Below are 57,671 nucleotides of genomic sequence, written 5' to 3' on the forward strand. Positions count from 1 at the left end.
AGTTAGTTTCCTAACTACGGATTTTGCATGATCGTTTGGATCGGTCAACCGGTCATTTTCTTAACTGATCGGCATTAAGCTTTAGGCTCCTTTTTTTGTATTTTAACGACAGGTTAAATTTAATTAAGCATTTTATGGCAATTTTAATAACTAGGGCTAAGCTTTTGTTATGAATTGAATTGACAGGGAATGCACTTACTAAATGCTAAAACTTCCGAGCGAACTTGCTATTACGCAAGTTGAAACACTACATCAAGACTTACTACACGAACTCAATAGCAACGATGATATCTGTCTTGATATTAACGATGTGATTTCTGCTGATACTGCCTCAATTCAACTTTTATGCGCCTTACAAAAACACCTACTTACTATACAGCACAAAATAATATGGGTAGGCAGTAGCGAGGCCTTAACGCATACAATTAATAAACTTGGCTTAAGCCAATACTTAACAACCGAAAGTAAAAGTTAGGGGTATATATGAAAAGAATTTTAGCGGTTGATGATTCAGCATCGATGCGTCAAATGGTGAGCTTTACATTAAAAACTGCCGGGTTTGATGTAACCGAAGCTAAAGATGGCAGTGAAGCTCTCGCTATTGCCAAGCAACAAGATTTTGATGCCGTGATCTCAGATGTAAACATGCCAATAATGGATGGAATTACATTAATACGAGAGCTGCGTACTTTACCGAGTTATAAATTTACACCATTATTAATGCTTACTACAGAGTCGGGCTTAGAAAAAAAGATAGAGGGTAAAGCTGCTGGTGCAACAGGCTGGATTGTAAAACCATTTAATCCCGATCAGCTACTAGCGGTAATTAAAAAAGTTATTCGCTAAGGAGCGCAGTGTGAGTATAGATTTAAGTCAATTTTTTGAAGTTTTCTTTGAAGAGAGTTTTGAAGGCCTAGATACCATGGAGGCTGAGCTATTAAACTTAGTGCCAGGTGAGGAAGATTTAGAAACTATCAACACTATTTTTAGAGCTGCTCACTCAATAAAAGGAGGCAGTGGCACTTTTGGCTTTAGCTCCGTTGCTGACTTTACTCATGTACTTGAAACACTACTGGATCAAATTCGCCAAGGTGAACGAGAGCTTAGTACCGAGCATGTCAATTTATTACTCAAAGCTGTGGATTGCTTGCGCGCTTTACTTGCTGCACTTCAAGGTGAGCAAGAGCCAGATTTAACTGAGGCAGATTTGTTAAAAGTACAATTTGAACATGTACTTGGAATGAAAAACGAAACACAAGAGAATAAACCTCAAAGCTGTGAAGAGCAAACAAGTAGTAACACCTATCAAATAGACTTTAAACCCCATCATCATTTATTTAAAACAGGAAACGAGCCACTGTATATGATCAGTGAGCTTGAAGAGCTAGGTGAGTTAGAAACCACAGTATTTTACGATGAAGTTCCAGAAATCACCGATTTAAGTAGTGATGAATGCTTTTTACATTGGCGCATTTTTTTAGATACTAGCCATGATGAAAAAGCCATAAAAGAAGTATTTGAATGGGTAGAAGACGATGCCGACATAAAAATTGAATTATGCGGAGGCTTATTTGGCAATGATGAGCAAATACAACCTAATCAAGGTGAGATATCTAAAGCTGTTGAGCTTGAAACATCCGATTTAATAAAAGTAGCTGAGCTACCTAGTAAGCCAAAGCAACCCGCTGCTAATAAAGATAAAAAACCTGCAAGTACACCAGAGTCTACCTCCATTCGAGTTGGTATTGATAAAGTTGATTCGTTAATAAATATGGTAGGTGAACTTGTTATTACACAAGCGATGCTCAATCAGCTTAGCGAACAAGAAATCACACCAGCCACAATCACTTTACTACAAGAAGGTCTAGCGCAACTTGCCCATAATACGCGTGATTTACAAGAAAATGTGATGCGCATTCGTATGCTGCCAATAAACTTTGTATTTAGTCGTTTTCCTCGATTAGTGCGAGATATAGCGCAAAAACTAAATAAGCAAGTTGAGCTAAAGTTGATTGGAGAGCAAACCGAGCTTGATAAAACAGTAATGGAAAAAATATCCGATCCTATGGTGCATTTAGTGAGGAACTCACTTGATCATGGATTAGAAACTGTTGAGCAAAGACTGGCGGCAGGTAAAGATCCCGTTGGCACAGTAACCTTAAATGCATTTCATCAGGGTGGAAACATTGTTATTGAAATAATGGATGATGGGCAGGGGTTAAATACAAAAAAAATAAAAGAAAAAGCCATCACTAACGAATTAATCTCAGCTGATAACCATCTCAGTGACGATGAAATAAATGAGCTTATTTTTATGCCCGGCTTTTCGACAGTAGATGAGGTAAGTGACTTATCTGGTCGTGGAGTTGGGATGGATGTAGTTAAGCGAAATATTCAATCATTAAATGGCTCAGTAGAAGTAACCTCAGCGGCCGGTGTTGGTTCTACGTTTACTATTAGATTACCACTTACTCTCGCTATTTTAGATGGGCAATTAGTTAAGGTGGCTCAGCATACTTATATTATCCCGCTCATTTCTATTGTGGAATCTCTGCAAATTGATATTGCTAAAGTGAGTCGAGTGGGTAAAAGCCTTGATGTATTGAGGCTTCGGGACGAATACATTCCTATTTTAAGGCTCTACGATATTTTTAATCATAAAAATGCCATTGAATCACTCGATAAAACGCTGCTTGTTGTTGTAGAAACAGATAACCAAAAGGTGGGTTTATTAGTTGATGATTTACTGTCTCAACAACAGGTTGTTATTAAAAGTTTAGAGGCAAACTACCATAAGGTGGATGGCGTATCGGGAGCCACTATTTTAGGCGATGGGCGTGTATCGCTGATTGTGGACATTAGCGGCTTAATAAAGCTCTCAGGTTTAAAAAAACCAGGTAGCCAAGAATTAACGATTGAAACGCAAGCCACTTTGGAGGCGTTATGAGCTCAGAGCAAAGCCAGTTAAGTAATCAATTAAATCTTCAGCAACAGCAAGGTGTAAAACAGTTTTTAACTTTTATTATGGCTGATGAAGAATACGGCGTTGATATTTTAACAGTACAAGAAATTCGCAGTTGGGAAGAAATTACAGTACTGCCCAATGCGCCTGAATTTGTAAAAGGCGTTATTAATTTACGTGGAACAATAGTGCCAATTATTGATTTACGGTTGCGCTTTGGATTACCAAGTGTCGACTATGGGCCATTAACGGTGGTTATCGTTGTTAAAATAGAATTTGAACTAGGTAGTAAAATTATAGGTGTTGCTGTTGATGCCGTTTCTGATGTTTACAGTATTGCGGAGCAAGATGCGAAAGCGGTTCCTAGTTTATCTGAGTCGAATAATTGTGAATATGTAGCTGGGTTGGTGAATGTTGGTGAAAAAATGGTAGCGCTAATTGACCTGCAAAAAACAATGAATATTTAGCAAATAGAAACTAAATGAATAATAAACTTAAAGGTGGTGATGAGCATGGGATGGTTTAGTAATCCAAAGCAGTCAAAATCAAGTAATGATTTAATTGTAGACGCATTGAATAAATCATTAGCGGTGATTGAGTTTGAACCTAACGGAAAAATAATTACTGCAAATATGAATTTTCTAAACGCGATGGGCTATCGCCTTGAAGAGGTTCAAGGCCAGCATCACTCTATGTTTGTTGACCCAGATGAAGCTCAGGGCAACGATTATAAGAACTTTTGGCAACGCCTGCGTAATGGCGAGTTTATCTCAGATGAGTTTAAGCGTAATGCAAAAGGTGGAGCTGAGGTATGGATCCAAGCAACTTATAACCCAATTGTTGATGAGCAAGGGCAAGTATTAAAAGTAGTTAAGTTTGCCACCGACGTGACCGAGCAAAAGTTAATAGCAGCAGAAGCTTCAGGGCAAATTAGTGCTATAAGTAAATCTCAAGCGGTTATCGAGTTTAATTTAGATGGCACTATTATTGATGCCAATGATAACTTTTTAAATGCACTTGGTTATCAACTTAGCGAGATTAAAGGTCAGCACCATAGGATTTTTATTGAACCCGAACATGCAAATAGTATCGAATATAAAGAATTTTGGGCCAAACTAGGTCGTGGTGAATTTGATTCAGGGGAATATTTAAGAATAGGGAAGCAGGGTCAGGAGGTTTGGATTCAAGCATCTTATAACCCAATTTATGATATGAACGGCAAGCCGTTTAAAGTGATTAAATACGCATCTGATATTACTGAACAAAAAGAGCTTGAAAAAGCATCTCGCAAAGCAGCCGATTTAGCAAATGCGCTTAAAGTTTGCCAAGCGAACGTAATGATTGCTGATGAAGACCTTAATATAGTATTTGTGAACGATCGTGTTCAGCAAATGCTAAAAGTCCGCGAAAAAGAATTACAAACTGTATTACCAAGCTTTTCTGTTGATAATTTAATTGGCACCTGTGTTGATGATTTTCATAAGCACCCTAATCATCAGCGCGATTTATTAAAAAATCTCGATAAGCCTCATAAAGCCGAATTACTTTTAGCGGGTGTCACTTTCACCTTGATTGCTTCACCTTGGATTAGCCAAGATGGAAAGCATTTAGGCACCATTGTTGAGTGGGAAGATAGGACCAATGAGGTTGCGCTTGAAAAAGAAATAGCCGAACTTATTAGCGCTGCTGGTAATGGCGAATTAGATATAAGAGTCGCGGAAGAAGGCAAGGAAGGATTCTTTTTACGTTTGGCTCAAGGGCTAAATAGCTTAGTTAAAATAGTTGATGATGCAGTTGCTGACACGGGCAGTATGCTCGATGCGATGGCAAATGGTGATTTATCAAAACGAGTTGAAAAAGAATATAAAGGCTCATTTGATAAACTCAAACGCGATGCTAATGCTACGGCAGATAAGTTAACGGAAGTGATTAATCGCATTAATTCATCGGCAACGCTTGTAGCCAGTGGTGCAGAGGAAATCTCTCAAGGTAATGCTGATTTAAGCCAACGTACAGAAGAGCAAGCCTCGTCACTTGAAGAAACAGCGTCGAGCATGGAAGAGATGACTAGCACCGTTCGCCAAAATGCTGATAACGCAAAAGTGGCAAACGATTTAGCAGAAGAAACATGCGAAAAGGCGATTCAAGGTGGTGAGGTTGTAAATAGAGCAGTTACGAGCATGTCGGCAATTAATGAGTCGAGCAAGAAAATTGCAGATATTATTGGTGTCATTGACGAAATAGCATTTCAAACTAACTTATTAGCGCTTAATGCTGCAGTAGAGGCTGCAAGGGCTGGTGAACAAGGTCGAGGCTTTGCGGTTGTTGCAGGTGAAGTTCGTAATTTAGCACAGCGCTCTGCAGGCGCAGCGAAAGAAATTAAAGAGTTAATAAGAGATAGTGTAGGCAAAGTAGCTGATGGCTCTCAATTAGTTAATGAGTCGGGCGCTACACTTAAAGAGATTGTTGTATCGGTACAAAGAGTGACGCAAATGATTTCTGATATTACAGAGGCATCTGAGGAACAAAGTGCGGGTATTGAACAAGTTAATACCGCCATCTCACAGATGGACGAAATGACGCAACAAAATGCCGCCTTAGTAGAGCAAGCCTCTGCCGCTGGCGAGTCTATGGCTGAGCAAGCTAATGAGATGCGCCAACTACTCAACTTTTTCTCAATAGGTCAGCAAGAGATGGCGATGATTTCGCCGACTATGCGCACACCTAAATTATCTCATAAGTCGCAAAGCAGTTTTGTAAGTAATAAACCCAAAGGCGATAACTTTGTAGACTCTGCTGATGAATGGGAAGAATTTTAACAACCAATCTTCTTATATACCTCGCTGAATACATAATCACAGCGAGGTATTATTTGGCAGGCTAAATTGAGAGCGAACAATGAAAGAGTTTTTGTGTACCGACCGCGACTTTAAAGAAATTGCCAGTTTAGTTTATAGCGCATGTGGAATTGTATTAGGTGAGCATAAGCGAGAGATGGTTTATTCACGCTTAGCAAGACGTATTAGAGAGCGAAAACTAACTGACTTTAAAGCCTATTTAGAGTATTTAAATAGCCATAAAGATCAGGAGTTTGATGCCTTTATTAATGCAATAACAACTAACTTAACGTCTTTTTTTCGTGAAATACACCACTTTGAATTTATAGAATCTGAGCTTGTACCTGCTCTCTTAAAGGCAAATAAAAATAGTAAGCGAGTAAGAATCTGGTCTGCAGGTTGCTCAACAGGAGAAGAGCCCTACAGTTTGGCGATGACTTTAAATAATGCATTTCCGAGCAATTGGGATGTAAAAATACTAGCAACCGATTTAGATTCTAATGTATTGGCAAAAGCACAAAAGGGTATTTACACCGCAGCGAATGTTAACGGCTTAGATGACGTGCAACTTAAGCGTTGGTTTTTAAAAAGTAAAGACGGTGAAAACTATAAAGTTAAAGATAGGCTAAAAGAGTCTATTTCATTCAAGCGTTTAAACTTATTGCAAGATTGGCCAATGAAAGGATCATTTGATCTTATTTTATGTCGTAATGTTGTTATTTACTTTGATAAAGAAACAAAAGATCAGCTTTTTAAGCGTTACGCCAATATATTAAATGAACAAGGTTATTTGTTTTTAGGTCACTCAGAAAGTATGGGAAAAGAGCATACGCAATTTAAAAATTTAGGGAAAACTATGTACCAAAAGGGACAAAATGCACGCAGAGTTTAGGCCGGTATTACCTAACTTTGAACATATTAAACGATATTGGGACTCGGGCCGAGGTAGCGTTGTTGCTAAAGTGCTTCCGGGTGAGTTTTATGTTTCTAAAAATAATGAGCTGATCTCTACAGTTCTGGGTTCGTGTATTGCGGCTTGTGTTTACGATGAAGTACTAGGGATTGGGGGCATGAATCACTTTATGTTACCAATTCAAAAGGGAGTAGAACTTAAGAATGCGCATAGTTTAAGTTGTCGGTATGGCAATTGGGCTATGGAGTATCTTATAAACGAAGTTTTAAAAAATGGTGCATCTCGCCGTAACCTAAAAGTAAAACTTTTTGGTGGGGGTAAAATTATTAGTGCGATGACTGATATAGGGCTGGGTAATATTAGTTTTGCAGCGGCGTATATTAAAGAAGAGGCATTAAATCTAGTTGCCCACGATATGGGTGGACCATGGCCACGAAAAATATTTTTTCATCCGAACACCGGTAAAGTTCATATGAAAAAACTTAAAAACCTACATAATAATACGATTGAAAAACGCGAAGTCCGTTACTTACAAAACCTTAAAAAGCAAGAAGTAGTAACTGATATAGAGCTGTTTTAGGAGTATGCATGATTAAAGTATTAATAATTGACGACTCCCCCTTAATTAGGCGTTTACTCACTGAAATATTACAGCAAGCTAAAGATATTACGGTAGTGGGGAGCGCTGAGGATCCCTACGAAGCTCGCGAAATGATAAAAAAGTTAAATCCTGATGTATTAACGCTCGACGTAGAAATGCCAAAAATGGATGGCATTAGTTTTTTAAAAAACTTAATGCGATTAAGACCAATGCCAGTAGTGATGATTTCAACACTGACCCAAAAAGGCTCTCCTATTACACTCGAGGCACTCGAATTAGGGGCTGTTGATTTTATAGCTAAGCCTACTAATAACGTAAGAGAGCAATTGAGCCAATATGCATCACTTGTTCAACAAAAGGTGCGAATAGCTGCTGGAGCAAGAGTAAGAAGCTATAAAAAAACGGTCGTCACAAATGAGCCTATTAATACCCATTCTCAATTTTTACTTAATAAAGTAATTGCGATAGGTGCTTCAACGGGTGGTACTGAGGCTATCAAAGAAGTACTTATTAAAATGCCACAAAATTGCCCGCCCATTGTAATTACTCAGCATATTCCTCCTGTGTTTAGCGCCTCATTTGCTGAGCGAATGAATCGTACATGCACGATAAATGTGAAAGAGGCTGAACATGGCGATAAGCTTAGCACTGGCTGGGCTTATATAGCACCAGGTGGTTTTCATTTAAGTATTAAAAAGCGAGGTGTTAGCTTGTATTGCCAGCTTGATGATGGCGAGCCGGTTAACAGACATAAACCTGCGGTAGATGTGCTGTTTAACTCATTAGTTGAGACAGGAGCTAAAAACGTAGTTGCAGCCATACTAACAGGGATGGGGAGTGATGGCGCAAAAGGATTACTTGCACTAAAACAAAACGGTGCGTATACCTTGGCTCAAGATGAGTACTCATCGGTGGTATGGGGTATGCCTAAGGCTGCCGCTGAGTTAAATGCAACGGACGAGATAGTTGCGCTGGATAAAATAACCCAGCGACTATTACATCAGGCAGTTAAGGTTTAGGCGCTTCAATTACCCAAGGCTGCGAAAACCAAAAATAATCACCAGGGCTAGAAATAGAAGGGGCCGTACAATTAAAACGAGATCGCCCTTTATTAAGCACCTTTGGTGAGGTTATTTCGACTGTATTTTTATTTACCCATTTTAAATCTGCTTGGCCTACGCTTGATACGTAACAGGCAAATTGGCTTTTATGAAAGTCACCCATTTTAAATTCAATTGTGAGCGTGGGTGGATTTTGTTGTGTAACGCTATCTTGATAAGTTAAATTGGTGATATTAAATGCGCGTGAGTTAAGCTTAGTAATAAGAGTTTCTAGTTTGCTGTAAAAGCCTGATGCAGGAAAACGCGGTAAGCGGCTAAAATTAGAGTCTTTATTTACAGCGCCGGAGTGCTGACCAATACCCACAAAACCAAGCTCTGTCACAAGTGCTTGCAGCTCGTTATTAAACTCACCATACGGGTATGCTAAGTATTTATAGTCGTGGCCTATTTCTTCTTTTATACGCTTTTGAGAGCTAATAATATCTTGCTTAATACGTGATTGCCATTGTGCATCGGTTTCGTTTTCAAGCTTAAGGTGTAAGTAATCATGTTGTCCGCTATGATTGGCTATTAATGCCCCTTTTTTAGATAATTCTTTGAGCTTATCCCACCCCATTACGTAGCTCATGCTCTCGTCTATTAATTTAGGATTTACAAAGATAGTGTACGGGTAGCCAAACTTTTCTAAAATAGGCGCGGCTTGTTCATAGTTATTGTTATAACCATCATCAAAGGTGATGGCGACAGTTTTATCAGGTAAGGTTTCACCTTGCTGAAGTGCGCTTATTAACTCATTAAGAGGAATAACGTTAAAGTTGTGCTCTTTTAAATAGCTCAAATGTTTAGTGAATGTATTGGCGCTAACGCTCGTTACAGCGGGTAGGGTTTCACTAACATGATGATACTGTAAAATAACGGCTGCTTGAGCCCGCACAGATACACTAATGAGGATAAATAATACTAAATGAAACAATTTCTTATACATAATAAGGCACACCATAAAAGCTTGCTGTTGTTAGCGGGTCCGATGATACTATCAAATATCACAGTGCCGTTGTTAGGAATTGTTGATACCGCTGTAATTGGGCACTTAGGAAGCGCTCATTACTTAGCGGGTATTGCCCTTGGCTCTGCAGTTATATCTATTTTATTTTGGCTGGCTGGTTTTTTAAGAATGAGCACCACGGGGCTCGTGGCACAAGCATATGGAAAAAACGATTTAACCCAACTTGCCGCTCTACTTAAACGAAGCTTATTGCTTGCAAGCGCAGTGGCTGTGCTATTAATTGTGTTATCCCCATTAATAAAGCACGCTATTGCTTACCTCTCCGCCGCCAATAGCGATGTACTTATCCAAGCGTATCAGTATTTTAGCATTCGTATTTTTAGTGCTCCAGCAGCATTGTGTAATTTAGTGTTACTGGGTTGGATGCTTGGTGTGCATTATGGTCGAGGCCCATTTTATTTATTACTCGTCACTAATATCGTTAATATAGTACTCGATATTTATTTTGTTGTTTATTTAGATTGGGCAGTTGCAGGCGCTGCGTGGGCTTCACTTATTGCTGATTATACGGCTTTAGTATTTGCACTGTTTTTAGTGGTTAAACTAGCTAAAAAACAAGACATTGATCTAAATGTACCGAATTGGTTGAGTATTAGCAAAATGGCTGAATTATTGAGTTTGAATAGAGATATATTTATTCGCTCTTTAATACTGCAATTATGCTTTAGTTTTATGACGTTTTACGCAGCGCGTATAGGCGAAACCACATTAGCTGCTAATGCTGTTTTACTTAACTTTCTAATGTTGGTGAGTTTTGCTCTTGATGGCGTTGCTTACGCGTCTGAGGCAAAAGTAGGGCAAGCTAAAGGCCAAGGAAGCGTTAAAAATATAGAGCTTTGGGTTAAAATAAGTGTATTTTGGGGCATGCTTTTTGGCGTCTTATATAGCGCTTTTTTTGCATTATTCGGCAGCGGTATAATCAAGCTTTTAACCAATGTGCCAGAGGTTATTCAAGAGGCAACACACTATTTACCATGGCTAATAGTGTTGCCTATTTTGGCCATGAGTTGCTTTTTGTTTGATGGTGTTTTTGTAGGGCTTACGCGAGCAAAGAACATGCGTAACAGTATGATACTTTCAGCTGGAGTTGGCTTTTTTGGTGTGTTTTGGGTGTTTATAGACTTGCAAAATAACGGGTTATGGCTGGCTATGAGCTGTTTTATGTTAATGCGCGGGGTTACATTAATAATTAAATATCACCACTTAAAAATAAATAATCAGCTACTGGATTAAACTAATACTAATCTGCTTATATATGGGGTCTATTTAACGATAAGGAAATTGCGCTAGAACTAGGCAAAAATTTTTGTATCTAGTTGTTCTAAATAAAAAATTTTTAACAACGTTATAGAGTGATTTAATTCGATAAATTGCCCAAATATATATGGAGGTTGGTATAAATAAATGGTTTATTTCCAGAGATCGGGGTCGTGGTGTTTAGGGCCCATATCTTTTAAAACTTGTGAAAAACGATTAGCAAAAATACCGCAGTAGCCCCAACCGGCAAAAAATAATGCGGGGAGTAAAATTATAACGCCAATTATTTGTAAGCTGTAGTGAGTGTAATACCCAATAGATATGAATATCACGGCTAGCACAAACAGTGCTAAGCCGCGAAAAAAGCGCTTTAAGCTCAGCTTAGGGTTGCTCCCTAAGCGATAAATAAGCTGCTTTAGCATTTAGAAGGCCTAATAGTAAGAGTGATCGCCCGCTTCGTGCTCTGTTATATCAGCAACACCGGTGATTTCTTCAAACTTAGCTATCATTTCTTTTTCAATGCCTTCTTTTAGCGTTACATCGATCATAGAACAACCGTTACAACCACCACCAAACTGAAGTATAGCAATACCTGCAGCTGTAATTTCAACAAGGCTTACTTGGCCACCGTGGTTAGCAAGTTGTGGATTTACTTCGGTTTCTAGCATGTGCTGTACACGTTCGTTTAACGATGCATCGTTACCTATTTTACGCGCCTTTGCATTTGGTGCTTTTAGCGTTAACTGAGTACCCATTTTGTCGGTAACAAAATCGATTTCAGCTTCTTCTAAAAATGGAGCACTTTCAGCATCTACAACGGCATCAAAACCGTTAAAGTTTAGGCGAATATCGCTCGCTTCTACAGCGTCTTCTGGACAATAAGACACACCACATTCCGCTTGTGATGAACCAGGGTTTACAACAAACACACGAATATTGGTTTGTTGTGATTGATCTGCTAATAGTTTAGCAAAATGCGCTTGCGCTGTTTCGGAAATAGAAATCATAAAACCATCTATACTTGACTAAATTACTCGGATACTGCGTATCATACTCCGCTCATCGTGTTGCGGCTAGTGTTGAGCGTAAAAAGTTGGCATCTATTTTAAGCAATGGTAGCGTGCAAACAACGAACATTTTTTGAGTGATTTATATGCGTTTGGTATTAACATTAATGGTGGTGTTGCTTAGCTTTTCAAGTGTAGCTAAGCCACTTTCGTATTATTTTGAACAAGATGTAAAATTTGACCCTTCAATTCCTACTCCTGAGCAAGTACTCGGTTATGAAGTAGGAGAGTGGCACGTGAGACACGATCAGCTCGTACGTTATATGGAAATACTTGCTGATAAAAGCGACCGTATAAATTTTGAGGTGATTGGCCGCACGCATGAACAACGCCCGTTAGTAATGCTAACAATTACTGCTGCTGATAAGTTATCAAGCATAGAGCAGACACGCCAAGCTCACTTAGCACACTTAAGTAATAACAGTAGTAAAGCACAAGACGATCCTGCCGTTGTATGGATGGGTTATAGCGTTCATGGTAATGAGTCATCAGGTAGTAACTCATCATTGCTGGTGGCTTATTATTTAGCTGCTGCACAAGGTACTGAAATAGATGAGCTATTAAATAACACGGTTATTTTACTCGACCCTTCACTTAATCCTGACGGGCTTGCTCGTTTTGCTAATTGGGCCAACAGTAACCGAGGCATGAATTTATCAAGTGACCCTAAAACCCGTGAGCATGTTGAAAACTGGCCTAGCAGCCGTACTAACCACTATTGGTTTGATTTAAATCGCGATTGGCTACTGCTACAGCATCCTGAATCGCGTGCACGTATTGCTAAATTTCATCAGTGGAAACCAAATATTTTAACTGACTTTCATGAGATGGGTCCAAACAGCAGTTACTTTTTTCAACCAGGTATTCCAAGTCGTAAGCACCCTATAACACCTGATGAAAATGTTACCTTAACAAAGACAATTGCCAACTATCATGCAAAAACCTTAGATGAAAACAATGCACTTTATTTTACAGAAGAAAGCTTTGACGATTTTTACTATGGGAAAGGCTCAACTTACCCAGATGTAAATGGCGGCATAGGCATTTTATTTGAACAAGCAAGTTCTCGCGGACATATTCAAGACACCATAAATGGACCTTTGAGCTTTCCTTTCACTATTAAAAATCAACTGTTAACGAGTTTATCTACCTTTAAGGCAGCAGTTGATAACCGCCAAGCATTACTTGATTACCAGGCTAAGTTTTACAATCAAGCTACTGATTTAGCCAGCGATGAAAGCTTTGAAGGTTATGTTGTTGAAGGTGCAAGCGACAACACCCGTATTATGCACTTTTTAGAATTGTTAAAGCAGCATCAAATTAACGCTTACCCACTTACTAAATCATTAAAAGCAGATGGTAAGAATTTCAGTACACATAGCTATTTTGTACCATTAGCACAACCACAATATCGTTTGGTAAAAGCGATTTTTAGTGAGCAAAAAAACTTTGCCGATAATACTTTTTACGATGTATCTGGCTGGACATTAGCGCATGCGTTTAATTTGCCATTTTCTAAAGTTAAAAGTAGTTGGGGATTAAAGGTTGCTGATAAAGCATGGGAAAAAGTAGCAACCCCATCATTTTCTTCACTCACCGAAGGTTACGCATTTGGTTTTTCGTGGGATGATTATTTAGCACCTAAAATGTTAAATAGCTTATTACAGCAAGGTATAAAAGCACGTGTAGCGCTAAAAGCATTAACGGCTAAATCAACATCAGGAGAAATTAATTTTAAACCTGGAAGTATTATTATACCGGCTGGACTACAAACAAATACAGATTGGATTACCTTGCTAAATAAAGCACAAAATGAGTTTGGTATTGCAATCAAACCTATTACATCAGGTTTAACAAGCAAAGGAGCCGATTTAGGGTCGCGATCAATGGCGGTTGTTAGTGCTCCAAAAGCACTGCTTATTGGCGGGCAAGGCGCAAGCCAGTACGAAGTCGGCGAAGTGTGGTATTACCTAGATCGCTTTGTAGGTGTTGCACCAACAATTGTTGAAATGAATCGCTTTAGTTCACTCGAGTTAAGTGACTACAGTCATATTGTGCTTGCTCATGGCAATTACAATAGCTTATCTGATGCCGACAAAGTGGCTATTAAAAGCTGGGTAAGAAAAGGCGGCGTTATTTGGGGTCACAAAGGCGGCGCTAAATTTTTAGCTGATCAGCAATTACTCAAAGCAAGCTATCTATCACGACAAGATGTAGCAAGTGCATTTAAAACGACAGATTTAAGTTATGGCGATAAAGATCATTTAGCAGGACGTCAACGCATTGCAGGTGCTATTTTTAATACTAATGTAGATTTAACTCATCCGCTTACATTTTCACTTAAGCGTAATACATTGCCCGTATTCAAAAACAGTACTTGGTTGCTAGAAGCTTCCGATGCTCCGTTCGTAAATGTACTTACCTACACTAAAAATCCATTATTGGCAGGCTTTACCGATGCCGTTAATGTTGAGCAAGTTGCTGGCGGCGCAGGCTTAATTGCTCACTCATACGGACGAGGTACAGTAATAGGCATGACCGATGACCCTGTATTTAGAGGTTACTGGTATGGGACTAGTCGACTACTAAGCAACGCTTTATTTTTTGGCCATACGTTTCGTGCAAATGGCGAATAATACTAATTCGCTTAAATTAAGTGATCTATTTTGAGGATGGAAAAACGTGTTGATAGCTAGGCAAAAAATTCGCTATTTAGTTGTTCTCGGCAATTGCTCCTGCATTGCTCTACCTTCTGCATCCATGCAGTCGTAAATGAGAATTTTTTAACTCAGGTAGCGACACGTTTAGCCCCGTAAAATGATTAAGTATTATTGCGGATTGGTATAATACTTTTTAATAATTAAATAGGCGTTAAGCAAGTTGTAAAAGCCCACACTTGTTTAGCGCCTGCTTGTTTTAGTGCACTAGTAGCTGCGTTTAATGTTGCCCCTGTCGTCATCACATCATCAACAATAGCGACTGTTTTACCGCCCATATCCTCTGTACAAATAAAGGCATTTTTTAAGTTTTTAATACGCTTTGCTTTAGATAGCTCCGACTGAGCTTGTGTTTTTTTATTGCGAATAAGTACGTTACTCACTGATGCGTAATTAGCTAAACATGGTTGCCAAACTTGGCTTACCTGATTAAACCCGCGAGTAATGAATCGGCTTTTATGAAGAGGTAAAATAATAAAGGTATCTGGCAAAGTAGGGCTTTGCTCAAAAAACTGCGTTAATTGTTTTTGTATAACTTGCTGCAATGCCTTTTTATAATGAATTTGATTATTAAATTTTAGCCTTTTAAGCCAATGTTCAAAGGGAGGTTGATAAAAAGCACAGGCAAATAATTTATCAAACTCGCAATTAGGAAACATCTCAACAATATCGGGTCGATGCAGTAAATTCTTATGCTTACTAAAATCAAACAATGGTAAATCTTCAAGGCAATAATCACAAAGCCCTAAAGAGGTCGTAATCGTATTTTGACATTGCACGCAATAAGAGGGAAATAACCAATTTAAAATGGCTTGCTTCACTGACTCGCTCCTTGCATTGCAATCGCCTTTTTAAACGTTATGATGAGCCTAAGTTTGGTAAAGGTTAGGCAAATATGCAAAATGAGTTAGTGTTATTACATGGTTGGGGAATGAATCAGGGCGTATGGCAGTTAGTACAGCCAGAACTTGAGTTTTTATATTCAGGAAGTGTACGTAGCCTTGACCTACCTGGGTTTGGTAATAGCCATGTTTGCCCAAGCCCTTATACTTTGCATGATGCAGCAGAAACTTTAAGTAAGCAATTAAAGCCGAAGAGCATTTTAATGGGGTGGTCGTTAGGTGGATTGTTTGCACTTTATATTGCTAAGCATTGGCCTGAAAAAGTATCAAAAGTTATTTTAATTGCATCGACTCCTTTCTTTGCGGAGGCAGATAATTGGCCCGGAATAAAAGCGAATGTATTGGCGCAGTTTAAAGAGCAGTTAGTTAATCATCGAGAAAAAACAATAGAGCGCTTTTTAGCTATTCAAGCGATGGGTAGCGAGTCGGCGCGTGATGATATAAAGCTGCTTAAACAATTACTAAATCAGTACAGCGCACCACAAAGCGACGCCCTGAGTGCTGGTTTAGATATTTTACAAAACGACGATTTACGTGATTTATTTGCTCATTGCCCAGTACCTATCAAAGGAGTATTTGGCCGACTTGATGCCTTAGTGCCTTATAAAGCAATTAGTGAAATGTCAGTACTAAATACTGAGTTTGAATACGAGGTGCTAGATAAAGCGTCGCACGCGCCATTTATTTCTCATAAAAGTGAGTTTTTATCTGTCGTTAAATCAATGCTTTAAAATAGAGCTAATAATAGCGCTGTTTAAAGCTTTATTTTGATCAGAACCTGAGCGATAATTAAACAATGTTTATTTGGTGGAGGTTTTAATATGCCAATCGGATCTGTATTTAATAGTGGTGTAGAAGGGTTTAATCGAGCTAGCCAAGGTATTGAAAAGGCCAGTGCTGAGATTAACCGTGCCAGTATAGAACAGCAAGATGACGCACAATTAGCGCAGCAACGTCAGCTTACAGCAGCACGCCCTGAAGAAGCTATTACTGCACCTGTAGCACAGCCAGCTCGTGTTGATGAAGCGCTTGTTAACTTAAAAGTTGAAGAGTTTAATGCCAAGGCAAATACGCAATCAATTCAAACGGCCGATGATGTACTTGGCACGTTAATCGATATTAAAGTTTAGTATTATGAATATTGTCACGCCATTTCCGTCTATCAATATAAACACTGCAAATGTTTATACGGAAACTGCACGGCGTGACAACCAACTACGCGAAGTTATTCCTGCTCCCGCATCTAGTAGCGCAAGCAATACAGAAACCAAAGCGCAAAGTGATTCTGAAAAAGCAAAATTACCAGGCAGTAGCGATGGTGCGACGTATAACGCAACGGGAAAAATAGCAGACGAAAAGTCAGTTCAGCAGCGCGATGGAAACTCAGAAAACCCTGAGGGCTCTGAGGAAGAAAGTGAAGCAATTGAGAAAAAAGAATCTGAGCAAGAAGAGCTGCAATTAGAACAAGAACAACAACAAATTACAGAGCTAAAAGCACGAGATACTGAAGTACGAATACACGAGCAAGCGCACGCTTCTGTAGGTGGGCAACATGCTGGCTCGCCAAGCTATGAGTATCAACGTGGCCCAGATGGTACTAACTACGCAGTTGGCGGAGAAGTACAAATAGATGTATCTGAAGTTCCCAATGATCCGCAAGCGACTATAGACAAAATGCAAACGGTACGCGCTGCCGCATTAGCGCCTGCAGAGCCTTCGGGAGCTGATCGCTCTATTGCTGCAGATGCTACGCAAAAGCTAGCAGCGGCTCAGGCTGAGCTTGCACAACCTGAAAAAGAAGACGACGAAGACGCAAAAAGTAAGCTTGAAGCTTCATTCTCTAGCGATGAAAGCAACGATACAAAAACAGCTAAAAGTGATGAGCAAACACGTGATGCCGATGTTGAGGCACGGGCGGGGCGTATTGCTAACTTTTATCAAATGGCTACATCGCCAGCGAGCCAAAGTAGTTTTTCAGCGTTAAGTTAATAATTTAGCAAAACATAACCACAAAAAAACCGCTTACGCGGTTTTTTTCGTTTTAGCTTAGCTGTACAACTATTATTTTTTCACTTTAGCATTAGCGAACGCATCGGCAAATGCATTACCCATTAACGCATTACCGTTGTCACGTTTAGGCTTTGCAGCGCGAAGTTGCGAATTATTAGCACGTGCTTGTGGTTTTTGCGTAGCTGGCGCTGCTGACTTATTACTTGTGTCAATGTCGTCATCTAAGCGCATAGTAAAGCTTATACGTTTACGTGCAGCGTCTACTTCAACAACTTTAACCTTTACAATATCACCAGCTTTAACAACTTCACGCGGATCTGATATAAATTTATTCGTGATTGCTGAAATATGCACTAAGCCATCTTGGTGTACACCTACATCAACAAACGCACCAAAATTAGCAACGTTTGAAACCACGCCTTCTAAAATCATACCTGGTTTTAGGTCACTAATTTTTTCAACACCGGCTTTAAACTCAGCTGTTTTAAATTCAGGGCGAGGATCTCGACCTGGTTTATCAAGCTCAGTAATAATGTCGGTAACGGTTGGTAAGCCAAACTTTTCGTCAGTGTAATCGTTAGCAGCAAGTTTAGTTAAAAAGTCGCTGTTACCAATTAGGTTACTGACATCGACGCTATTGCGTTCACAAATACGTTTAACAACAGGATAAGCTTCAGGGTGAACTGATGAGTTATCTAGAGGATCGCTACCATTGTTAATACGTAAAAAACCAGCCGCTTGTTCAAATGCTTTTGGCCCTAAACGCTCAACCTTTTTAAGCTCACTACGTTTAGTAAATGTGCCGTTAGCATCGCGATAATTAACGATATTTTGCGCTAATGTTTTGTTTAAACCAGATACGCGTGTAAGTAGCGGTACCGATGCCATGTTTAAATCTACGCCTACTGAGTTTACACAGTCTTCAACTACTGAAATAAGGCTTTGGCCTAATTGGCTTTGCGATACATCGTGTTGGTATTGGCCAACACCAATTGATTTTGGCTCAATTTTAACAAGTTCAGCAAGAGGATCTTGAAGGCGGCGCGCAATAGAGACAGCCCCTCGTATAGAAACATCTAAATCTGGGAATTCATTAGCTGCAAATTCAGAAGCTGAGTAAACCGATGCACCCGCTTCGCTAACCATAATTTTACTAAGCTTAAGTTCGCTGTTTGCTTTCATAAGCTCAGCAACCAACTTATCTGATTCGCGTGATGCAGTACCGTTACCAATCGCAATTAGCTCAACTTTATGCTGACGACAAAGTTGCTCTAACGTACGCACTGATTTATCCCAATGATTTTGTGGTGCATGAGGGAAAATAGTTTGTGTAGCTAGTAATTTACCTGTGCTATCAACAACGGCAATCTTACAGCCAGTACGAAGGCCTGGATCAAGACCTAAAGTAGTACGGGGGCCTGCAGGTGCTGCCATTAATAAATCTTTTAAGTTTTTAGCAAATACGTCGATTGCACCAGCTTCTGCTTTTTCGCGCATTGCTGCAAAAAATTCATTCTCTAGGTGTAATCCTAACTTAATTTTCCACGCCCATTGCACAACGTTTAATAACCAAGGACTTGCCGCTTTATATTTAATATCTAAACGGTAATGGTCAGCAATCATGTTGGCACATAGTTGCGCTGAATTTTCAGCGCTAGGCTCTGGATTAACATTTAACTGAAGTACACCTTCATTTCGGGCTCTAAGCATAGCAAGCGCGCGGTGAGAAGGTACTTTTTTGAGAAGTTCTTGATGCTCAAAGTAGTCACGGTATTTTGCACCCGCTTGCTCTTGGCCTTTAATTACAGTGCTTTCAATTGCGCCGTTTTGGCTTATGTGACTTCTAAATTTAGCAAGTAATTTTGCGTCTTCAGCAAAGCGCTCCATCAAGATAAATTTAGCGCCTTCGAGTACAGCTTTTGTATCTGCAAAGCCTTTTTCAGCACTTACAAATTGATCTGCTTGTTGCTCTGGGTCAAGGTTAGCATCTTTAAATAGTGCATCTGCAAGTGGCTCTAAACCTGCTTCAATTGCTATTTGGCCTTTAGTACGGCGCTTAGCTTTGTAAGGTAGGTATAAATCTTCAAGTTCAGTTTTACTTTGTGCATTAGTTATATCGGCACTTAGCTCTGGCGTTAATTTATTTTGCGATTCGATGGTCGATAAAATAAAACTACGGCGCTCTTCTAGTTCACGTAAATACGATAAACGCTGCTCTAAAAGGCGTAATTGGGTGTCGTCTAGGCCGCCGGTAACTTCTTTTCTGTAGCGGGCAATAAAAGGAACAGTTGCGCCTTCATCAAGTAATTTTGTAGCTGCAACAACCTGTTGCTGCTGTGCGTTTAACTCACCGGCTAAACGTGCAGAGATATCGCTCATGCAAAAACCTTTTTATACAATAAAATAAGACCAGAAGCGTGTTACTGGCGCCGTTAATTGCTTGAATAATATCACAGGAGGTAGTAATAAAAAGCTCTTAAAGCAAGCTATTTCACTTGCTTTAAGATGGTTGGGAGGGGAGTAAATCAATTCAACTAAAAGAGCGCCCTAGTGAGGATGCTCAATGTTTTCTAATACTTCACTGAAAGAGTGAGCAATAGGGCTAATATGTAGTGGAATATGTAATGTTTTAGCTATTTGGCGAGCTGAAATTAAACCACAAATTTCGCTACTTGCTGTTGTTACTAATAAAAACATTACACCTTGATGCTCCATTGTTTGCAGCGCATCACCAATACATGCATAGCTTAAACTTTGCATGCTTACACCTGTAAGTCGGCTAATTGGCGTCATAATATCGCGCAAGCTTACTTCACTTCGTGGGGTATTTAAACGCTCTGCAATAATAGTAATTTTAGAGCTTTGTAAATCGGCGCTAGAAACAAGACCAATCAATTTTTGGTTCTCGTCGGTTACTAAAACAAAATCAGATTGTTGTGCACTAACTTGTTTAAGTGCATCTGTAATCGTTGTTGTATGCTCTGCGCGAATGGGCGTTTTTTGAGTAAAGTTATTTACCATTTTTAGTGCTGGAGATGATAAATCAATCAAAGGTTGGTCATCTGCAAATGTGCTTGCAATAACGCCGTGAGAAACATTTTGAGTACGTAATTCTTTAAAGTTAGACATAGTAGTCACCTTAGTAGTTATAAAATTTAATTAAGTTGTAAAATAATGAATTAAATTAAATAGCTAGGTGGTCCGCGTTGGTACGCAGTGCTAAAAGGTCTGTTTAGGTTGGTGCTCTTATAAAAAGAATCTACGACATTAGGAAGTGGTTGAGGCGACCTAAAGGTAATAGTATTAACGTGAGAGTCTACGTCAAAATCGAGGTTTGCTTGGTCAGGAATGTCACAAGCAATAAAGTGATTAGATAGTTTAGCGTTATCAAGGTTGACTTCAGTGTTACTGGCATGCAGCGTCAAACTTACACTCATTAAAAGTGCAAACAATACGGCATTATTTAATATGCGCTGTACTATGTTTGACATAACCACGACCTTAATTAACTGCTTTCAAATTAAACAAATCAACTTGAATAATTCAGTTATAGCTTATTGGTTTAATTTACACAATCAAAAGTTAACATGATCTGAATCAAAACTTTTTATTTCTTTTTTTGGTAATCGATACTGTTTACATACCACTGTTTTTTACCCTGAGGAGTAGGTACCTCAAAATCTTCATCTACTTGTTTTTTAATCAGCGCCCGCGCCATAGGTGAGTCTATCGATATGTAGTCTTTTCGGTCGTAAATTTCATCAGGTCCGACAATTCTGAATTTTTTAGTTTCACCTTCTTCGTTTTCAATTTCGACCCATGCACCAAAAAATACTTTCCCATCTTGCACGGGAGAGTAGTCGATGATTTTTAAATCAGGTATGCGTTTGCGTAAATAGCGTACACGACGGTCAATTTGGCGTAGCAAACGCTTGTTGTATTGATAGTCTGCGTTCTCAGAGCGATCTCCGAGGCTGGCTGCCCAACTAACTATTTTTGTTACTTCTGGGCGTTTAACGTTCCATAGTTGGTCGTGTTCTTGTTGTAATTGTAAGTAACCTTCACGGGTAACTAAATTTGTTTTCATGGTGAATTCTTTATTAACTCTAATGGTGTGCACGTTATTAAATTTGCCAAAACTTGTCGAGCGTAAAATGTAATAAAGTACGAGTAAGTAAGCTTTGAAATGTTCAGTAACAATCTAAGCAAGTAATTAGTTTTTGATTATTAAGTTTTTCATTTATATTAACTAGTAATTGGATATAAAAATAAGAAAGAGATTATGGGACACGAAACCACAAAAGTATTAGTTGTTGATGACGATATGCGCTTACGCAGTTTGCTTGAACGTTACTTAGTAGAGCAAGGTTTTATTGTTAGAACCGCAGGTAATTCGGAGCAAATGGATAGACTCCTAGAGCGAGAAAACTTTCACTTAATGGTTCTTGATTTAATGCTCCCAGGCGAGGATGGCTTATCTATTTGCCGCCGTTTACGTCAAAAAGAAAACGAAATCCCTATTGTAATGCTTACCGCTAAAGGCGACGAAGTAGACCGTATTATTGGTCTTGAGCTTGGCGCTGATGACTACATTCCAAAACCATTTAATCCACGAGAGCTACTTGCTCGCATAAAAGCCATTTTACGTCGCCGAGCAAAAGAAGTACCAGGCGCACCTGCTGCTGAAGAAAACTTAATCGCTTTTGGTAAATTTACGCTTAATTTGGCAACGCGAGAAATGAGTGAAGGGGATAAAACAATATCACTTACCAGTGGTGAGTTTGCAGTACTTAAAGCGCTGGTTTCGCATCCGCGTGAGCCACTTAGCCGCGATAAGCTAATGAACTTAGCGCGTGGTCGTGATTACAGTGCGCTTGAACGAAGTATTGACGTGCAAGTGTCACGACTTCGCCGCATGATTGAAGTAGATGCAGCCAACCCGCGTTATATTCAAACCGTTTGGGGTTTGGGTTATGTGTTTGTTCCCGACGGTGAAAAGTAATTTATATGGGTTTTTTTCCGCGTAGTGCGTTTGGGCAAACTGTATTTTTAGTGGCAGCTTTGCTGCTGATCAATCAAATAGTGTCGTATGTTACGGTTAGTTTTTACGTTGTAAAGCCAACTATTGAGCAAGTTAATTTAATGCTCGCTAAACAAATTAAAACGGTATTTATTGATTGGGAAGACGGCGTTGAAATAAACGACGAGGTATCTGCAAAGTTTTTTGAAATCACTGGCATTGAAGTAATGACGCAGCGCGAAGCAATGCGTCAAGGGCTTGGGCAAAGCCGCGAGTATTCTATGCTATCGCGTAGCATGACTGAGCAACTTGGTGGTTATTCTCGTGTACGTATTAGTCAAACAGATCCGTTAATCTATTGGGTTGAAGCACCTCAAGCGCCTGGTTATTGGGTAAAAGTACCGCTTAAAGGTTTTAAAGAGAATAACTTAGAGTTTTTGACTTTTTACTTATCAAGTATTGGATTTTTGAGTGTGCTGGGTGGATGGCTGTTTGCAAGGCACCTCAATAGGCCTTTAAAAGCTTTGCAACAAGCCGCAGTAAAAGTAGGCAAAGGCGACTTTTCTACCAAGTTAGAAGAAGAAGGCTCTACAGAAGTAATAGAAGTAACGCGCGCGTTTAACCAAATGTCGCGCGGAATTGCCGCACTTGAAAACGACCGCCGTTTACTAATGGCTGGTGTGTCTCATGATTTACGCACGCCGCTTACGCGTATCCGTTTAGCCACCGAAATGATGGTTGATGAAGACGACTATCTTCGTGAAGGTATTATTTACGATATAGAAGATATGAACGGGATTATCGATCAGTTTATTGAGTATTTACGCCACCACAAAACAGATGAGCTAAGCTGCGAAGATATAAATGCTTTAGTTGCCGAAGTTGTTAATTCTGAGCTTCAGCATCAACGTACTATTACGTTTAAAAGTAATCCAAATATAGGCAATATACCGTTAAGTTCTGTGGCTATTAAGCGTGTAATTACCAACATGATTGGTAATGCGCTACGTTATTCTGAGGGCGATATTGAAGTACTTAGCTATTTTAATTCAAACAAAAAATACGTGGTTATTGCTGTAAACGACAGTGGCCCCGGCATTCCTGAAAATGAATTAGAGTCTGTTTTTGAGCCATTTAAACAAGGCGATGCAGCTCGCGGCAGTGAAGGTAGCGGCTTAGGTCTTGCTATTATTAAGCGTATTGTTGATATGCACGACGGTAAAGTAAAGCTAGAAAACCGCCCAGAAGGCGGTTTAAGTGCACAAGTATACTTGCCAATAAAGGTATCAACCCCTGCATAGTAAATTCAGGGGGCCCATTATATTAAAGTGCTTTAAAACGAATAGCTGTACCGCCACTAGTGGCTAATTTAAGCATTAGTTTATCGCTTGCAGTTACAACACGTTTTTCGATAGCTAGATCGTACGGATTGTTTTTCCACTCTGCGCTTTTACCATCTTTATAAATTTGTGCTTCAAACTTTTTGCCTTGCTCTAAAAAGTCGAGTTTTACCTCAACAGTTCTGGCTTTTTCGTCAGTAACAGCACCTAGGTACCAATCATTTCCTGAGTATTTAGTGCTTTTACGTTCTTTACGAGCGAATACAATAAAGTCGCCTACTTCACCATCAATAGCAATACTTTGCTGCCAATCTGTTGGTACGTCTTGAATGAATTGAAACGCATCGGGCTTAGCCAAATAGTTTTTAGGTAAGTCGGCAGCCATTTGAATTGGGCTATACAAAACAACATAAAGTGCGAGTTGTTTGGCGAGTGTGGTTTGTGGGCGGTTTGTATCGCCTCCTAAACCATTAAAGCTCATATCAAAAATACCTGGCGTAAAGTCCATTGGTCCTGCAAGCATGCGGGTAAAAGCAAGCATTGGTACATGCTCTGGTGGGTTAGGTGGTGAACCCCATGCATTATACTCTTGTCCGCGTGCGCCTTCGCGCGCAATCCAGTTTGGATAAGTACGGCGCAGGCCTGTATCTTTAATTGGCTCGTGAGTATTAATGCTAATTTTATGCTTAGCCGCAAGTTTTACGTTATAAAGGTATTCGTTAACCATAAACTGGCCGTCATGCCATTCGTGGCGAGCAATACCGTTTTTGTCTATACGTTTTATATTTCCGCCATCGGCTACATAACCTGTTTTTACTTGGCTTACGTTTGATTTTTCGTAAAGGGCAAAAGCATCTTCCATTTGGTCACGGTAGTTGCTTACATTGCCTGATGTTTCATGGTGGCCAATGAGCTGTACGCCTTTTTCTTTGCCGTATTGAGTCAGTGCTGCTATATCAAAGTCGTCGTACGGTTTGGTAAAGTTAAATACATCGCCATTAAAATACCAATCGCCATCCCAACCAATATTCCAGCCTTCAACGAGTACGCCATCAAAACCATACTGCGCTGCAAAATCCATATAGTATTTTGTGGTTTGCGTAGTGGCGCCGTGTTTTTTACCGCTACCCCAAGTTTGCGTGTTTATATGCATACCCCACCAAATACCCACGTATTTGCCAGGCTTAGCCCACGACACGTCACCGAGTTTATTAGGCTCGTTTAGGTTTAGTATTATATCTGAATTAACTAAGCCAACAGCGCTGTCGGCTATTTGAATGGTGCGCCATGGTGTTTTAAAAGCACCTTGTTTTTTAACTGCAACACCATCTGACCACGGTGTTAAATCGGCAGTGAACGTACCAGAGCGGCGTTGATTAAGCACCATGCCTGCGTAATCAACAAGTGCGGCTTCATGAATACTAATATGAGTACCGTCACTTGTTTTAAACGTAAATGGTGTGTGAGCTAGTGGAGCTTCGTTAAGTGGAGTAGTGTTGTAAACATATTCGTAGCGGTTCCAGCCACGAGCAGGTATCCACCATGCTGTTGCATCATGGCTATTGTTTATTGCAAATTCAGTCAACTCTTTGGTTATTTCTGTATGTTCGAACCCGGCTTGTTGTGGTACTTCGTATCGAAAACCTACACCACTATCAAATGCTTTAAATCGAATAGTGTAGGTACCTTTATTTGGCTCGTTTTTTGTAAAGGTAACGGCTACTTCGTTATATTCGTCAATAACGTTTTGGCGTTCGCCCCAAGGTTGTTGCCACTGCGAGTTAACGCTTTGTTGTTCAATGCTTTTAATTTTAAAGCCGTCGCTAAAAGCTGCTTGTGTTTTAAATTCAAACCCCAGTAAAGATTTGTTTATAACCGCTTTGTTTTTAAATTTTATAGCGTAGCTTGGCGTGTTGTTTTCGTCAGAGATGCTTACTGTTATTTGTGTGTCTGGCGATTTTAGCTCTACGGTTTGTCCGTAGCTATTACTAGCAAAGGCTAAAAGCACAAGTGCTGGTATTCTCATGGTATGTCCTTAGATGAGTCGGTGGTGACATCTAAGGATAATGACTGTTGATGATTAATACGACTGCTTACATACGTATTCAATGTTTTAAAAAATAGAAAGAATTTGGTGGCTTAATCGGTCTATAATGTAAACAAATTGATAATAGCGACAAGAAAATGATAAAAAGCTTACTTTATGTATTTTTACTAAGTGTTAGTACTGGAGTTTTTGCAGCAAATATTACAATTAAAAATGCTAATAATGACCCATTACCTAATGCTGTTGTATGGCTAACTGCAGGAGGCCCCTCTAGCGTTATTCCTCCAGAAGCACCTTATGCGATGACCCAGCAAAATCGAGAATTTAAGCCGCGTATTTTAGTTGTCCCACAAAATGCAAAGGTAGAGTTTCCGAATGCGGACTCAATCATGCATCATGTTTATTCATTTTCTAAAGCTAAAACATTTGAATTAAAGCTATATAAGGAGCATCCAAAAGCGCCCATTACTTTTGATCAAACGGGTGTTGTTGAGCTTGGCTGTAATATTCATGATTGGATGTTAGGTTATATTGTAGTGGTAGACAGTACTATTTTTGCTATTACTGATGAAAACGGGAATGTTGATTTAAATGCCAACGCAGGCGAATATACATTAAGTGTTTGGCATTCTGGGTTTAGTGATATTAGTAAGGTTGAATCTCAAATTGTTACTGTGGCTTCTAATCCTATAACTTATAAAGTAAAGCAGGAAATTGCGGAGCAAATTGATTTTGCTACGGATGAATTTGATGACTATTAATAGCTTAATGAAGCTGGCGTTTGTAGCCGGTGCTTTATGTTTTAGTAATGTGTTGTATGCACAAGTAAAAGGCTTAATACAGGTCAGAACAGTGCAAGGCGACGATACGCTTAGCTTTCAAGAAGGCGGTATTGGGCTTTATCGGCATGATACTAAAAGCGATGAACTTATTTTATCCCAAGGTATTTTAGACTTTAATATTGATTTAGCATCTAGTTGGTCGGCTCATGGAGTGTTAAATGCGAATCAAGATCCTGACGTTGGCCTTGGCTTTACGCAAGCCTATGTAAAGTATCAGCCACTTTCGAACAGTAACTATAAATGGCATGTGCGCGTAGGGGGATTTTATCCACTTATGTCGCTTGAAAACCCTGACATAGGTTGGACTTCTCCTTATAACTATACAAACTCAGCTATTAATAGCTGGATAGGTGAGGAAGTGCGTACCGTTGGTGCAGAAGTTACTATTAAGCGCCCAGCAAAACGTTTTAACAGCAGGCATAGCTTTAGCTTTGTAGGTGCGACATTTAAAGGCAACGACCCCGCAGGGACTTTACTTGCTTGGCGTGGTTTTGCTTTACACGATAGACAAACAACGCTTAACGAAAGCGTGCAATTTGCGCCTGTAGCGGCATTAAACGAATACGAATTACGCTGGCAAGCTAATCAGGTTTTACCGTTTGAAGAGGTAGACGGGCGCTTTGGCTATTACGCGGGTATACATTGGGATTATTTGAAAAAATCACAATTTAGAATTTACTACTATGATAACAACGGCGATCCAGCGGCGGTTAATTATAGTTCTGGGCAATATGCTTGGAATACTCGCTTTACGAGTGCCGCTTGGCTTTATAAATTTAATAGCAAAACACGTTTTATTGCTCAGGCACTTAATGGCAAAACCGAAATGGGCGCTAATTCTTTAATAGATAATGCGTTTTACAGTCATTATTTAATGCTAAGCCATAAAGAAGGTAAGCATCGAGTTTCAGTACGTTATGATTATTTTAAAGTGACAGATAACGACACCACTGCGTTTGATCCTAATGCCAGCAATGGGGAAGGTTTAACCGCAACATGGCGCTACCAGCTCACTAATAAACTACAAATCGGGGTTGAAGGTTCTGCACTTAAAAGTGTTGCAAAAAATAGAGAGCCGATTGGATTTAATGAACGAATCTCGCAGCAGCAAGTAATGCTAAATGCGCAGTGGCGTTTTTAAAAGTATAAAAAAGGGAGCATTTACATGCTCCCTTTTTAGTTTAATAAAATTGGTATAGATTATACCAACCTGCATAAATATTTGATCAATTTAACGAATTAAATTGCACTATAACGTCGTTAAAAATTTTTTATTTAGAACAACTAGATACAAAAATTTTTGCCTAGTTCTAGCGTAATTTTCTTAACGTTAAATAGACCCCATATATAAGCTGATTGGTATTATTTTTTATCGAATGCGCGTTTCATGTAGTTAGGTGTAGCGAGTGCACCATGATGAATACCGCTATTGTAGTATTCACTTTGCTCAGCTATTTGTGCTGCGCCGTCTTCTCTGAAACCGTTAAATGCCTCTGATTTACGTGCAAGTGTCACCGACCATAAACCGCTTGGGTAAATTGGTTGTGGGAATGGCAGTGTTTGTAAATCGTTAAAGCCTACGCTTAGCATTGCTTCGCGCATTTCAACTAGTAAAGGCATATGCATAAGTGGCGATTCACTTTGTTGCACTAAAATACCGCCTGGGCGCAGTGCATCTAAACAGCTTGTGTAAAACGCATGATTAAATAAACCTTCACCTGGGCCTACTGGGTCTGTGCCATCAACAATAACCACGTCGATAGATTCGCCAGCGGCTTCGCGCATGTATTTAATACCGTCGTCAAACATAACGGTTGCACGTAGATCGTCGTTAGACTCGCAAAGCTCTGGGAAGTATTTTAACGACATTTGCGTTACTACTTCGTCTATATCTATTTGCGTTACAGTTTCTACGCCTGGGTGTTTTAATACCTCGCGTAAAGTACCGCAGTCGCCGCCGCCAATAATAACGACGTTTTTAGGGTTTGGATGCGCTAAAAGTGCAGGGTGGCTGATCATCTCATGATAAAAGAAGTTTTCGCGGGTTGTTACCATGGTACACCCGTCGATGATCATTAAATTACCAAAGTCTGTGGTTTCAAACATTTCTACCTTTTGAAAAGGAGACTGCTTTTCATCTAACTTTTTATTAATACGTAATGAAAATGCGCTGCCATCACGGTCGCTAATTTCAGTAAACCACTTACTTTGATCTAAATTTGCCATAGTTACTATTACACTTTTTAAGTTGAGTATGAAAAAGGGGCAATTCTGCCAGTGCTTGGCGTTTTGCTCAATGACATTTTAACTGATTTAACGAATAAAGTTAGTTAGGAGTGAGTGAAAGTTCAATTTTTGTTAGCCTAGTGGATAGTGACGTATTAAAATGCGCCTTTATACCTAATTGACTAAAGAAGAGTTGCCATGACCTGGGGTTTAGAAACAGCACGCGCCACTTATAACGTTGCTCATTGGAGTGATGGTTATTTTGATATTAACGCACAAGGCGAACTGGTGGCTTACCCAGATGGCGACCAAACAAAACCGGCCATTTCTTTAACGCAATTAACAGAGCAGTTTAAGCAACAAGGTTTAACGTTGCCGGTTTTAGTACGCTTTACCGATATTTTAAAAAATCGTGTAGACACCCTTACTAACGCGTTTACGCAGGCGCGAGCAAATCGCGAATATAACGGAAAATACACCTGTGTTTACCCAATTAAAGTAAATCAACAACGTTCTGTAGTAAGTAAACTATTAGCGCATCCAAGCGGGCTTGTTGGCCTAGAAGCAGGCTCAAAGCCAGAACTTATGGCTATTTTGGGTGTAGCAAAAGAGCCAATCACAATAGTGTGTAACGGCTATAAAGACAGTGAGTTTTTACGCTTAGCGTGTATTGGTCAAGCAATGGGCCACAGCGTAAAAATTGTGGTAGAAAAGCTTTCAGAACTGACCACACTACTTGAAGAAATAGACAACCTAGGCATTGAACCGGCTATTGGTATTCGCATTCGCCTAAACTCAGTAGGCAAAGGCAAGTGGCAAAACACGGGCGGCGAAAAAGGCAAGTTTGGTTTAACAGCAGGCCAAGTACTAAGTGCTGTTGAAGTGCTTAAAAAGCATAATAAGCTGCACTTAATGCAAATGGTGCATTTTCATATTGGTTCTCAAATTGCCAATATTCGTGATATTCACCGTGCTTTGCGTGAATGTGCGCGTCACTTTGCTGAGCTTACACAATTAAACGTACCGTTAAATACCGTTGATGTGGGCGGCGGCTTAGGTGTTGATTACGAGGGCTCTGGCTCGCGTAGTGCATGTTCAATGAATTACACCGTAGAAGAGTACGCGCGTAACGTAGTGAATGCATTTGCAGAAGTGTGCGATCAGCATAACCTTACGCATCCTGCCATTATCACCGAATCGGGGCGTGCTTTAACTGCTCACCATGCGGTATTAATTACCGATGTAATTGACGTAGAAAAAGCGCCTAATCATTTAAATCCAGAGCCACCGCTTGAAAATAGCGCATTAGTGCTTGATGAAATGTGGCAGTGTTTACAGCGTTTAAACCCGCGTATGGCATTAGAAATTTATCACGACGCTATGCACTTATTTAGCGAAGCGCACGATCAGTACGTGCATGGCTTAGTAAGCATGCTAGAGTGGGCGAAAATAGAGCAGCTTTACTTTACTATTTTACATCGTGTACGTGCATCGCTTAGTAATAACGCGCGCGCGCATCGTGAAGTACTCGACGATTTAAATGAAAAGCTTGCTGATAAACTCTTTGTTAACTTTTCATTATTTCAGTCGTTGCCTGATGTATGGGGGATTCAGCAGTTGTTTCCTGTTATGCCAATCGAAAACTTAACTCAGCCACTGACTCAGCGCGCGATTATTCAAGATATTACCTGCGATTCTGACGGGCAAATTCGCGAATACGTTGAAGGCGCTGGTATCGAAACCAGCCTACCAATACCAGAATATAAGCATGGCGAGCAATACCACATTGCTATGTTTATGGTAGGCGCGTATCAAGAGATTTTAGGTGATTTACATAACCTATTTGGTGACACTGATTCGGTGCACGTAGAGCTTAACGACGACGGCTACGTGTTAACCAATGCTATAAAAGGTGATAGCGTTAAGGATGTATTAAAGTTTGTTGACTATGATAGCGCCATTTTAGCTGACAACTTTGCGTACCAAGTTAATAAACTTGATGTATCGACGCAGTGTAAAGAAGGTTATTTAGCTGAGCTTAATGCAGGCCTTGAAGGCTATACCTATTTTGAAGATTAATTTGTAAGCAACTGAAAGCGCAGTATTAGTGGCTGCGCAATGTTTAAAGGAATGGAAGTAATGTCAGTTATTCGCAGTGTATTTAGTATTATTTTTTACACAATAAACACACTTTTTTGGTTTGTGCCTATTTTTGTTTGTGGGCTTATAAAGCTTATCCCTATTAAGCCTCTACAAAAGCTTATGAGCTGGGCAGCTAAGCAATTTGCAACTATTTGGGTTACCTTTAATAGCTTAAATCAAGCGTTATTCACGCCAACTAAACTTAATGTAACTGGCCTTGAAGACCTTAAATTAAAAGATTGGTACCTAGTAATTGCAAATCACCAAAGCTGGGTCGATATTTTAGTATTACAGCGCGTGTTTAATCGTAAAATTCCATTTTTAAACTTCTTTTTGAAAAAAGAGCTTATTTACGTGCCTATTTTAGGTTTATGTTGGTGGGCGCTTGATTTTCCGTTTATGACTCGCACGAGTAAAAGCCAATTAAAAAAGAATCCAAAGCTGCGTGGCAAAGATTTAGAAACCACACGTAAAGCCTGCGAAAAATTTAAAGAGATGCCAGTAAGTGTGGTTAACTTTGTAGAAGGCACTCGTTTTACTACGCAAAAGCATGAGCGCCAAAATAGCCCGTTCCCACATTTATTAAAACCAAAAGCGGGCGGTATTGCTTTTGTAATGCAAGCAATGGGCGAGCAAATTACTAAAGTGGTTAACGTTACCATTCAGTACCCAGATGGTATTCCTACTTTTATGGATTTTGCTGGTGGTAAGGTAAAAAATATCAACGTACACGTGGAAGTAAGGCCGGTAAGCGAAGAGCTTATTGGTGACTACACCGGTGATTCTGAATTTAGAGTTCGCTTTCAAAGCGAGTTAAACCGCTTATGGGAAAACAAAGAGCAAACACTACAATCGCTCGAAAAAACCCATAAGTAAAAGGTAAAAATATGAGCTTACAGTTATGCTAAAAAAGTGGTTACCAAATTGGCTTAACGGCTTAATTGTAGGCTGCGTATTGTTTTCTAACATGATACTTTTTGGCTCGCTAGTATTTGTACTGGGCCTTATTAAGTTATTACTGCCTTTGCCTGTGGTTAACTCTATATTACACAGCGCTTACCGAGGTTGGTGTAACGGCAACCGTTTAGGGCTTTGGTTAGGTTGCCCTAACATTGTGGTTGATATAAGTGGCGACTTAAACTCAAAAAGTTGGTATTTACTTATTTGTAACCACGCGAGTTGGTTAGATATAACTGTACTTAGCTCATTACATGCATTGCCTGCCCCTAAGTTCTTTTTAAAAGACGGGTTAAAGTACATGCCTTTTATTGGCACTGGTGCGTGGGCTATGGGTATGCCGTTTATGAAACGGGTAAGCAAAGCGCAGCTTGCTAAAAATCCAAAGTTGAAAGGGTTGGATGTAGAGCGCACGAAGCGTAGCTGTCGTAATTTTCGTCATCATCCTACTACCATCATTAATTTTGTTGAAGGTACACGCTATACGCCAGCCAAACATAATCTGCAACAAAGTCCTTTTAAGCATTTATTAAAGCCCAAAGCGGGTGGCATTGCTTTTGCGCTTGAAGTATTAGCCGATCAATTTGATGCCATGCTTAATACAAGTTTAGTATACAGCGGTAAGACAGATCACGTTTGTCGTAACTTGCTAAAAGGTGAGCTAGATTCTATTTATGTTTCAATAGACGTAACGCCCATTAATGACAATATGCAGGGCAGCTATCAAAGCGATGACGTATTTAAAGTTAATTTTCAACATTATGTGAATGAGCTATGGGTTGCTAAAGATCAGCAGCTTGCCGACATTTATGCTCAACAAGATTTACCTGAACCACAAATCAGTAAGGAAATTGAAACACTATGACCAACACCCATCTTCAGGAATTAATTGCTCCTTGGTTTGAAAAAGTACCCGACGCGGATTTTCTTAGCTCAATTACCGCAGTCTCAATAGGAATATTCTCTTTATTAATTGTTTACTTATTTACTCGTAGATTAATGTTACCTGGCATTCAAAAAATAGTGACGAGGCTTTCTCCTGAGCGAATTGGGGCGCTTTCTCCTATGCTTAATAAGCTAAATAAACGTATTGCCGGAATGCTGTGCTGCGTATTGTTTTTAGCTACGTTTGATAGCGTATACCCAGTTAATGAAATTGCAGGAGAAATACTAAAAACGATAGGACAAGCTTTGCTTATTATTTATGCTGGTTTTATTTTTAGTAGTATTGTGAGCATTGCGGGTACTATTTATAACCAGTTAGAGTTTGCACGCGAAGTCCCTATTCAGGGCTTAATTCAGGTTGTTAAGCTAATAACCTTTATTGTGTGTGCAATTTTAATTGTGAGCATTTTTCTTGAGAAGTCACCTACTTATATTCTCTCTGGCTTTGGTGCTATTGCTGCCGTTACGTTATTAGTATTTAAAGACACTATTTTAGGCTTTGTAGCCAGTATTCAAATAGCAGCAAATCGCCTAGTAACCTATGGTGATTGGATTCAAGTAGAAAATTACGGCGCCGATGGCGAAGTAATTGATTTGGGTTTAAACACTGTAAAGGTACGTAACTGGGATAACACCATAACAACTATTCCAACTTATATGCTGGTAGCGGGTTCATTTAAAAACTGGCGCGGCATGCAAGAGTCGGGCGGTAGACGTATTAAACGTTCACTCAATATTGATATGCACAGTATTTGTTTAGTGGGTGATGAGTTTAGAAAACAAATTGATGCGGCTATTCCGCTGCACGACTATATTCGAGTGACGACATTACCTGCTCAGGTTTCTAATTTAGGGTTATTTCGTCGCTATGCTGAAGGCTATTTAAAACAGCACAGTAAAATTAATACGTCGCTTACGTTAATGGTACGAGAGCTACAACCACTAAACCATGGTTTACCTATTGAGTTTTATTGCTTTAGTGAAGACAAACGCTGGATTTCGTACGAGCATTTACAAGCCGAAATAATGGACCATTTACTTGCGGTATTACCCGTGTTTGGGCTTAGAGCGTATCAAAGTGTAAGTGGGCAATTAAGCCCACCTAACGAGCAACAAACAGATAAGCCAACATTTAGAGTGATGGCAAATAGTGCTGTAAAAGACCCACAGCAATAAATAAAGCTAAGAGCCACCAAATAGGTGGCTTTTTAAATCGCAGCCATGCAAATGTAATTATTACTAACGCAACTTGCCAAAGGTTATGCACCGCTGATGTCCAAATTGGCGAATACAGTGCAGCCGCTAAAAAACCTACTACCGCGGCATTAAGCGCCGCTATTGAGCTTGCAAAACGTGGCTTACTTGCCAAGTTAATCCAGCTCTTTTGGAATGCGAGTATAAGTAAAAAACCAGGCATAAATATAAGCAGTGTAGCTATAAGAGCACCCACTAAAGGTTGTTCTGTAGTAAGTTGTGCGCCTAAGTAAGTAGCAATAGTAAACATAGGCCCAGGCACTGCTTGTGCACTCGCGTAAGCACTTAAAAACTGATCATCACTCAATGCTGGTACGCCAGCTTGAAGTACCGGCAGTACTACGTGTCCGCCGCCGAACACCATTGCACCTGCCTGGTAAAAAGGGGCAAACAAAGCAAACTCATGTCCTAGTGGAATAAAGCTAACACCAAGTAAGAGCGCAAATAATCCCAGTGCAATCCAATTAATATTACTTTTTGTACTGCTAACATTTTCTGTGGCTGTACCCAGTTTTAATAAAGGCCATATAGCACCTATTGTTGCAGCGGTTATTAAAATAGCGATTTGAGTTCCCATCATTGGAAATAACACCAAAGCAAGTGTACTCATTACAGCAAGTAACTTAAGCGCAGCACTTGTACAAAAGCTTTTAGCCATACTAAGTGTTGCATCAGCAACTATAACAACGGCAAATAACTTTAAGCCTGCAATAATAGCAAAGTAAACAGCGTCAAACTGATGAGCACTAACCGCAAGTAGCACCATTATTAAAAACGAAGGCAGAGTAAAACCTACAAAAGCAGCTATACCACCCAGTACTCCAGCACGCTCAACACCAATAGCGAAACTAACTTGGCTAGAGCCTGGCCCAGGCAGTGCTTGGCTTAAACTAATAAGTTGTGCGTAACGCGTGTTAGTTAACCAATTTAACGAGTCTACAAAGTGGCGTTTAAAATAACCTAAATGCGCAGCAGGGCCGCCAAAGCTCATACACCCTAGTAAAAAAAACTGTCTAAAAATAGCAATTAACATTGCGCCAATATCCTTTGTAAAATTCATTAAATTGTCACAGCGTAGTATGACATTTTTATTAAAATGGCACATTAGTTTGAGGTCTGTTTAACAATCAAGCAAGATGCGTTGCTTTTAACACTCTCTTCATAGTTTGTTCATACCTATATTTGCATACTCTTGCTAAATTCTTAATGAATAGGGTATCACCATGACTTTAACTAAATCACTTTTAAGCGTAACCGTAGTAGCTGTATTACTTTCTGGTTGTGAAATGAATAACACAGGTAAAGGAGCCGCTATAGGCGCCGCAGCCGGAGGTGTATTAGGTAAGGCTACGGGTAATCATAAAGATAAACGTATTTTTATTGGTGCAGCTATTGGTGCACTGGCGGGCGCTGCTGTTGGCGACTACATGGATAAGCAAGAAGAAGCATTTCGTGATGAGTTAGCGGGTTCAGGTGTTGAAGTAGTGCGTGAAGGTGATAACTTACGTTTAGTAATGCCATCAAACATTACGTTTGCGACTGCTCAGTCTTATATTTCATCAGGCTTTAACGATACGTTAGATGCGATTGCTAAAGTAATGAACAAGTACGAAAAAACCTACCTTAGTGTGCAAGGGCATACTGACAGTACGGGTAAAGATAGCTTCAACATGAACCTATCGCGTGAACGCGCACAAAGTGTGAAAGACTACTTAGTGAACCAACAAATTATGGCTACACGTGTTAGCACTATGGGCTATGGCGAAACACGCCCAATTGCAACTAATGATAGTGCAAATGGCCGCGCTCAAAACCGTCGCGTAGAAATTCAGATAGTGCCAAATACCGAAGGTTAGGGTTCTTGAACCTTGCAAATTTAACCTTGAAAGGTCAACAGACCCTAATCCTTATTAAACTGTAATTCACACAGTTTTTGATACAACGGGTTACTTGCTAACAACTCTTGGTGAGTACCCGTTGCTATGATTTCCCCATTTTCCATTACTACAATTACATCTGCATGTTTTACCGTTGCCAGCCTATGGGCAATAATTAACGTTGTTCTGTTTTGCATTAAATGCTCAAGTGCAGCTTGTACATGGTGTTCGCTTTGCGCATCCAGCGCGCTGGTGGCTTCATCCAGAAGAAGTATTTCAGGGTCTTTTAATATGGCACGTGCAAGCACAATACGCTGCTTTTGCCCACCCGATAACCTCACACCCTGCTCACCTAAAAAGCTGTTATAACCTTGCGGTAACTGTTTGATAAATTCATCGGCATGCGCATACTTTGCTGCGGCATATACTTGCTCATCGGTTGCACTTGGGTTGCCGTAGCGGATGTTATGCATTACGTCGGAGCTAAATAAAATAGGGTTTTGCGCTACCATGCCCATTTTATTACGCAGAGTATTAAGCGATAAATCTTTAATGTTTACATCTTTAAACTTAATAGCTCCGCTAGCCGGATCGTAAAAGCGTTGTAGTAATTCAAATAACGTTGTTTTACCTGCGCCAGAAGGGCCAACAATTGCCACGGTTTGGCCTTGATTTATATTTAGGCTTATTTTATTAAGCGCACTCACGTCTGGACGAGAAGGATAGTTAAAGCTTATATTTTCAAGTGTAATAGCAGGGCTGTTAATGTTTTGCAGTAAGCTATCGTCTTGTGGATCTAGCGGGTTTTCTATCTCACTTTTAACAGCAAGTAACTCAAGTAACCTTGCCGCAGCACCAGCTGCACGTTGTAGTTCGCCATATACTTCAGCAACGGTTGCCACCGACATTGCCACCATAATAGCGTAAAATACAAATGCACCTAACTCGCCGCCGCTCATGGTGCCTGCAAGTACGTCGTTACCACCTACCCATAACATAGCGCTAATAGCACTAAAGGTTAAAAAAATCACCACGGCTATTAAAAATGAACGTTGCTTAATACGTTTTTTAGCCACGTTAAAGGCTTTCTCGGTCTCAAGTGCAAAGGCATGTTGTTCTTGTTCTTCATGGCTATAACTTTGCACTACTTTAATATTTTGTATGATTTCTCCGGCATAGGTACTTATGTCGGCAATGGCATCTTGGCTAGAGCTTGCTAGTTTGCGTACCTTGCGACCAAATATCATCATAGGAACAAGTACCAGCGGTACACAGGCTACAACCACTAAAGTAAGTTTTAAATTAGTAAACAGCAGCATAGCGAGTCCACCAATCAACATAAGTACACTGCGCAGCGCCATAGAAAATGATGAGCCAATAATTGATTGCAGTAGTGTGGTGTCGGTGGTTAAACGCGACATAAGCTCGCCACTGCGGTTTTCTTCAAAGTAGCTAGGGTGCAAGGTAACAATGCGATTAAACACGGCTTTTCGAATATCGTTACTGACTCGTTCGCCAATCCACGACATTAAATAAAAACGGCTAAAGGTGCCTATTGCTAATAAGCTGATTAAGCCAATGAGTACCAGTACAGCTTGTTGCAATTGCTCTTTGGAGCCTGCAATAAATCCATGATCAATAACAAATTTAACACCTTGCCCTAATGATAAGTTAACACCCGCAGTAACTAATAGTGCAGCAAGCGCCGCTACTACCATCCATTTATACGGTTTAATAAAAGCAAAAACAGGTAATAAGCTGCTAAAAGCGGCTTTTTCGGATGCAGAGGTGTTTTTTGACATAGTGGATTCTTTTTAAAGGTTAAGGTATAGATATGGCATCATCGGATTAAAAATCAATAGTATTAAATATCATCAATAAGGAATTGTTATGACAACAAAAATAATAAGTGGTGAATTTACAGTGGCTTTAGCGCTAATTGAAGGTTACGCCAATGGGCAGCAAGGTATTAACTTAGGACGTATGTCGATTGATAAAACATTTAAAGGTGACTTAAATGCTACAAGCCAAGGCGAGATGCTTAGCGCAATGACGCCAACCCAAGGCAGTGCGGGTTACGTGGCAATAGAGCAAGTGATAGGTGAGCTTGAAGGTAAGCAGGGCAGTTTTGTACTGCAACATTTTGGCACTATGAATAAAGGACAAGACAGTCTTATTTTAAATGTTATTCCTGATTCAGGCACAAATGAGCTAAAAGGATTAACTGGCAGTATGAAAATACGCATTGAGCAGGACATTCACTATTACGACTTTGACTACCGCTTATAAAATGGATAACAAACAATGCAAAAAATAGTAGAATTTAAAAAGCGTGGTTTTTAGTAACGACATTGATGTAAATGATTTAAATGAGAGCATATACCGCTAAAATCAAGAAGGTTGGAAAGTAATAAGGCCAAATAACGGCCTATATATTATTAATAGAAAACGATGAACTATAAGGACAAAAATGACATTAGCAGCATGGTTTAGTTTAGTACTTGTATGCATGATGGGTGCAATGTCGCCAGGCCCAAGCCTTGCAGTTGTACTAAAGCATACAATGAGTGGCGGAATGAAAAACGGTATGCTTGCTGCACTTAGCCATGGCGTGGGTGTTGGGCTTTATGCGGCCGCTTCGTTACTTGGTTTGGGGACATTGATGGCTCAATTTCCAACGGTATACCAAGTGCTTGTATATTTGGGTGCTGGATATTTAGCCTATTTAGGTTTAAAAATACTATTAGCAAAACCCAATAATGACGAACTGCAAGTACAAAAAAGCGAGGTAAGTGCAACTAAAGCGCTGCAAGATGGATTCGCCATTGCATTTTTAAACCCTAAATTAGCCATTTTCTTTTTAGCGTTGTTTTCGCAGTTTATAGACCCGCAAAATCTCACTTTAAGCATTGGCATTATTATGTGCTTAACCGTGTTTATAATTGATACAGGTTGGTATTTGCTAGTTGCAGTACTTACTGAGGTTTCAAAAAATCGCTTTGGTTTTACTAAGCAAAACCCATGGCTTGATAAAATACTGGGTGTTGTGTTTATTGCCCTTGCTATAAAAGTCGTTATTAGTTTGTAAGATTGAGTAGAGATTATTGAAGTTTACAGAGTGTATTTGTAGTTATATAGATAAAGGATTAAAACAATGACAAAACATATTTTAAAAAGTGCTTCATTCGATTACAAGGTAAAACAATATTGGATGGTTACTACCTCGCTATTTGCAATGTTGGCTCTTGTTACTATACCGCTTATACCTATCATTTTACTTATCGTATGGCTGGTGGGCGGGCGAATACTCGCAGCTATGTCGGCTGACTTATTACCACAAAAATTGGTAGTTAAACGTGGCATATTATTTAAAGAAGAAAAATCTATTCCGCTTGAAAAAATAACTGATGTTGGATTAAGCCAAGGGCCGTTAATGCGACTGTTTGGGTTATATCGTTTAAGCTTTGAAACGGCAGGGCAGTCAGGAAATGGGGCTTTAGTGTCTTTGCTTGGTGTAGTTAATGCGAGTGAGTTTAGAGAAGCGATACTTGAGCAAAAAGATGTATTGGCTAATCAAGGTAAAACTTCGCAGCAGGCGACAGAACAAAGTGAGAAAGAGCTACTGAGAGCACTTACTTATAGTGTTAAAAATATTGAGCAGATGCTACTTGTTTTACTTGATGAAAGGCAGCAAAAGTAACTTATTTTTAAATACAGCCAATATCTTGCTTATAAGGATGTTTTTGTGACTACGGATATTGAAAATATATTTAATAATTATCCTCAGATAACTAAAAGTACGCTTATAAAATTACGGGAGCTAATTTATACCGTAGCACAAGAGCAAAACTTGGGAGCTGTGGAGGAGTCAATAAAGTGGGGAGAGCCAAGCTATAGCACAATAAATGGCAGCCCCATTCGCATTGGCTTTAAAGGAACATCATGTTATTTGTTTTTTCATTGCCAATCAAAGCTCGTAATTACATTTAGAGAATTATATTCTCATAATCTCACTTTTGAAGGAAATAGAGCAATAGTGTTAAATAGTGAAAAGCCATTACCAGAGTACCCACTTAAAGCGTGTATTAAATTAGCACTGACTTATCACAGCGTTAAACACCTACCTTTGTTAGGTGCATAACTGCAAGCACTTAAGTAGATGCTTAAAACACGCTACATATTTGGCTTGCATCACAGGTAATAACACTAACGTTTTCATAACCAACACGTGTTAGCGCTTCTGCACCAAGGGTTGCACGTGCACCACTGGCACAGTGTAAGTAAATTGGGCGTGTTGCATCTTTTTCTATTTCCATCAACTTCATTTCGAGTAACCCGCGCGGAATATTTATTGCTCCAACAGCTGCATTTGTTGCGTGTTCTGCTGGTTCGCGCACATCAATAAGTAAGCCTTTATTTTGTTCAAGCTCGAGCTTTGCTTGTGCTGCGTCAATACGGCGCTGGTTAGGTGTGATAATTTTAAGTAAATCAGGGATTGATGTAAGCATGCTTTTTTATTCCTTAAGGTTACGTTTGCGTAATTGTGTGATCATCAAATACAAACAACTAATAGCAGATTGAATTGAGTTTAGTGTAATAAAAACAGTAAGCCATATTCATCTAGGATCAAAATATTGCAGCTATACAAATACGGCAATTATGAGTCCCGCAATTAAAAAATGAGCTATTCAATTTTATTTAGTGTTTTATTTACTATATTCGTTTTTTCTATATTAGTAAATTCTAATATTAGACATTAACAATGCATATATTTATACTCCAATCACTTTTTATAATAAGAGCATGCTATGAATATCGACTTTATTGCAATGGCTGGGAATGTGGCGCAGGCAGAGCAGTTATTAAAAATTTTAGCGAATAAAAATCGCTTAATGATTTTATGCTCTTTGCAAGATAAAGAAATGAGTGTATCGCAACTAAATGAAGCCGTACCTTTAGCACAATCGGCACTTTCTCAGCATTTAGCTGCACTACGAAAAGCGAATGTTGTTGCCACTCGCCGTGAAAGCCAAACTATTTATTATCGTATAATTGACGATAACGCAGTGCAATTACTTGGCACGCTATATAACTTATTTTGTAAAGACTAACGATTTTTAGTGGCGTGAGTAGCGCAGCGAAAGCAGGTTAGAATAACCTCAGCTCTATTGTATTGTTTTTGTGCTATTAATTTTTTGCAGCATTTATACTTAAATAGATTTCGTACGAAAACAGCCACTATGCTTAGACGAAACTACAAATACATAACAGCATATTATCGCAAGGTTTAACCCAAGCGATAAGTTTGCGGTTAAAGATCATCTCAAATAAACGTAGCTATTTCATCGATAGATTTTTTATCCAGTGCATGAGCCGGTATTGTGGCATCTTCACTTGGGTAGCCTGCAATAAGTAACATATACGGGCGCTCGTTATCCCTATCTCGGCCACATATGTCGGTTAAAAAGCTCATTGGTTTTGGAGTATGAGTAAGGGTTGCCAAACCTGAACGGTGCAAAGCTTGAATTAAAAAGCCGGTAGCTAAGCCAACAGACTCATGCACATAATAATTCGTATTTTTATCATCAGTGCTTACGCCGCCCTTTTTTTGACTAAATACAGCTATAAGCCAAGGTGCATGCTCTAAATAAGGTTTATTGGCGTCGGTACCTAACGGTTTTAGCGCATCTAACCATTCTTCACCTGCTCGCCCTTCATAAAAAGAACGTTCTAGCTTTTCGGCGGCTTCTCTTATTTGCTTTTTTACATCGCTACTATTTATAGCAACAAAATGCCAAGGCTGATGATTCGCTCCACTGGGTGCTGTACCTGCTGCTTTTATACATGCTTCAATAATATTTTTTGGTACTGGGCGATCGCTAAAGCTGCGAATGCTATGGCGACGTTGGCTAGTGATTAAAAACTCGTTAGCGCGATTTAGCATTTCGTCGTGTGGGTATTCTATAAAGTCGTTTAATGGCTGACTTTGGTGATCTTGCATGGCTTTTCGCTTCTTATAAAAAGTATATGTGGTTTTTATACCGAGTGAATAAAGCGTAGGCAAGTGTTATGAGTTTAAATTATGTTTATTTGTTGTTACAAATTTAACCAGTAAGTAACTTATGTTCCTGTTTTTCTTGTGGTATAAAACATCATAAAAATAATTACTCATATTCAAGGAAGTAAAAATGCTATCAATAACTGGGTTATCTAAAACCTACGATAACGGCGTACATGCACTACAAGGTGTTGATTTATCTATCGGTAAAGGGATGTTTGGATTGCTTGGGCCAAATGGCGCAGGTAAATCATCGCTTATGCGTACCATTGCAACACTACAGTCGGCTGATTCAGGTTCAATTACTTTTGATGGCATTGATGTATTTAAAGACCCACAGGCACTGCGCCAACGCTTAGGTTACTTACCACAAGATTTTGGTGTGTACCCGCGTGTTAGTGCCTACGATTTGCTAGATCATATGGCTGTTTTAAAGGGTATTCATAATAAAGCGGAGCGTAAAGAGTCGGTTGAAGGGTTACTTGCGCACACTAATTTATATCAACATCGCTCAAAAGCGGTAAGTGGCTTTTCGGGCGGTATGCGCCAGCGTTTTGGTATTGCACAAGCCTTACTAGGCGACCCTGATTTACTAATCGTTGATGAGCCAACAGCGGGGCTAGACCCAGAGGAACGTAATCGTTTCCATAACTTATTAGTAAGCTTAGGCGAGCAAAAAGTAGTTATATTATCGACCCATATTGTTGAAGATGTTGCAGAGCTTTGCCCAAATATGGCGGTGTTGGCTGGCGGTAAGATTTTACTGGAAGGTAACCCAATAGCGCTTACCGATAAGCTCCAAGGACAAATTTGGCGCAAAGCCATGAGCCAAGAAGAAGCGCAAGAACTTGAGCCGCAATTACCGGTTATTTCTAAGCGCTTATTTGCAGGGAAAACAATTTTACATGTAATAGCAGAGCAGGCTCCACAAGGGTTTGAAGCAAGTAATGCAAATTTAGAAGATGTGTATTTTTCTACACTGCTTAATCATCGTAACAGCGAAGTAGCATAAGGAGGCGTTATGTTTTTTAATATGCTTGCGTTTGAGCTGCGCTATTTTATGCGCCAACCTTCGTTTTATGTGACCTCATTAATCTTCTTTTTTATGGCGTTTTTTATAAGCTCCAGTAGTAAGTTTCCGCTAGGTGGGGCGAATGTTCATATGAACTCGCCGTTCTCGATTATGCTTTTAACCGTTACATTTTGTACACTCGCTATGTTTTTAGTGGTTAACTTTGTTGCCAGCTCTGCTATTCGCAACAGTGAAAGCAAAATGGATGAGCTGGTATTTAGTAAGCCTGTTAATCCTGTGCCTTATCAAGCAGGGCGTTTTTTTGGTTCTTACTTAGTTGTACTTATTGTGTTTTTAAGCGTGCCATTGGGTGTGTTTTTAGGGTCGCAATTTGGTTTATTAGTTGGCTGGCTCGATGGCGAATTGATTGGTCCTAATAAGCTAATGTACTATGCTGCGCCTTATCTTTATTTAGCAGTGCCAAGTTTACTTGTGCTTTCGGCTATTTTTAATAGTGTAGCGGTCTATTTTAAAACCATGATGTCGGTGTATGTAGCAGCTGTTGTGATTTTTATAGCCTATCAAATTGCCGGCGTTTACTTTGATGATTTAGCATTTAGAAATATTGTTGTTTACGCCGACCCATTTGGTTCAGGTTCGTTAATTGATTTAACACGTTATTGGACTGTAAATGATAAAAACACAGAAGTGCTAACGCTCACAGGTGACCTTTTAGTTAACCGTATATTGTGGGTGGCAATCAGTGTTGCAATGTTTTTTGGCCTTGGAAAGCTAAGCAACCGCATAGTAACTAAAAAACAGAAGAAGCAATTTAAAGTCTCTGCTTTTGTACAAAATAAACAAGCTGCACTTATCAATAGTGCTAAAAATTATAAATCAGCGGGGATTAGTACTAAATCTCAGCTAATAATGCGCAGTATATTCGAACTTAAACAAGTTATATTTAGTGCTCCTTTTATGATTTTAGCGGGTGTAAGCATTGTAACGCTTATGATCCCTCTGTTTGCGCCTATTGGTGCTTATGGCACTACTAACTGGCCTTTAACTCAGAATATGGTCAATATTATTAGCGGTATTTCTGGTTTATTTTTGTTTGTTATTATCGCTTTTTATAGTGCTGAGCTTGTGTGGCGAGAGCGACAAAGTGGCATGGGCGATATTATTGACAGCTTTCCTGTACATAACAGTGTTTTTTGGGTGTCAAAAATACTGGCTTTAATCGCCGCTGTTTCTTGGTTGTTCCTCGTGGGAATGATACTCACAATTACAGTTCAGTTATTTAAAGGTCAATTTAATTTAGAGCTAGGACAGTATTTATTTAGGATTGTTTATTTATCGATTTTACCGTTGATTATGCTGACAGTACTCGCCTTCTTTTTACAGATTATTAGCCCGAATAAATATGTAGGAATGGGTTTGTTTATTTTGTATTACATAGCGCAAAAAGTAATGGGTTCTTATGGGTTTGAGCATCATATGTATCATTTTTCGCAAAGCAGTAGCGTACCGTATTCTGATATAAATGGTTATGGACATTTCTTACAAGCTGCGCATTGGTACACATTATATTGGGGCGCGTTAAGTCTTGTTTTAGCGATTGTTGGGTTTGCGTTATGGCACCGTGGTCCTTCACAAACGCTGCGCACACGCCTGTCTATGCTTCGTTATAATATGTCGTTAAAAGGGCAAGCGATTGCGGTTATTAGTGCACTAGTGTTTGTTGGTGCAGGCTACAATATTTATAACAACACGCGAGTTTTGAATGAGTTTACTACGAGCGATGAGTTTCAAGACAAGCAAATAAGTTATGAACAGCAGTTTGCACAATACAAAGACTTAGCAGTACCTATGGTGACCGATGTTGACTTAACTGTTGATATTTATCCAAAAAAGCGTGCTTTAAGTGCTGTGGCAAAAATTAAATTTACTAATACCTCTAACGAGCCAATTACGCGAGTGTTAATAAGCTCACCTCAACACGCTAAAAGTTGGGATGTAGCTATGGCAGGCGGTAAGATAGTTGAAAAATTACCAGCGCTTTATTCAGCATGGTTTGAGTTTGAGCAGCCGCTTATGCCAAACGAAATAAGAGAAGGGCAACTGTCGGTTACTCGTGATCATACAGCCTTTACTGATAAAGACTCTGATACACAATTAGTTGCCAATGGCACTTTTATTAATAACTTGGAACTCCTTCCTAGCTTTGGTTATAGCCGTGGTTTACAGGTAGCTGATAAATTTGAACGCCGTAAGCATGATTTACCAGAACTTGAACGTGCCCATAAGCTAGAAGACAGTCAGTACTATACTCAAAGTGATTTTGGTGCAGCTAATGGGTTTATTAACTTTAAGGCAACGGTAACAACCGACGAGTCGCAATTTGCTATTACCCCAGGGTATTTACAAAGTGAAAGTGTAAAAGACGGGCGCCGCACTTTTGTTTATGAAATGGATGCGCCTATTTTAAACTTTTATGCGGTGCTTTCGGCTGAACTTGAAAGTAAAAAGGTTGAGCATAATGGGGTAAATATTGAGGTGTATTACCACAAAAATCATGCATGGAATGTTGACCGCATGATTGAGTCGGTACAAGACTCGATAGATTACTTTACACAAGCATTTGGGCCGTATCAGCATAAGCAGCTACGTATAATTGAATTTCCTAAGTATCGCTCGTTTGCACAAAGTTTTGCCAATACAGTCCCTTACTCAGAAAGCATGGGGTTTATTACAGACTTAAGAGATGAGAGTAAAGTTGACTACCCTTACTATGTTACCGCACATGAAGTAGCGCACCAGTGGTGGGGGCATCAAGTGTCGGGAGCAAATGTTGAGGGGAGCGCAGTTATGTCAGAAACGCTTTCACAATACAGTGCGCTTATGGTGCTTGAAAAACGCTTTGGCGCAGAGAAGCTACGTAAGTTTTTAAAATATGAGCTTGATAGGTACTTAATAGGGCGTACAGGGGAAGCCTTTGAAGAAATGCCACTATATAAAACGCAGTCTCAACAATATCTTCATTACAATAAAGGATCTGTGGTAATGATGGCGATTTATGATCGTTTAGGTGAAAAACGGTTAAATGATGCACTCAAAGCATTTTTAAATGAGTTTCAGTACCAATCAACACCATACCCAACAACACTTGATTTACTTAGCTATTTAAAACAAGACGCAACACAAGCAGAGCAAAGTTTTATTGACGATCAGTTTAAATATATCACCTTATATGAGCTTGAGATGAAAGATGTGTCAGTTACAGATAGCGTTGATAGCGAAGGATTTTATACTGTAACACTTAGCGTAGAAGCCGTTAAACAGCGTGCGGATGGCCAAGGTGAAGAAACTGAACAGCCGCTCGATGAGCTAATTGATATTGCATTGTTTAGCGATGACCCTGAAAACCTACTAGCTGAAGATTTTGTTATTTACTCTCAAAAGCACCAAATAGTATCAGGTACTAATACTATTGAGCTTAAAGTAAAAGAAAAGCCACTATTTGCGGGGGTTGATCCTTACATTAAGCTAGTCGACAAGGACAGTAAAAATAACCTAGCTAAATTTTAAGGTCTATCTACTAACCACTTAAACTGACTAATTTAAAGGCCGCATTTATGCGGCCTTTATGTGTAATAAACTGTATAAAACTTCATAGCGTTTCTACATATTCCCCACAGCTTTTTACGCTAATATTTTATGTTCTCTTATAAAGTTACCTTACTGGTATTTAGTTTATAAGAAAGAGTATGAAACCATTAATTATAGGGGCGATAGCATTAAGCCTGAGTGCTTGTTCTGCGGTAACCATTCAGCCACAGGCAACAGCAAAAATAACGAGCCAAGCTAATTACGAAGATAGTCGCTCATTTTACTTTTGGGGATTGGTAGGCGAGCAACGCGTAGACGTAAAACAAATATGTTCAAATACACCGGTTATTCAAATGCAGTCACAACAAACGTTTAGTGATGGAGCGCTGAGTTTAATTACGCTTGGAATATACTCGCCCCATACCATTAAAGTGTGGTGCCAAGAGCAAATACTAGGGGAGACATTATGAGCATCAAGCTATTTGCAGCCGGTTGCACACTGATTATTTTAACGGGGTGTACAAATATTTACTTTGATAACGGTATACAGAGCAAAGTAAGCAATAAAACGCTAAAAAGCTCACAGTGGCATCATAATTTTGCACTTGCGTTGTACGAGGGATCAGAGCCGTTAGATTTAACAACACATTGCCCACAAGGGGAGTGGCAAAGCGTTCATACGTATAAATCGTTTACTAATGGTTTAGCTGAGGTGGTTGTGAATCAAATCGGCCCAGCTTGGTACCCTAAAACAGTAGAAGTACAATGTAATAAGGTACCATTTAAAGCTAAACAGCTATAAAACGAGAAAAGGGCCAAAAGGCCCTTCGTGTTGCAGCAAGTAACACATTCTTTCTTATAAATTAAAGTCTACAGAATAAGCAACGTAAGCTTTAATATCTGAATCATCCATATCTGTATCAGACAAACCAAAAGTAAAACCGTCTTTCGAAATTGATACACCGTAATCTAAGATATTATCATCGCCAATAAAATCACCAGAGTAATGGCCTAAGTGAAGTGCCATTTCAGTGCCGTTACTGCCAACAGCAAAACCGTAGTCAGCTGTCAGGTAAAGTGAATCACCAAAGTCTGTACCATCACCACTTGCAGCTGATGTTGCTAATACAGAAGCACCAAAGGTAAAGCCTTCAACACTGATGCTACCGTAAATTTCAGAGAAATCTGCGTCTGCTTCAGAAGCTGCGTCTGGGTAAGCGTAATAAATATAACCAACATCGTAGCTAACACTTTCGTTAATATCGCCACCAAAGCCTGCATATAAGTCAAGCTCATAGGTCATTTCATCTGCCCACGATGCATTTGAAGCCCAAGTACCTGCATAAAAGCCCGATTCATTGGCATAATCAATACCGCCTGAAATAGCTGCATCGCCCCCAGTTTGCTCTTGACCACGCCATAAGTAGTTTGATGTTGCCGCTGCATTAGCAGTTACTTCAGCATGTACGGCTGTTGACGTTAAAGATGTTGCGCCCATTAATGCTATAGCACTTATAGCGATGGTTTTTTTTAGTTTTAGCATGTCCATTTCCCGTTATATGATTTTTGCTCGCCAAGGTTTTTATTATGTAATCGGAACCTTTAGGCTGACGGCTTTTTATTGTTTAACTAACGGGATAATTGCACTGTATGTGCCAGCTTCATTATTTTTACTAAAAATTATTTTTATATATTAAAAAACATGAGCTTGCATTTTATGAATAGGGAAGGGGTATAACATTAGGGAAGATGTTGCGCACGTTGGTGGTGCATAAATTAACCTAGCCGCACCATAAAAGTACGGCTAAATTAGAAGGTTTAACCGAATATAGTACGCATAAGGCTAATTGTTTCGTTTACACTGCGACCTTTTTGAACTTCACTCACAATTGAATCGCGTTTACTGCGAATATGTTCAGGAATATCGTCAGCAGCAAGGGCACGGTCTACTAAAATTTCTGCAGACTCTTTACCTCTACGCTGAGTTTTACCTGTTGTAGTTGTAGTACGTTTAGGCTTGCTTAGCAGTTTAATGTAGTTAGAGTTATCTGGTGTTTTAGCATCAGCATAGTGAAAGAAACATGGGATTAGCGCTTTAATAGCAACTAATTGTTCTTCTAACTCATTACTCGGTTTAGCCATTTTGTACCATGACATAGCTTGAATACCTTTTACGATATCTTGCCAGTAACGCTCAAAATCACTATTTTTAAGTTTAGAAACACCAAGGGCACCACATAAAGCATCTAATCGATTATTTGTAATCGGAGTAAATAAATCAGGACGACGCATTGCAAGCAAACGAGTTGCAGGCGCAAGTGTTGGTTTTTCGTTGTTGTCGGTGAATATTTTTGAATAAGCAGCAACAAATTGTTGATACTCATATTGAGTTATATCACCTTCAAGCGGAATATTTGCTAGTGCGTCGTCAAAAGCACCTGGTAAATCTCCAAGCATCTGATGGAAGCTCTTTGCACTCTTTGTAGATGCAAACCATTCAACGTCAAAGTTGTATGTGCTTGGATCAAGTGATGCTATGTGCTTACCGCTAAACGCAAGTAAGTCTTCAGGGATCATATCTTTAAGAGATTGCTCACGAATGCTTTTAATGTAGTCTACTAAACGAAGTTGTTCATCAAGTGCAATAACGTCTTTGTGTTGTTCTACAAATACACTTACAACAGGCCAAGGAGCAATACGTAAAGCTTTAGCCTGTAAAAAGCTAATCGCTTGCTCTGTAATGAGAATTCACTCAGCATGGCAAACGGCGCATACTTAAATATTATTTAGCCTTAAAGCTGCAGAGATTGTTATAAAACAAATGAACCCAGCTTGATACCATAAAATAGTGGACGTGAGCTATTCTTTGGTATTTTTAAAAGTGGGCAGTGATTGATGCCGGTTATTCGTGACTTAATATACTTATGGGGTCTAGTTTTACTGCTTTATAGCAGGAAAACTAGACTCTAATATAGGACTGAAAATAGCTTTAAGTATTATACTTGTCAGCGTGAATTAGTTATTTAAAAGAGTTAATAGGCTAGGGTCTTCAGTTTCAATATATAATGCTTTTAATTTTTTATCACCACTTTCGGTTTCAGTAAATTGCTGAAAAGAATAGTTTTTAGAAAAACTTGAAAGAGCCTCAATAGATGCTTGATTACTACTTTGTGTATAAGTAAGTTCTAGTGCGCAAACCTTCCCTGCACACTCTAGATCTTGCTGTAAAATAGTGACGTCTTTTAATTCATTTAGAATAAAATCGTTTAGCTTATCTTTACGTATTTGTGCTATTTCAGAGTATTCAATATTAGACATACGCTGCAGTAATATTGAAGTATCATTTTTAAATACGTCGTCCAATGCTTTTGTTGAAACAAATTCTTTTCCACCCTCAGTTGAAACAAATTCTTCAGAGAAAGCGTTAGGGCTTGAAATAGGCAATTTAGATATCGCTGCCACTTTTTGCTCTACAACTTTGTGCTGTTTGACAGATGGTTCAGAGGCTTTACTTAATAGGGTGTTTGGCTCAATTGGAGGCTTAGCTTTTTCATTACTAAGAATGGCTTCATCAGTTGGTTGTATGTGGGTTAGCGGAGGATCTGAAGGCTGCCCAGTGTTTAAAATACCAATACCAAGAATGGCGACAAAAACAAGTGCAATTAAAAATATGTATTTCATTTTACTATCCTTAGAAGAGAAAGGCATACGCCTTTCTAAATGATGCTTATTCCAACCGTATCATACAAGAAACTTGACCACCACCAGAGCACAAATAGCTAACTGTACCACCCTCACCATGAACAACCGTCATGCTACCTGAGGTGCAACGGCATGTCATTGTTGCATAGGTAAATGTACTCATTGTGATTAAAAAAACGCTAAAATAACTGTAATTTTTTTTGATAAATTCATAATAATCCTTAATCGTGATTTCGAACTTTAATGTTACCTTATTGTTTTTTTTGTAAATAACTATTTTCTAGGTGGTTTAAATATGAGAAAGGGCCTTGCGGCCCTTAGTGTTGCAGCAAGTAACACATTTTTTTATAGGCTAAAGTCTGCAGAGTCGACAACGTAAGCTTTTAAATCTGAGCCATCGATATCATTATCAGATAAGCCAAAAGTAAAGCCATCCTTAGAGATTGAAACGCCGTAATCGATGATGTTGTCATCACCAATAAAGCCGCCTGAGTAATGCCCCAAATGCAGCGCTATTTCAGTTCCATTACTACCAATAGCGAATCCATAGTCTGTTGTTAAATAAAGTGAATCACCAAAGTCGGAACCATCACCACTAGCAGCTGAAGTTGCTAATACCGAAGCACCAAAAGTGAAACCTTCTACACTGATAATCCCGTAAACCTCAGAGAAATCTGCGTCAGCTTCTGAAGCAGCATCAGGGTAGGCATAGTAAATATAACCAACATCATAGCTAACGCTTTCATTGATTGCGCCACTAAAGCCTGCATATAGGTCAAGCTCATAGGTCATTTCATCTGCCCACGATGCATTTGAAGCCCAAGTACCTGCATAAAAGCCGGACTCGTTAGCGTAATCAATTCCACCCGAAATAGCAGCGTCGCCTCCTGTTTGCTCTTGACACGCCATAAGTGGTTGGAGGTTGCTGCTGCATTTGCAGTTACCTCTGTAAATGTCGTTGTTGATGTTATGCCTGCAAACGCCAGTGCACCGAAGAGTATTGTTTTTTGTAGTTTTAGCATGTTTCATTCCCGCTATATGACTTTTGCATACCAAGGTTTTATTATGTATTGCTTTGACCTTTTAACTGGGTGCATTTTTATTATTTAACTGGGAAGGTAATAGCACTGTATGTGCCAGTCTCGTTTTAATTATTTTTAAGTAAAACTAATGCTATTAAAACAATTGCTTATGATGAAATGATGTTTTTGGAAGGAAGTTTTTTGATTTTCTGTCGCACGCTGCTGATGCATAAACTAACCTAGCTGTACTATTAAAGTACAGCTAGGAAAGGTTTTTTAGCCAAAAATAGTGCGCATAAGGCTAATTGTTTCGTTTACACTGCGACCTTTTTGAACTTCACTTACAATTGAATCACGTTTACTGCGAATATGTTCAGGGATATCGTCAGCGGCAAGTGCGCGGTCTACTAAAATTTCTGCAGACTCTTTACCTCTACGTTGAGTTTTACCTGTTGTAGTTGTAGTACGCTTAGGCTTGCTTAGCAGTTTAATGTAGTTAGAGTTATCTGGTGTTTTAGCATCAGCATAGTGAAAGAAACATGGGATTAGCGCTTTAATAGCAACTAATTGTTCTTCTAACTCATTACTCGGTTTAGCCATTTTGTACCATGACATAGCTTGAATACCTTTTACGATATCTTGCCAGTAACGCTCAAAATCACTATTTTTAAGTTTAGAAACACCAAGGGCACCACATAAAGCATCTAATCGATTATTTGTAATCGGAGTAAATAAATCAGGGCGACGCATTGCAAGCAAACGAGTTGCAGGCGCAAGTGTTGGTTTTTCGTTGTTGTCGGTGAATATTTTTGAATAAGCAGCAACAAATTGTTGATACTCATATTGAGTAATATCACCTTCAAGCGGAATATTTACTAGTGCGTCGTCAAAAGCACCTGGTAAATCACCAAGCATTTGATGGAAGCTCTTTGCACTCTTTGTAGATGCAAACCATTCAACGTCAAAGTTGTATGTGCTTGGATCAAGTGATGCCATGTGCTTACCGCTAAACGCAAGTAAATCTTCAGGGATCATATCTTTAAGAGACTGTTCACGAATGCTTTTAATGTAGTCTACTAAACGAAGCTGTTCATCAAGTGCAATAACGTCTTTGTGTTGTTCTACAAATACACTTACAACAGGCCAAGGAGCAATACGTAAAGTTTTAACCTGTAAAAAGCTGATAGCTGAAATAAGCTGGTCGTGTAGCTTTTTAAGTACAGGCAATTGCTGTGGCTCTAGTAAATCGTAGTTCATACGATCTCTGCTAGCATTTAGCAATTCGTAACACCAAGGTAAAAAATCATCAGGGTGGTTTTCTACTTTCACGGCCATAAGGTTAAGGCTTAACTCTGAAGATTGCTTCAGAATGTTCTGATAGATTTGGTTTTCTTGTTCGCCTAGCGTCATTTTTGACGGTGAAATTAGCAGTTTTTTCATGCCTTGTAGAATCTCCGGTTTAGATATATATTTTTTTGCTGGTCTATTTTAGCGCAATTACGCTAATAACAACAGCGCTGTCCTTCATCCGTTGTAATTGAAATGACTAAATCGGTATTTTTGCTAATAAAATGAGACTAACGCTTTAACATGTATTAATCATTTTCATTTAGTACAAAGAGACTCTCAACTAAAATGTTGAGTTGTTTTTAGGGCAACTATGAACGACGGCGTAAGCCGTAATATTTCTACTGTACTTATTGTTTTGCTCGAAAAGTTAATCGTATCAGCGAGCTCTTATTGCGACAATCTGGCAAATTTACAAAAATGTTGCTATTTGGTTTCGCGTATTTTGTTCTTAAATTCTGCTATTGCCTAATAAACGAAAGCCCATGAGCCTAAAATATAATAGCCATATTAAATGTAGCATTATTAAGAGTGGTATATCAGAAGCAAAAGTGTCAAAAACTAGAACAGCATAATAAAGCGAAGACCACGTACTTAATAAATAATTGTATCAGCGGTATTTAAGTCTTTATTTATAGAGTCTTCAATGCAACCTAGAGGTATTAAAATGTTTCAGGAGCGATTCATACAGAGACTGTAAAATTCAATAAAGTGCTTTTTTATCATAACTACAATGATTTTAAGGCTAACACTCGCTATGATAAGAACATTATTTGCACGTTTGAAAGGACGATCATGAAAACCTTACTTAAAATTGTAGGTGTAATACTTTTACTATGTATAGCACTCATTGCCGCCGCACCGTTTTTAATCCCTACTGATACTATTTTTAATAAAGTGTCGCAGCAGGTAGAACAAACAACTGGGCGTACTCTTACTATTAAAGGTGATAAAACACTTAGCGTATTCCCTGCATTAAAGTTAGAACTTAACGACGTGCATTTTGCAAACATGGAATCAGGTTCGCGCGCCGATATGGCGAGTATGAAACAGCTTGCTGTACACATACCTTGGTTTTCATTATTTGGTGGTGAGTTTAAATTAGATAAGTTTGTTATAAACGAACCAAATATTCTATTAGAAACCGACAAAAATGGTAAAGCTAATTGGCAGTTGTTTGATGCAGTTGCAGAGCAACCTAAAGAGCAAAGCCAATCAGGTGAAGCGATAAAGCTTCCAGATAACTTTGATATTGAATTAGGTGAGGTTGCTATTTATGGCGGTACATTTACTTACCTAGATGGCCAAACAGGTGCTAAACAACAAATTAGTGATCTAGAGCTCGCTATTTTACTTCCTTCACTTCGTAAAACATTAGAAGTAAAAGGCGGTATTACTTATATGCAAGAACGTTTTGAGCTTGATATAAAACTAGATACTCCGGCTAAAGCAATTGAAGGCACCACTTTTAATGTTAAACAAACCTTAGATTCTCGTTTAGTTGATCTAACGTTCGAAGGGAGCATCGCTAAGCAAGGCCAAGATATTAAAGGTCAGTTAGCATTAAATGGTGAGTCAGTTAAAAACATTGCGAAATGGCAAGGTGTAGAGTTAAACGCTAAAGACAATGCTTTTAACGCATTTAGTGTAAACGGTAAAATGCACCTAGCAGGTGAGAAATTTAATTTAGAAGATTTAGTTGCGACGTTAGACGCATTGGAAATAAAAGGTAAGAGCGAGCTTAACCTAGGTAAGCGTTTAGCTGTAAATGCTGATATTGATTTAGGTATGCTTGATTTAAACCCGTACCTGCCTGAAGCAGTAGCAAAACAAGAAGAGCCAGTAGAGCAAAATGATAAGCCTGCGGAGCCAATAGTATGGGATGACACTAAAATTGATCTAAGTGCGTTAAATTCACTAGATGCGAATGTAGTTATTCGTTCAAGTGGATTAAAAGCTAACGATATTAAGTTGGGCGCAAATCAATTTACTGTTGCTTTAAAAAATAGCATTGCAAAACTAAGCCTAGATAGCTTTTCTGCTTATGAAGGGTCAGGTAAAGGCGTTATCAATGTAAACGCACAACAAGTACCTTATAAAATATCAACTAACTTTGACTTAGCTGGTATAGATGCACAGCCTTTATTAACTGATGCGGCAGGTTTTGACAAGCTAATGGGTAAGGGGTCTTTAAATTGGAACCTAAACACAACTGGCCAAAGTCAAAAGTCGTTTATTGGTGCGCTTAACGGAAAACTTGGATTTGAGTTTGCTGATGGAGCCGTAAAAGGTGCGAATATAGCTGAGATGGTTCGTAAAGGTAAGGAACTCATTTCAGGAAACTTTGGTGCTGCGTCTGAAGGGCTGGATACTGGGTTTGAAGAATCAGAGCAAACAGATTTCTCTGCACTGACTGGAAGTTTTAACTTTACTAATGGTGTTGGTAAAAATACTGATTTATCACTTATTAGCCCACTCGTTAGAATATCAGGTGAAGGCGATGTTGATTTACCACAAACAACAGTTAATTACCGTTTGGTTACAGGCATAGTTGGATCAATCGAAGGACAGGGAACCACTGATGACAGCACTGGTTTTAAAATACCACTACGTATAAAAGGGCCTTTCCACGATGTTGGTATAAAGCTTGATGTAGGCAATGCGCTCAAAGATGAAGCTAAGCAGAAAGTCGATGAGGCTAAAGAAAAAGCCAAAGACAAAGCAAAAGATAAGATTAAAGATAAATTAAAAGGTTTATTTGGTTAATCAACTACAGCTAACGTAAACAAGGCACTTATATAGTGCCTTGTTTGTTTTGTAACCATCTGTAAAATAGCTACATAGCCGTAATTACTCAACTTTAATAACCATACACTCCAAATTAATTAAAAAATAACCTATCGCTACCCCCTCAATGCTGGTACAATTGCCCGCCCTTAAGAGACAACTCGTTTGTTTTTTGATTGGGATTTAATCGAAATGTCTGATTTTTAAACGAATTTTAGACACGTTGTAATTACTACACCGGAGGTCATTAACATGATCCAAATGCAAACTCAGCTGGAAGTTGCTGATAACAGCGGCGCTCGCAAAGTGCAGTGTATAAAAGTCCTTGGTGGTTCACACCGTCGCTACGCAGCGATTGGCGACATCATTAAAGTTTCTGTAAAAGAAGCTATTCCTCGCGGTAAAGTGAAGAAAGGTGATGTTAAAAACGCGGTAGTTGTGCGTACCAGAAAAGGTGTTCGCCGTCCAGATGGTTCTTTGATCCGTTTTGACAGCAACGCGGCTGTTATCTTAAATGATAACTTGCAGCCAATTGGTACACGTATTTTCGGCCCTGTGACTCGCGAACTTCGTAATGATAAGTTCATGAAAATCGTTTCACTAGCCCCAGAAGTACTGTAAGGAGCCAATCATGGCAGCAAAAATACGTCGTGATGACGAAGTAATCGTACTAGCAGGTAAAGACAAAGGTAAGCGCGGAAAAGTGCTTTCAGTTGTTACTGAATCTGGTCGAATCTTTGTCGAAGGCATAAACTTGATCAAGAAACACCAAAAGCCGGTTCCACAATTGAACCAAGCTGGCGGCATTGTTGAGAAAGAAGCATCTATGGATGCATCAAACGTTGCGATCTTCAACTCGGAAACGAGTAAAGCTGATCGTGTAGGTTTCAAGATTGAAGATGGTAAGAAATTACGTATCTTTAAATCTACTGGTAAAACTATCTAATAGTTGGAGTAGAATGATGGCGAAACTGCATGAAGTATATAAAGACAAAGTAGTTGCGGAACTTCAAGAGAAGTTTGGTTTCAGCTCTGTCATGCAAGTCCCTCAGATCGAAAAGATCACATTGAATATGGGCGTGGGCGAAGCCCTAGCTGACAAGAAGATTTTAGATAACGCAGTAGCGGATCTAGCAGCAATCTCTGGTCAGAAACCTCTAATCACTAAAGCACGCAAATCTGTTGCTGGCTTCAAAGTGCGTGAAGGTTACCCGATTGGTTGTAAAGTAACCCTACGCGGCGAGCGTATGTGGGACTTTTTTGAGCGTTTGGTATCAATCGCTATCCCACGTATTCGTGACTTCCGTGGCGTAAGTGCTAAGTCTTTTGATGGACGTGGCAACTACAGCATGGGCGTACGTGAACAAATCATCTTCCCAGAAATCGATTACGATAAAGTAGACCGTGTACGCGGTATGGATATTACTATCACTACTTCTGCGAAATCTGATGAGGAAGGCCGTGCGTTGTTAGAAGCGTTTAACTTCCCATTTAAGAAATAAGGGTAGGGTTATGGCAAAGAATTCTATGAAAGCGCGCGAAGCAAAGCGCACAAAACTAGTTGCTCAGTTCGCTGAAAAGCGCACAGCACTAAAAGCTATCATCAGTGATGTTAATACATCTGAAGATGATCGTTGGGACGCGGTACTTAAGCTACAAGCTTTACCTCGTGATTCTAGCCCTGCACGTCAACGTAATCGTTGTAACATTACGGGCCGCCCACATGGTTTCCTTCGCAAATTCGGCATGAGCCGTATTAAAGTTCGCGAAGCAGCTATGCGCGGTGAAATTCCTGGCCTTAAAAAGGCTAGCTGGTAATAGAATCATGGGAGTAAGACTATGAGCTTGCAAGATCCTATCGCGGATTTGTTCACACGAATTCGTAACGGTCAATCAGCGAAGAAAGTATCTGTAACGATGCCAACTTCAAAGCTGAAAGTAGCATTAGCTAAAGTACTAAAAGACGAAGGTTATATCGTAGATTTCGCCGTTAACGGTGAAACTAAACCTGAGCTTTCTATCGAATTGAAGTACTTCGAAGGCAAAGCTGTAATTGAAAATATCCAGCGTGTAAGTCGCCCTGGTCTACGT

The 57,671-nt window shown here is 39.4% G+C and carries 54 protein-coding genes and 2 pseudogenes (1 of these 56 running past the window's edge); 37 read left to right on the forward strand and 19 right to left on the reverse strand.

Features of this window, described 5'->3' with window-relative positions; genetic code table 11:
* The first annotated feature begins 202 nt into the window (after positions 1–202).
* The 8 genes from I6F54_RS17155 to I6F54_RS17190 all read left to right on the forward strand — a co-directional run bounded on the left by I6F54_RS17155 (position 203) and on the right by I6F54_RS17190 (position 8,332).
* Positions 203–475: an STAS domain-containing protein gene (locus I6F54_RS17155; protein ID WP_002959595.1), complete on the forward strand. Its 273-nt coding sequence runs from the start codon at positions 203–205 to the stop codon at positions 473–475.
* A gap of 8 nt (positions 476–483) precedes the next feature.
* Positions 484–846: a response regulator gene (locus I6F54_RS17160; protein ID WP_007584956.1), complete on the forward strand. Its 363-nt coding sequence runs from the start codon at positions 484–486 to the stop codon at positions 844–846.
* A 10-nt stretch (positions 847–856) separates the two neighbouring features.
* Complete coding sequence (locus tag I6F54_RS17165) at positions 857–2,947, forward strand: chemotaxis protein CheA (RefSeq protein WP_165740888.1); 2,091 nt, start codon at positions 857–859, stop codon at positions 2,945–2,947.
* A complete protein-coding gene (locus I6F54_RS17170) occupies positions 2,944–3,429 on the forward strand; it encodes a chemotaxis protein CheW (RefSeq protein WP_007584959.1) in 486 nt (161 codons plus the stop codon). Before I6F54_RS17165 ends, I6F54_RS17170 begins: the two co-directional genes overlap by 4 nt.
* 45 nt (positions 3,430–3,474) lie before the next feature.
* Positions 3,475–5,781, forward strand: coding sequence for a methyl-accepting chemotaxis protein (locus I6F54_RS17175; RefSeq protein WP_197142439.1), 2,307 nt, complete (start codon positions 3,475–3,477; stop codon positions 5,779–5,781).
* A gap of 79 nt (positions 5,782–5,860) precedes the next feature.
* On the forward strand, positions 5,861–6,691 hold the full coding sequence (locus I6F54_RS17180) for a CheR family methyltransferase (RefSeq protein ID WP_165740890.1): 831 nt from the start codon (positions 5,861–5,863) through the stop codon (positions 6,689–6,691).
* Positions 6,675–7,292 (forward strand): chemoreceptor glutamine deamidase CheD, encoded by a 618-nt coding sequence (gene cheD / locus I6F54_RS17185; protein ID WP_007584962.1) that lies wholly within the window; start codon positions 6,675–6,677, stop codon positions 7,290–7,292. The genes I6F54_RS17180 and cheD overlap by 17 nt, the downstream gene beginning before the upstream one ends.
* A gap of 8 nt (positions 7,293–7,300) precedes the next feature.
* Positions 7,301–8,332, forward strand: a complete 1,032-nt coding sequence (locus I6F54_RS17190; protein WP_165740891.1) for a protein-glutamate methylesterase/protein-glutamine glutaminase — start codon at positions 7,301–7,303, stop codon at positions 8,330–8,332.
* Here the strand turns inward: I6F54_RS17190 and I6F54_RS17195 are convergent.
* The gene (locus I6F54_RS17195; RefSeq protein WP_165729074.1) at positions 8,322–9,359 is read right to left on the reverse strand and encodes a polysaccharide deacetylase family protein; all 1,038 of its coding nucleotides are present in this window, start codon (positions 9,357–9,359) and stop codon (positions 8,322–8,324) included. The two genes, I6F54_RS17190 and I6F54_RS17195, sit on opposite strands and share 11 nt — an antisense overlap.
* Positions 9,360–9,401: 42 nt before the next feature.
* On the opposite strand from I6F54_RS17195, the gene I6F54_RS17200 reads away from it, so the two are divergent.
* On the forward strand, positions 9,402–10,673 hold the full coding sequence (locus I6F54_RS17200) for an MATE family efflux transporter (protein ID WP_024591683.1): 1,272 nt from the start codon (positions 9,402–9,404) through the stop codon (positions 10,671–10,673).
* Between the two features lie 176 nt (positions 10,674–10,849).
* On the opposite strand, the gene I6F54_RS17205 is transcribed toward I6F54_RS17200, so the two are convergent.
* Positions 10,850–11,119, reverse strand: coding sequence for a hypothetical protein (locus I6F54_RS17205; RefSeq protein WP_002959572.1), 270 nt, complete (start codon positions 11,117–11,119; stop codon positions 10,850–10,852).
* A gap of 9 nt (positions 11,120–11,128) precedes the next feature.
* The gene (nfuA, locus tag I6F54_RS17210; RefSeq protein WP_007584966.1) at positions 11,129–11,704 is read right to left on the reverse strand and encodes a Fe-S biogenesis protein NfuA; all 576 of its coding nucleotides are present in this window, start codon (positions 11,702–11,704) and stop codon (positions 11,129–11,131) included.
* 146 nt (positions 11,705–11,850) lie between these two features.
* On the opposite strand from nfuA, the gene I6F54_RS17215 reads away from it, so the two are divergent.
* Complete coding sequence (locus I6F54_RS17215) at positions 11,851–14,400, forward strand: M14 family zinc carboxypeptidase (RefSeq protein ID WP_165739369.1); 2,550 nt, start codon at positions 11,851–11,853, stop codon at positions 14,398–14,400.
* Positions 14,401–14,624: 224 nt separating this feature from the next.
* Here I6F54_RS17215 and I6F54_RS17220 read toward each other — a convergent pair whose 3' ends face one another.
* Positions 14,625–15,302 carry a ComF family protein gene (locus I6F54_RS17220; protein WP_010554946.1) on the reverse strand — a complete coding sequence of 226 codons (678 nt, stop codon included), beginning with the start codon at positions 15,300–15,302 and terminating at the stop codon, positions 14,625–14,627.
* 74 nt (positions 15,303–15,376) lie between these two features.
* Between I6F54_RS17220 and bioH the strand changes: the two genes are divergently transcribed.
* From bioH to I6F54_RS17235, 3 genes are all read left to right on the forward strand, one after another.
* The gene (gene bioH / locus I6F54_RS17225) at positions 15,377–16,114 is read left to right on the forward strand and encodes a pimeloyl-ACP methyl ester esterase BioH (protein WP_024594288.1); all 738 of its coding nucleotides are present in this window, start codon (positions 15,377–15,379) and stop codon (positions 16,112–16,114) included.
* Between the two features lie 90 nt (positions 16,115–16,204).
* Positions 16,205–16,513, forward strand: coding sequence for a hypothetical protein (locus I6F54_RS17230; protein ID WP_007584971.1), 309 nt, complete (start codon positions 16,205–16,207; stop codon positions 16,511–16,513).
* A gap of 4 nt (positions 16,514–16,517) precedes the next feature.
* Entirely contained in the window at positions 16,518–17,372 is an 855-nt protein-coding gene (locus I6F54_RS17235; RefSeq protein WP_165729076.1) for a putative metalloprotease CJM1_0395 family protein, read from the forward strand.
* 72 nt (positions 17,373–17,444) lie between these two features.
* On the opposite strand, the gene I6F54_RS17240 is transcribed toward I6F54_RS17235, so the two are convergent.
* The 4 genes from I6F54_RS17240 to greB all read right to left on the reverse strand — a co-directional run bounded on the left by I6F54_RS17240 (position 17,445) and on the right by greB (position 21,480).
* On the reverse strand, positions 17,445–19,772 hold the full coding sequence (locus I6F54_RS17240; protein ID WP_165729077.1) for a Tex family protein: 2,328 nt from the start codon (positions 19,770–19,772) through the stop codon (positions 17,445–17,447).
* A 168-nt stretch (positions 19,773–19,940) separates the two neighbouring features.
* Positions 19,941–20,522 (reverse strand): CBS domain-containing protein, encoded by a 582-nt coding sequence (locus I6F54_RS17245; RefSeq protein WP_024594284.1) that lies wholly within the window; start codon positions 20,520–20,522, stop codon positions 19,941–19,943.
* 50 nt (positions 20,523–20,572) lie between these two features.
* A complete protein-coding gene (locus tag I6F54_RS17250) occupies positions 20,573–20,884 on the reverse strand; it encodes a hypothetical protein (protein WP_007584977.1) in 312 nt (103 codons plus the stop codon).
* 116 nt (positions 20,885–21,000) lie between these two features.
* A complete protein-coding gene (greB, locus tag I6F54_RS17255; protein ID WP_165739371.1) occupies positions 21,001–21,480 on the reverse strand; it encodes a transcription elongation factor GreB in 480 nt (159 codons plus the stop codon).
* Positions 21,481–21,675: 195 nt separating this feature from the next.
* On the opposite strand from greB, the gene ompR reads away from it, so the two are divergent.
* Together ompR and envZ are read left to right on the forward strand one after the other, a co-directional pair.
* Positions 21,676–22,395 carry an osmolarity response regulator transcription factor OmpR gene (gene ompR, locus I6F54_RS17260; RefSeq protein WP_002959552.1) on the forward strand — a complete coding sequence of 240 codons (720 nt, stop codon included), beginning with the start codon at positions 21,676–21,678 and terminating at the stop codon, positions 22,393–22,395.
* A 5-nt stretch (positions 22,396–22,400) separates the two neighbouring features.
* On the forward strand, positions 22,401–23,714 hold the full coding sequence (gene envZ / locus I6F54_RS17265; protein ID WP_197142449.1) for a two-component system sensor histidine kinase EnvZ: 1,314 nt from the start codon (positions 22,401–22,403) through the stop codon (positions 23,712–23,714).
* 22 nt (positions 23,715–23,736) lie between these two features.
* Here the strand turns inward: envZ and I6F54_RS17270 are convergent, their stop codons facing one another.
* Entirely contained in the window at positions 23,737–25,779 is a 2,043-nt protein-coding gene (locus I6F54_RS17270) for a glycoside hydrolase family 97 protein (RefSeq protein WP_197119887.1), read from the reverse strand.
* A 158-nt stretch (positions 25,780–25,937) separates the two neighbouring features.
* Between I6F54_RS17270 and I6F54_RS17275 the strand changes: the two genes are divergently transcribed.
* Both I6F54_RS17275 and I6F54_RS17280 read left to right on the forward strand, forming a co-directional pair.
* The gene (locus I6F54_RS17275; protein ID WP_197142452.1) at positions 25,938–26,561 is read left to right on the forward strand and encodes a methylamine utilization protein; all 624 of its coding nucleotides are present in this window, start codon (positions 25,938–25,940) and stop codon (positions 26,559–26,561) included.
* Positions 26,551–27,783, forward strand: a complete 1,233-nt coding sequence (locus I6F54_RS17280) for a hypothetical protein (RefSeq protein WP_197142454.1) — start codon at positions 26,551–26,553, stop codon at positions 27,781–27,783. The genes I6F54_RS17275 and I6F54_RS17280 overlap by 11 nt, the downstream gene beginning before the upstream one ends.
* A 221-nt stretch (positions 27,784–28,004) precedes the next feature.
* Here the strand turns inward: I6F54_RS17280 and speE are convergent, their stop codons facing one another.
* The gene (gene speE / locus I6F54_RS17285) at positions 28,005–28,868 is read right to left on the reverse strand and encodes a polyamine aminopropyltransferase (RefSeq protein WP_197142456.1); all 864 of its coding nucleotides are present in this window, start codon (positions 28,866–28,868) and stop codon (positions 28,005–28,007) included.
* Positions 28,869–29,066: 198 nt separating this feature from the next.
* Between speE and speA the strand changes: the two genes are divergently transcribed.
* The 4 genes from speA to I6F54_RS17305 are packed head-to-tail and all read left to right on the forward strand — an operon-like array spanning position 29,067 to position 34,088.
* Positions 29,067–30,947: a biosynthetic arginine decarboxylase gene (gene speA / locus I6F54_RS17290; protein ID WP_007584591.1), complete on the forward strand. Its 1,881-nt coding sequence runs from the start codon at positions 29,067–29,069 to the stop codon at positions 30,945–30,947.
* Between the two features lie 60 nt (positions 30,948–31,007).
* A complete protein-coding gene (locus tag I6F54_RS17295; RefSeq protein WP_024594279.1) occupies positions 31,008–31,886 on the forward strand; it encodes an acyltransferase in 879 nt (292 codons plus the stop codon).
* 25 nt (positions 31,887–31,911) lie between these two features.
* Positions 31,912–32,832, forward strand: a complete 921-nt coding sequence (locus tag I6F54_RS17300) for an acetyltransferase (RefSeq protein WP_024591377.1) — start codon at positions 31,912–31,914, stop codon at positions 32,830–32,832.
* Positions 32,829–34,088, forward strand: a complete 1,260-nt coding sequence (locus I6F54_RS17305; RefSeq protein WP_024594278.1) for a mechanosensitive ion channel family protein — start codon at positions 32,829–32,831, stop codon at positions 34,086–34,088. Before I6F54_RS17300 ends, I6F54_RS17305 begins: the two co-directional genes overlap by 4 nt.
* Here the strand turns inward: I6F54_RS17305 and chrA are convergent.
* A complete protein-coding gene (chrA, locus tag I6F54_RS17310) occupies positions 34,045–35,199 on the reverse strand; it encodes a chromate efflux transporter (protein ID WP_010554934.1) in 1,155 nt (384 codons plus the stop codon). The genes I6F54_RS17305 and chrA overlap by 44 nt on opposite strands.
* Positions 35,200–35,389: 190 nt before the next feature.
* On the opposite strand from chrA, the gene I6F54_RS17315 reads away from it, so the two are divergent.
* Entirely contained in the window at positions 35,390–36,022 is a 633-nt protein-coding gene (locus tag I6F54_RS17315; RefSeq protein WP_007584604.1) for an OmpA family protein, read from the forward strand.
* Positions 36,023–36,066: 44 nt separating this feature from the next.
* Here I6F54_RS17315 and I6F54_RS17320 read toward each other — a convergent pair whose 3' ends face one another.
* The gene (locus tag I6F54_RS17320; protein ID WP_197119892.1) at positions 36,067–37,845 is read right to left on the reverse strand and encodes an ABC transporter transmembrane domain-containing protein; all 1,779 of its coding nucleotides are present in this window, start codon (positions 37,843–37,845) and stop codon (positions 36,067–36,069) included.
* A gap of 88 nt (positions 37,846–37,933) precedes the next feature.
* Between I6F54_RS17320 and I6F54_RS17325 the strand changes: the two genes are divergently transcribed.
* The 4 genes from I6F54_RS17325 to I6F54_RS17340 all read left to right on the forward strand — a co-directional run bounded on the left by I6F54_RS17325 (position 37,934) and on the right by I6F54_RS17340 (position 40,184).
* Entirely contained in the window at positions 37,934–38,332 is a 399-nt protein-coding gene (locus tag I6F54_RS17325) for a DUF3224 domain-containing protein (RefSeq protein WP_197142458.1), read from the forward strand.
* 181 nt (positions 38,333–38,513) lie between these two features.
* On the forward strand, positions 38,514–39,131 hold the full coding sequence (locus I6F54_RS17330) for a LysE family translocator (RefSeq protein WP_165729085.1): 618 nt from the start codon (positions 38,514–38,516) through the stop codon (positions 39,129–39,131).
* Positions 39,132–39,197: 66 nt separating this feature from the next.
* Positions 39,198–39,743 carry a PH domain-containing protein gene (locus tag I6F54_RS17335; protein WP_165729086.1) on the forward strand — a complete coding sequence of 182 codons (546 nt, stop codon included), beginning with the start codon at positions 39,198–39,200 and terminating at the stop codon, positions 39,741–39,743.
* 45 nt (positions 39,744–39,788) lie between these two features.
* Positions 39,789–40,184: a DUF1801 domain-containing protein gene (locus I6F54_RS17340; protein WP_197142460.1), complete on the forward strand. Its 396-nt coding sequence runs from the start codon at positions 39,789–39,791 to the stop codon at positions 40,182–40,184.
* Between the two features lie 22 nt (positions 40,185–40,206).
* Here I6F54_RS17340 and I6F54_RS17345 read toward each other — a convergent pair whose 3' ends face one another.
* Entirely contained in the window at positions 40,207–40,551 is a 345-nt protein-coding gene (locus tag I6F54_RS17345; protein WP_165729088.1) for a rhodanese-like domain-containing protein, read from the reverse strand.
* Between the two features lie 300 nt (positions 40,552–40,851).
* Here I6F54_RS17345 and I6F54_RS17350 point away from each other — a divergent pair, with 300 nt between their 5' ends.
* A complete protein-coding gene (locus I6F54_RS17350) occupies positions 40,852–41,154 on the forward strand; it encodes an ArsR/SmtB family transcription factor (RefSeq protein ID WP_165729089.1) in 303 nt (100 codons plus the stop codon).
* Between the two features lie 212 nt (positions 41,155–41,366).
* Here the strand turns inward: I6F54_RS17350 and I6F54_RS17355 are convergent, their stop codons facing one another.
* On the reverse strand, positions 41,367–42,044 hold the full coding sequence (locus tag I6F54_RS17355) for a nitroreductase family protein (RefSeq protein ID WP_165729090.1): 678 nt from the start codon (positions 42,042–42,044) through the stop codon (positions 41,367–41,369).
* Positions 42,045–42,231: 187 nt separating this feature from the next.
* Here I6F54_RS17355 and I6F54_RS17360 point away from each other — a divergent pair, with 187 nt between their 5' ends.
* The 4 genes from I6F54_RS17360 (at position 42,232) to I6F54_RS17375 (ending at position 47,524) form a co-directional block, all read left to right on the forward strand.
* Positions 42,232–43,113 (forward strand): ABC transporter ATP-binding protein, encoded by an 882-nt coding sequence (locus I6F54_RS17360; protein ID WP_165729091.1) that lies wholly within the window; start codon positions 42,232–42,234, stop codon positions 43,111–43,113.
* A 9-nt stretch (positions 43,114–43,122) separates the two neighbouring features.
* Complete coding sequence (locus I6F54_RS17365) at positions 43,123–46,701, forward strand: ABC transporter permease/M1 family aminopeptidase (RefSeq protein ID WP_197142461.1); 3,579 nt, start codon at positions 43,123–43,125, stop codon at positions 46,699–46,701.
* A gap of 179 nt (positions 46,702–46,880) precedes the next feature.
* Positions 46,881–47,192: a Bor family protein gene (locus I6F54_RS17370; protein WP_197142463.1), complete on the forward strand. Its 312-nt coding sequence runs from the start codon at positions 46,881–46,883 to the stop codon at positions 47,190–47,192.
* Positions 47,189–47,524, forward strand: a complete 336-nt coding sequence (locus tag I6F54_RS17375) for a Bor/Iss family lipoprotein (protein ID WP_024591364.1) — start codon at positions 47,189–47,191, stop codon at positions 47,522–47,524. Before I6F54_RS17370 ends, I6F54_RS17375 begins: the two co-directional genes overlap by 4 nt.
* A gap of 54 nt (positions 47,525–47,578) precedes the next feature.
* Here I6F54_RS17375 and I6F54_RS17380 read toward each other — a convergent pair whose 3' ends face one another.
* The 5 genes and pseudogenes from I6F54_RS17380 to I6F54_RS17400 form a co-directional block, all read right to left on the reverse strand.
* Positions 47,579–48,265: a TorF family putative porin gene (locus tag I6F54_RS17380; RefSeq protein ID WP_024591363.1), complete on the reverse strand. Its 687-nt coding sequence runs from the start codon at positions 48,263–48,265 to the stop codon at positions 47,579–47,581.
* Positions 48,266–48,540: 275 nt separating this feature from the next.
* Positions 48,541–49,452: pseudogene (locus tag I6F54_RS17385) on the reverse strand (hypothetical protein); the annotation flags it as partial.
* 285 nt (positions 49,453–49,737) lie between these two features.
* Positions 49,738–50,403, reverse strand: a complete 666-nt coding sequence (locus tag I6F54_RS17390; protein ID WP_165729095.1) for a hypothetical protein — start codon at positions 50,401–50,403, stop codon at positions 49,738–49,740.
* 366 nt (positions 50,404–50,769) lie between these two features.
* Positions 50,770–51,446 (reverse strand): annotated as a pseudogene (locus I6F54_RS17395) (TorF family putative porin).
* Positions 51,447–51,722: 276 nt separating this feature from the next.
* Entirely contained in the window at positions 51,723–52,886 is a 1,164-nt protein-coding gene (locus I6F54_RS17400) for a hypothetical protein (protein WP_165729097.1), read from the reverse strand.
* 702 nt (positions 52,887–53,588) lie between these two features.
* On the opposite strand from I6F54_RS17400, the gene I6F54_RS17405 reads away from it, so the two are divergent.
* From I6F54_RS17405 to rpsH, 6 genes are all read left to right on the forward strand, one after another.
* Positions 53,589–55,559: an AsmA family protein gene (locus I6F54_RS17405; RefSeq protein ID WP_197142465.1), complete on the forward strand. Its 1,971-nt coding sequence runs from the start codon at positions 53,589–53,591 to the stop codon at positions 55,557–55,559.
* 273 nt (positions 55,560–55,832) lie between these two features.
* Complete coding sequence (gene rplN / locus I6F54_RS17410) at positions 55,833–56,201, forward strand: 50S ribosomal protein L14 (RefSeq protein ID WP_002959498.1); 369 nt, start codon at positions 55,833–55,835, stop codon at positions 56,199–56,201.
* A gap of 10 nt (positions 56,202–56,211) precedes the next feature.
* Positions 56,212–56,526 (forward strand): 50S ribosomal protein L24, encoded by a 315-nt coding sequence (gene rplX, locus I6F54_RS17415; RefSeq protein WP_002959496.1) that lies wholly within the window; start codon positions 56,212–56,214, stop codon positions 56,524–56,526.
* 16 nt (positions 56,527–56,542) lie between these two features.
* Entirely contained in the window at positions 56,543–57,082 is a 540-nt protein-coding gene (rplE, locus tag I6F54_RS17420) for a 50S ribosomal protein L5 (RefSeq protein WP_010554915.1), read from the forward strand.
* 10 nt (positions 57,083–57,092) lie between these two features.
* The gene (gene rpsN, locus I6F54_RS17425; protein WP_165741003.1) at positions 57,093–57,398 is read left to right on the forward strand and encodes a 30S ribosomal protein S14; all 306 of its coding nucleotides are present in this window, start codon (positions 57,093–57,095) and stop codon (positions 57,396–57,398) included.
* A 21-nt stretch (positions 57,399–57,419) separates the two neighbouring features.
* Positions 57,420–57,671, forward strand: partial view of a 30S ribosomal protein S8 gene (gene rpsH / locus I6F54_RS17430; protein WP_007584660.1) — the 5' portion only. It continues 141 nt past the right edge of the window; only the first 252 of its 393 coding nucleotides appear in the window; the start codon lies at positions 57,420–57,422; its stop codon lies beyond the right edge, outside the window.

This window comes from Pseudoalteromonas sp. SWXJZ10B (assembly GCF_015864475.1).
Taxonomy (GTDB): Bacteria; Pseudomonadota; Gammaproteobacteria; order Enterobacterales; family Alteromonadaceae; genus Pseudoalteromonas; species Pseudoalteromonas arctica.

Excerpts from the sequence above, each read along its gene's own strand:
- I6F54_RS17155 (WP_002959595.1), top strand. The coding sequence starts at position 203 with ATGCTAAAACTTCCGAGCGAACTTGCTATTACGCAAGTTGAAACACTA.
- I6F54_RS17160 (WP_007584956.1), top strand. The coding sequence starts at position 484 with ATGAAAAGAATTTTAGCGGTTGATGATTCAGCATCGATGCGTCAAATG.
- I6F54_RS17170 (WP_007584959.1), top strand. The coding sequence starts at position 2,944 with ATGAGCTCAGAGCAAAGCCAGTTAAGTAATCAATTAAATCTTCAGCAA.
- I6F54_RS17175 (WP_197142439.1), top strand. The coding sequence starts at position 3,475 with ATGGGATGGTTTAGTAATCCAAAGCAGTCAAAATCAAGTAATGATTTA.
- I6F54_RS17180 (WP_165740890.1), top strand. The coding sequence starts at position 5,861 with ATGAAAGAGTTTTTGTGTACCGACCGCGACTTTAAAGAAATTGCCAGT.
- cheD (WP_007584962.1), top strand. The coding sequence starts at position 6,675 with ATGCACGCAGAGTTTAGGCCGGTATTACCTAACTTTGAACATATTAAA.
- I6F54_RS17190 (WP_165740891.1), top strand. The coding sequence starts at position 7,301 with ATGATTAAAGTATTAATAATTGACGACTCCCCCTTAATTAGGCGTTTA.
- I6F54_RS17195 (WP_165729074.1), bottom strand. The coding sequence starts at position 9,359 with ATGTATAAGAAATTGTTTCATTTAGTATTATTTATCCTCATTAGTGTA.
- I6F54_RS17200 (WP_024591683.1), top strand. The coding sequence starts at position 9,402 with ATGATACTATCAAATATCACAGTGCCGTTGTTAGGAATTGTTGATACC.
- I6F54_RS17205 (WP_002959572.1), bottom strand. The coding sequence starts at position 11,119 with ATGCTAAAGCAGCTTATTTATCGCTTAGGGAGCAACCCTAAGCTGAGC.
- nfuA (WP_007584966.1), bottom strand. The coding sequence starts at position 11,704 with ATGATTTCTATTTCCGAAACAGCGCAAGCGCATTTTGCTAAACTATTA.
- I6F54_RS17215 (WP_165739369.1), top strand. The coding sequence starts at position 11,851 with ATGCGTTTGGTATTAACATTAATGGTGGTGTTGCTTAGCTTTTCAAGT.
- bioH (WP_024594288.1), top strand. The coding sequence starts at position 15,377 with ATGCAAAATGAGTTAGTGTTATTACATGGTTGGGGAATGAATCAGGGC.
- I6F54_RS17230 (WP_007584971.1), top strand. The coding sequence starts at position 16,205 with ATGCCAATCGGATCTGTATTTAATAGTGGTGTAGAAGGGTTTAATCGA.
- I6F54_RS17235 (WP_165729076.1), top strand. The coding sequence starts at position 16,518 with ATGAATATTGTCACGCCATTTCCGTCTATCAATATAAACACTGCAAAT.
- I6F54_RS17240 (WP_165729077.1), bottom strand. The coding sequence starts at position 19,772 with ATGAGCGATATCTCTGCACGTTTAGCCGGTGAGTTAAACGCACAGCAG.
- I6F54_RS17245 (WP_024594284.1), bottom strand. The coding sequence starts at position 20,522 with ATGTCTAACTTTAAAGAATTACGTACTCAAAATGTTTCTCACGGCGTT.
- I6F54_RS17250 (WP_007584977.1), bottom strand. The coding sequence starts at position 20,884 with ATGTCAAACATAGTACAGCGCATATTAAATAATGCCGTATTGTTTGCA.
- greB (WP_165739371.1), bottom strand. The coding sequence starts at position 21,480 with ATGAAAACAAATTTAGTTACCCGTGAAGGTTACTTACAATTACAACAA.
- ompR (WP_002959552.1), top strand. The coding sequence starts at position 21,676 with ATGGGACACGAAACCACAAAAGTATTAGTTGTTGATGACGATATGCGC.
- envZ (WP_197142449.1), top strand. The coding sequence starts at position 22,401 with ATGGGTTTTTTTCCGCGTAGTGCGTTTGGGCAAACTGTATTTTTAGTG.
- I6F54_RS17270 (WP_197119887.1), bottom strand. The coding sequence starts at position 25,779 with ATGAGAATACCAGCACTTGTGCTTTTAGCCTTTGCTAGTAATAGCTAC.
- I6F54_RS17275 (WP_197142452.1), top strand. The coding sequence starts at position 25,938 with ATGATAAAAAGCTTACTTTATGTATTTTTACTAAGTGTTAGTACTGGA.
- I6F54_RS17280 (WP_197142454.1), top strand. The coding sequence starts at position 26,551 with ATGACTATTAATAGCTTAATGAAGCTGGCGTTTGTAGCCGGTGCTTTA.
- speE (WP_197142456.1), bottom strand. The coding sequence starts at position 28,868 with ATGGCAAATTTAGATCAAAGTAAGTGGTTTACTGAAATTAGCGACCGT.
- speA (WP_007584591.1), top strand. The coding sequence starts at position 29,067 with ATGACCTGGGGTTTAGAAACAGCACGCGCCACTTATAACGTTGCTCAT.
- I6F54_RS17295 (WP_024594279.1), top strand. The coding sequence starts at position 31,008 with ATGTCAGTTATTCGCAGTGTATTTAGTATTATTTTTTACACAATAAAC.
- I6F54_RS17300 (WP_024591377.1), top strand. The coding sequence starts at position 31,912 with ATGCTAAAAAAGTGGTTACCAAATTGGCTTAACGGCTTAATTGTAGGC.
- I6F54_RS17305 (WP_024594278.1), top strand. The coding sequence starts at position 32,829 with ATGACCAACACCCATCTTCAGGAATTAATTGCTCCTTGGTTTGAAAAA.
- chrA (WP_010554934.1), bottom strand. The coding sequence starts at position 35,199 with ATGTTAATTGCTATTTTTAGACAGTTTTTTTTACTAGGGTGTATGAGC.
- I6F54_RS17315 (WP_007584604.1), top strand. The coding sequence starts at position 35,390 with ATGACTTTAACTAAATCACTTTTAAGCGTAACCGTAGTAGCTGTATTA.
- I6F54_RS17320 (WP_197119892.1), bottom strand. The coding sequence starts at position 37,845 with ATGTCAAAAAACACCTCTGCATCCGAAAAAGCCGCTTTTAGCAGCTTA.
- I6F54_RS17325 (WP_197142458.1), top strand. The coding sequence starts at position 37,934 with ATGACAACAAAAATAATAAGTGGTGAATTTACAGTGGCTTTAGCGCTA.
- I6F54_RS17330 (WP_165729085.1), top strand. The coding sequence starts at position 38,514 with ATGACATTAGCAGCATGGTTTAGTTTAGTACTTGTATGCATGATGGGT.
- I6F54_RS17335 (WP_165729086.1), top strand. The coding sequence starts at position 39,198 with ATGACAAAACATATTTTAAAAAGTGCTTCATTCGATTACAAGGTAAAA.
- I6F54_RS17345 (WP_165729088.1), bottom strand. The coding sequence starts at position 40,551 with ATGCTTACATCAATCCCTGATTTACTTAAAATTATCACACCTAACCAG.
- I6F54_RS17350 (WP_165729089.1), top strand. The coding sequence starts at position 40,852 with ATGAATATCGACTTTATTGCAATGGCTGGGAATGTGGCGCAGGCAGAG.
- I6F54_RS17355 (WP_165729090.1), bottom strand. The coding sequence starts at position 42,044 with ATGCAAGATCACCAAAGTCAGCCATTAAACGACTTTATAGAATACCCA.
- I6F54_RS17360 (WP_165729091.1), top strand. The coding sequence starts at position 42,232 with ATGCTATCAATAACTGGGTTATCTAAAACCTACGATAACGGCGTACAT.
- I6F54_RS17365 (WP_197142461.1), top strand. The coding sequence starts at position 43,123 with ATGTTTTTTAATATGCTTGCGTTTGAGCTGCGCTATTTTATGCGCCAA.
- I6F54_RS17370 (WP_197142463.1), top strand. The coding sequence starts at position 46,881 with ATGAAACCATTAATTATAGGGGCGATAGCATTAAGCCTGAGTGCTTGT.
- I6F54_RS17375 (WP_024591364.1), top strand. The coding sequence starts at position 47,189 with ATGAGCATCAAGCTATTTGCAGCCGGTTGCACACTGATTATTTTAACG.
- I6F54_RS17380 (WP_024591363.1), bottom strand. The coding sequence starts at position 48,265 with ATGCTAAAACTAAAAAAAACCATCGCTATAAGTGCTATAGCATTAATG.
- I6F54_RS17390 (WP_165729095.1), bottom strand. The coding sequence starts at position 50,403 with ATGAAATACATATTTTTAATTGCACTTGTTTTTGTCGCCATTCTTGGT.
- I6F54_RS17400 (WP_165729097.1), bottom strand. The coding sequence starts at position 52,886 with ATGAAAAAACTGCTAATTTCACCGTCAAAAATGACGCTAGGCGAACAA.
- I6F54_RS17405 (WP_197142465.1), top strand. The coding sequence starts at position 53,589 with ATGAAAACCTTACTTAAAATTGTAGGTGTAATACTTTTACTATGTATA.
- rplN (WP_002959498.1), top strand. The coding sequence starts at position 55,833 with ATGATCCAAATGCAAACTCAGCTGGAAGTTGCTGATAACAGCGGCGCT.
- rplX (WP_002959496.1), top strand. The coding sequence starts at position 56,212 with ATGGCAGCAAAAATACGTCGTGATGACGAAGTAATCGTACTAGCAGGT.
- rplE (WP_010554915.1), top strand. The coding sequence starts at position 56,543 with ATGGCGAAACTGCATGAAGTATATAAAGACAAAGTAGTTGCGGAACTT.
- rpsN (WP_165741003.1), top strand. The coding sequence starts at position 57,093 with ATGGCAAAGAATTCTATGAAAGCGCGCGAAGCAAAGCGCACAAAACTA.